The sequence below is a fragment of the Micromonospora craniellae genome, from assembly GCF_014764405.1.
Lineage (GTDB): Bacteria > Actinomycetota > Actinomycetes > Mycobacteriales > Micromonosporaceae > Micromonospora > Micromonospora craniellae.
Genome location: NZ_CP061725.1, coordinates 6,309,697 through 6,365,535 on the forward strand (window position 1 = coordinate 6,309,697; position 55,839 = coordinate 6,365,535).

Below are 55,839 nucleotides of genomic sequence, written 5' to 3' on the forward strand. Positions count from 1 at the left end.
GCCGACCTGGTCGTGACGGTCCCCGAGCCGGGGACTAGCCTGGGTCGACGCGGGAAGAGTCGTGACGGATCGTGATCAGGTCAGGCGGCGAGGGCGTGTCGGGCGGGGCCGCGGTGCGGTGCGATGCTGCTGCCGTCGGGCAGCAGTTCGCCGGTGTCCTCGAAGACGATGACGCCGTTGCAGAGCAGGCTCCAGCCCTGTTCGCGGAAGCAGGCGATGACCCTGGCGGCTTCCCGGTCGGTGGCTTGAGCGGAGGGGCAGGTGGGTTGGTGCTGGCACATCGGGTTCTCCGGACTGTGGGGGCACTGTGTCATGGTTCACATGACCAGTGACGCACAGTACCAAGCAAACGCACGGCGCATCGAGCAGAAGTGCGCGTGGTCCGTGGGAAATCCGCTGAACGGATGAGCCGCCACCACCCAGACGTCGTGGAAGCGCTCCCACGTACGGTGGTCGATCCGTCGCCACCCGCCGCGCCCGCGCACTGCCGAGACCGCCGCGTCGAACGCGCCCGCTGGCAGTGGCGACCCACCGACGGCGGCGACCCCGCCACCGCCGTCGAGGACTTCCTCGCCGCCCACGGCCTGCCCCTGCACGACCTGGCCCGCCCCACCCGCCCCCACCACCGCAACGACGGCGTGTGCGGCGCCGCCCTGTACGTCTCCGCCGCCGCCGGCGCCCTGCTCGCCGGCGGCGACCCCGGCGCCGCCAACCCCGCCGACCTGCCCGAGATCGCCGTCGTCGTCTACGGCCACACCGACACACCCCCCACCGCCCACACCCCGTCGGAGGCGTGGTGGCACGGCCCGTGGACCGAGAGCTGGACCCCCGCCGCACACGCCGACGCCGTGCGCGCCGTCCGCACCGCCATCGGCCACGGCGACGTCTACCAGGTCAACGTCGTCGGCCACGCCGCCGCCCCCTACCGCGGCGACCCCCGCCCCGCCCTGGCCCGCCTCGGCCGGCTCCCCGGCGCCCGCTACGGCGGCGTCCTCACCGGCGACGGCTGGGCCATCGGCTGTGCCAGCCCCGAAACCCTCGTCGAGGTCCGCCACGGCGCCCTCACCACCCGCCCCATCAAAGGCACCCGACCCGCCACCGCCGCCGGCCGCACCGACCTGCTCACCTCCGCCAAGGAACGCGCCGAACACATCATGATCGTCGACCTGGAACGCAACGACCTCGCCCGCGTCGCCCGCACCGGCACCGTCCGCGTCGACGACCTGTTCGCCGTCCGCCGCTGGTGCGACCTCTGGCAGGCCGAGTCGACCATCCGCGCCCACGTCGCCGACGGACTCGGCCTCGCCGACCTGCTGCGCGCCGTCTGCCCCGGCGGCTCCGTCACCGGCGCACCCAAACTCGCCGCCCTGCGCCACATCGCCGCCCTCGAACCCGTCGGCCGCGGCGCCGGCATGGGCGCCCTCGGCTGGATCGGCCCCGACCACCTCGACCTCGGCCTGACCATCCGCACCGCCGCCACCGACCGCCACCACCTGCACGTGTGGGCCGGCGGCGGCATCACCTGGGACAGCGACCCGCACGCCGAAGTCGCCGAAGCCGCCGCCAAGACCGCCCCGGTCCGCGCCGCCCTCGCCCCACCCGCACACCCGGGCCACCCCACCACGCACACCGCCGGCCGATAGCCTTGCCGGCATGACCATGCGGGACATCCGAATCATCGGCGACCCGGTGCTGCGCACCCCCAGCGAACCCGTCACCAGCTTCGACGCCGACCTACGCGCCCTGGTCACCGACTTGATGGACACCCTGCTCGGCGCACCCGGCCGCGCCGGCGTCGCCGCACCCCAGATCGGCGTCAACGCCCAGGTGTTCGTCTACGACGCCGACGGCCACCGCGGCCACATGGTCAACCCCACCCTCGAACTGTCCGACGAACTCTCCGACGACGACGAGGGCTGCCTGTCCATCCCCGGCCTGTACTTCCCGACCCCCCGCGCCCTGCACGCCACCGCACACGGCTACGACCAGCACGGCGAACCCCTCACCATCGCCGGCAGCGGATTCCTCGCCCGCGCCCTGCAACACGAGACCGACCACCTCGCCGGCCGCCTCTACGTCGACACCCTGCGCGGCGACGTACGCCGCCGCGCCCTACGGGACATCCGCGCCGGCCGCTTCGACTCACCCCGCCGCGCCTGACCCGCCCGCCGCCCACTCGTCCCGGGTCAACGCGTACTCCACCTCACCCGCCTGCGCCCCCGGCAACGGATCCGGCCACGGCAGGTGGAACGTGCGCACATACCGCATCCCCACCGCCGCCATCGTCGCCCGCGACGCCACGTTGACCGCCATCGTCTCGGCGAAGATCCGCGACAACCCCAGGTCCGCGAAACCGTGCCGGATCAGCTCCCGGGCCCCCTCGGACGCCAGGCCCCGCCGCCAGAACCGGCGCGCCAACCGGTACCCCAACTCGGCCTGCCCCACCACCGGCCCCTGGTCGGCCCGCGAGGGCGGCTCCAACAGCCACCAGCCGACGAACTCGCCGTCGGTCGACCCAGCCCAGAACCCCCACCCCGGCGCCCGCCGCGCCACCGCCACCCGCTCCCGGTGCAGCCGCGTCACCTGCGCCGCCGACCGCACCGGCGCCAGGAACCGCATCACCTCCGCGTCGGCGTCCAACGCCACCTCGTGCGGCAGATGCACATCCGCCAACGGCGCCAACACCAACCGCGCGGTACGCAGAATCACCTGGGACACGCGCGTCATCATCCCGGCCACCGGGCCGCCACCGCCACCGACAATCAGCGGCCACCGGCGCGCAGCCGGAACTCGCCGTACTCGGCCACCCGCGTGAACCTGAACCGCTCGTACAACCGCACCGCCGCCCCGTTGTCGGCCTTCACGTTCAACGTCACATGATCCACGTCGGCCCGTAACACCTCACACAGCCGCGCCACCACCGCCGCCGCCAACCCCCGACCCCGCCACCCCGGCCGGGTCGTCACGTTCCCCACCGCCGCCACCCGATACGTGGGGGAGAAGACATGCACCCCCGCCACCGCCACCAACAGATCACCGTCAGTGATCCCCACGTACCGGCCGGTGTCCACCATCCGCGCGTCGAGCCAGTTCCCCGGATACCCGACCGCGTACAATTTCCGCAGCCGAGGCAGATCCGCCCGCCCCAACACCACCCCGGCCGGCGTCACCCCCACCGCCCGCCCCGGATCCGTCCACGCCATCTTGTGGTGTACCCCCGACGGCGTCACGTCGAACGCCCCCACCAACGCCGCCTCCACACCGGGGGACAGATGCGCCTCCAACCGCGCCGGCAACACCGGCGCCAACTCACCCAGCAGCCGCCGCCACCGCACCCACCCCGGCCGGCCGCGTCAACGCCAGCAACGTCGGCGACACCGCCCCGTGGTACAGCAACGCCACCGCGTCCCCACGCCGATACCACGAAGTGTGCGGCCAGAAGATGTCGTCGAGATCGCCCAACTCGTACGCGTGCAGCGCCGGATCCCGACCCAACAGACCCGCCAGGACGACCCGGTCGTGTTCCGCGCGCACCGACACCCGCCGATGATCACACGCGACGCGTCGCGCCGCTCACCCCGCCAACCACTGGTCATAGCCCAACTTCGCCACCAACGCCACCACCACCAGCAACAACACCCCCCGCACGAACCCCGCACCCCGCCGCAACGCCATCCGCGCCCCCACCATCGCGCCGACGATGTTGCACACCGCCATCGCCGCACCCAGCAGCCACCACACGTGTCCCGTCACCGCGAACACCGCCAACGCCCCCGCGTTCGTCCCCGCGTTCACCACCTTCGCCATCGCCGACCCGCGCACGAAATCCGCCCCCACCAGCGCCGTGAACGCGATCACCAGGAACGTCCCCGTGCCCGGCCCGATCAACCCGTCGTACAGGGCGATACCCACCCCCGCCACCAGCACCGCCACCACGATCCGCCCCCGGGTACGCCGACCCGGCAGCGACGACACCCCCAACCTCGGCCGCAACACCACGAACAACGCCACCGACACCAACACCACCAACACCACCGGCCGGTACGCCGACGGCGGCACCGCACCCGCCAACGCCGCACCCACCCCCGCGCAGACCACCGCCAGACCCGCCGCCGGCCCCGCCACAGCCCAGTCGATGCGAGTGCGCCGCGCGTACGTCACCGCCGCCGCCGACGTCCCCGCGATCGCCGCCAACTTGTTCGTGCCCAACGCCGTCGCCGGCGGCATACCCGGCGCCGCCACCAACAACGCCGGCAACAACAACAAGCCGCCGCCACCCACCACCGCGTCCACCCAACCGGCCAGGGCAGCAGCCGTCAGCAGCAGCGCGACAGTCGACGGGTCCAGATCCACGGCGGCATTCTTCCCACCCCGAGGCACCCGACGCCGCCGCCTGTGGCCAGCCTCACCGGCCCCGCCGCCGCCGCAGCCACACCCCCGTCGCGCCCACCGCCACGAACACCAGCATCGAACAGAACAACACCCGCAGCATCGGGCAACTGTGCCACGGCGTCGATAAGGTGACACCGTGCGCCTGGCCACGTTCAACCTGCTGCACAGCCGGTCCCTCACCGACGGCCTGGTCGACCCCGCCCGGCTCACCGCCGCCGTCACCGCCCTCGACGCCGACGTGCTCGCTCTCCAGGAAGCGCACCCGGCCGCACATGCTCCGGCCGCACGATCCCCACCGGCACCCCGTGGAACGCCAACAACTCCTCCACACCCGCCGGCGTACACGGCAACGGACCCGGCAACCCGAGCGCCAACCGCCCCATGTTCACCGGATGCATGCCGTCCACGTCCTTGTCCGGGTCCAGCACCTGCAACGCCCGGTCGTAGTCCAACCCACCCGGAACCGGATGCTGCACCAACACCCCGTGCACACCCCGGTCCGCGTTGAGCTCCGTCACCACCGCATGCAGATCCGCCTGCGACGCCGACGCCGGCAACCGCACGTGCGGCGACGCGAAACCCAACTCCGCCGCCTGTCGCTGCTTGATCCCGATGTAGCGCGCGCTCGCCGCGTCGTCACCGACCAGCACCGTCGCCAACGCCGGAGTCACCCCCGCCGCCCGCACCGCCGCCACACCCTCGGCCACCTCGGCCAGAATCCGCTCCGCCACCGGCGCACCGGGCAACAAACGGGCCGTCGTCATCGTCGTGGACATGGCTCACCCCGATCGCGGAGGCCCAGGCGGACGACCCCCACGACGAGCTTCCCGATGGTCGATCCCATCCCCGGTGCCGCCAGTCGCGTCACCGACAGCCTTCCACACCCGACGCCGCCATCACCACCACCGGCGCGGCTCCCGCCATCAGCCCGGGGGACCGAACGCCAACGCCAGCCGCAACGCCGCGTCCCGCAGCCCGGTGAACCGCCGCACCTGCGCCAACCGGCCCGCCCGTACCGCCATCGCCGCCATCCGCTGCGTCGGCACCCGCCGCGCCCCGTCGTAGCGGGCCAACGCCGACGACACGTCCGCCTCCGCTGCCAACGCCTCCGCCAACGCCACCGCGTCGATCAACGCCTGGCAGGCGCCCTGCCCCAGATCCGGCGTCATCGCGTGCGCCGCGTCGCCCAGCAACACCCACCGGCCGCGCACATACGTCGGCACCGGCGGCAGATAGTGCACGTCGTGGTGCAGCACCCCGGCCACGTCGATCCGATCCAGCACCGCCGGCACCGGGTCGTGCCAGTCACCGAACCACCGCCGCAACGCCGCCAGATCACCCTCCGGCGGCCGGAAACCCTCCGGCGCGGCCACCGCCGCATACCAGTTCGCCACCCCGGGGCCCTGCGGCGTCACCCCGAACTTGCGCCCCCGACCCCACGTCTCCCCACCGGAGGGCACCTCCAACGGCACCGTGCCACGCCACGCCGTCACCCCCGAGTACCGCAACGGGAACCGGTCACCGAACATCGCCGCCCGGGTCGCGCTGCGGATCCCGTCCGCGCCCACCACCACGTCGTACCCGTCACCCAGCTCCGCCGGACCGGCCACCGGCGCACCGAAGCGCACCGTGCCCGCCGGCAACGCCTCCGCCAACAGACCCAGCAACGCCGGCCGGGACAGCAGCAGCACCCCCTCACCGTGCCGCCGTCGGATCCGCCCCACGTCCAACCGGGCGATCACCGTCCCGTCCGGGCGACGCATCGCGCCGTCCGGCTGCGCCCGCCCCCGTTCCCGCGCGCCCACGCCGAGCCGGTCCAACGCCCGCAACGCCGAGGGCCAGATGCCCAACCCGGTACCCGTCTCGGGCAGCCCCGCCGCCCGCTCGAACACTGTCACCGTCCACCCGGCGCGCAGCAGTCCCACCGCCACCGCCAGTCCACCCACGCCGCCTCCGATGACGGCCGCTGATCCTCGCATCACCCGACCGTACTACAGATGTAGTTGCCAGCACTACTGATGTAGTCTCGGCCACGTGGACGCCCGCCAACAACGCCTCCTCGACGCCGCCATCGCCGTCCTCGGCACCCGCGGCCCCCGCCACCTCACCCACCGCGCCGTCGACGACCAGGCCGAACTCCCCACCGGCTCCACCTCCAACCGCTACCGCACCCGCGAAGCCCTCATCGCCGGCGTCCTCACCCGCATCCTCGACCTCGAAACCACCGGCTGGAACCACCTCGCCGGCACCCTCGACCACATCGACCCCGACACCTTCACCGCCGCCCTCGGCGCCCTCGTCCACGACCTCACCACCACCCAGCGCGCCCTCACCCTCGCCCGACTCGCGATCTTCGCCGAAGCCGCCCACCACCCCGCCCTCCAACACCAGATCGCCCAACGCCAACACGACCTCGCCGCCTGGGCCACACCCCTGCTCGCCGCACTCGGCGCCCGACACCCCGCCACCGCCCTGCGACTCCTGCTCGCCCTCATCGACGGACTCCTCAACAACCAACTCGCCAACCCCGACCCCCACTTCGACCCCACCACCGCCATCGCCGCCGTCCTACCGGCCGTCCTCGCCGCTCACCCCGCCTGAGACCGCACCAACCCCACCAACGCCCGGTACGTGCGATTCACCCTCGCCGCCTCCCGCTGCTGCCCGGACGTCACCTCGATGTACGTCTGCGACGACGCCAGCGACGCATGCCCCAACAACCGCATGATCTCCGCCGCACCCGCCCCGTCCTCGGCCAACCGCGTCGCGAACGTGTGCCGCAACGCGTGCAACCGCGCCCCACGCGGCACCCGGTCACCGATCCCCGCGCGCCGGTAACAGGACTCCACCAGATACTGCAGACCACCCCGCCGCAACGCCTCACCCTGCCGATCCACCAGCAACGGCGAGGCCGGCCGCACCGTCCGCGAACCGAACCGCCGCACCCGACTGTCCAGGTACCCGGCCAGCAGCGCGTCCAGATCCGGCTCCACCGGCAACACCCGAGGCCGCCCACCCTTGCCGGCCACCTCCAACCGGCGCTCGCCCGGCCGACCTCCCAGCGAACCGACCCGCAACGCCAGCAGTTCCGACAACCGCAGCCCGGCGCACAACGCCAGCGCCAACACCGCCACGTCCCGCTCCGGCCACGGGTCCCGCTGCCGTCCCCGAGCCTGCGCCGCCGCGGCGAGCAACTGCTCGGGAGTGTCCTCACCCCGCAGCGGCTTCGGCGCCGGCAGCGGCGCCCGGGGCCGTCCCACCGCCGGCATCGGATTGCCGGCCACCACCTGCTCGGCCACCAGGAACGAGAAGAAGCCGTTCCAGGTGGACCAGGCGCGCCCCACCGAGGCGGCGGCCCGGTCGGCGGCGAACCGGGCGAACGCCGCCCGCATCAACCTGGGGGAGAGCGCCCCGATCCGCAGGTCGCCGAGGGGGAGGGGAGGGGTGGCCAACTCCGCCGCGAGCACGGCCACCGAGACCAGGTCCCGCCGGTACGCCGCCTGGGTGTGCGGGGAGGGCTTGCGCGTCGCCCGGGAGGTCAGGAACTCCTCGATCAGCACCTGTACCGTTTCATCCCTTTTGTCATGCATAAGGGATATTATGCATGATTTTCGGGTTCGTGGCCGACCCGGGGGACCGGGAAACGGAGCCCACCGTGCCGCCGAACGATGGGGGCACAGTGGGAAGCCGTCCTCGGCCTGTCCGTGCCGTCGGGCGCGCCGGGCGGTCGGCGCGCGGTGGGGGCGGGGACCGAGGCAACCCGGACGCGCCGGTCAGGCGTCGGCGGTGGGTGATCGTTCTGGAGCGCGGCCCGGCAGGCCGCCCGGCGTGCGCCGTCGTCGCGCCGATCGCCGACGAAGCCCTACGCACCCGCGCCGGAGCGCGCCGGGATGTAAGGAAGGGTCCCTTGCTAACGCCTGGTGTATAGCAGGGGACCCTTCCTTACATCCCAGGCTGCCGGAATCCCCTCTCGGGGAGTGCGTCGGAACGCCAGCTTTACATAATGTCAATTATCGAACCTGCGTCGGGCGGCGGAAGAAGCCCGCTGTCGGGATGGATCGGTAGCATCTGGTCCTCGTGGACTCCGACAGTGTGATGGTGGACGTCCCGGCAGGGCGTGTGGTGCTGTCGGACCGGCGTACGCAGCGCAGCTGTCCAGTCGACGTCGGGCCGTGCCGACGGGCTGCGGCCGGCGTACCGGATCGACGGCGAGGACGTCGGGTGGGACACCGGCGCCGACGGGTACCGGCTGCCCACCGAGGCCGAGTGGGAGCACGCCTGCCGGGCCGGCACCAGCGGTCCGCGGTACGGACCGCTGGACGAGATCGCCTGGTATCGCGGCAACTCCGGTGACCGGCTGCACGACGTGGGCGGTAAGCGGCCCAACGCCTGGGGCCTGTACGACATGCTGGGCAACGTCTGGGACTGGTGTTGGGACGTGTACGACCCCGAGGTGTACGGCACCTACCGGGTGTTGCGCGGCGGCGGCTGGTTCGACGAGCACTGGAGTTGCCGGGCGTCGGTGCGGCGGCGCAGTCACCCGACCTTCGCGGTCGACGACGTGGGGTTCCGCCTCGCCCGGTCCGGTCACTCAGAGTAGTCGACCACTCCCCTCGTTCGGGCGCATAGGCTGTGGGCGTGTCGAGTGTCGTGGATGGGCCGGCGGCGGTGTGGCGGGTGGCGGGGGCGTTGACCGCGTACGCCTGCGGGGACGCGTTGGGGGTGCCGTACGAGGGGCGTCCACCGACCGACGACGGTGCCGAGGTGATCGAGACGCCTCGGGCCAGTGACCGGTGGGCTGCCGGGGCGACCTCGGACGACACGGCGTTGACGCTGCTCGTGGCCGGGTGCCTGGTGGACGGTGGCGGTGACGTGGACGCGGTGACGTTCCTGTCTCGGGTGGCGGCGCACGATCCCCCGGTGCCGGGTGCGGGGCCATCGACGCGGGCGGCGCTGGCGGCGTTCCGGGCCACCGGTGCGGTGCCCGACGATCGGGAGGGTGGCACGAACGGCGCGCCGATGCGGGCGTTGCCGGTGGGCTGGTCGGTGCCGCCGGAGCGGATGGATCTGCTGGTGGCACGGACGGTGGAGTTGACGCGGGCGACGCACCGGGCGCCGGAGGCGTTGGTCGCGGCGGTGGTGATGGCCGGGTGCGCGTCGTGGTCGGTGGCGGGCGTGCCGGTGGCGGTGTTGCTGGATCGGGCGGCGGAGTTGGTGCAGGTGGCGCGTCCGGTGTGCGGGGACGCGCCGCGGCTGGCCGGGTTGTTGGGTGACGTGGTGGCGGGTGGATGGTCTCCCCCGCCGTCGGGTGTGGGTCTGGACGCGGCCGAGACGGTGGCGGCGGTGCTGCACTGTGTGCGGGGCGCGGCGTCGGTGCGGGGTGGGTTGGTGGCGGCGGTGCGGTGTGGTGGGGACACGGACACGGTGGCGGCGTTGGTGGGTGGTCTGCTGGGTGCGCGGTCGTCGGCGGTGAGGCGGGTGGCGCCGGTCGATGGGGGCTGTGTGCGGTCGCGTGCGGGTCTGGCCAAGATCGTGGCACCGTAGGATCGGGTCATGCCCGCGAGTCAGCCGACCCCGAGGTTCCGTCAGCGTGCGGCGAAGATGAGTGAGTTGGTGGCGCGGCAGATCCTGGAGGACATCGTCGAGCAGGGGTTGTCGGCGGGTGCGGCGTTGCCGACCGAGGCGCAGATGCTCCAGGGGTACGGGGTGAGTCGCGGGACGCTGCGGGAGGCGTTGCGGATTCTGGAGATCAACGGTCTGGTGCGGGTGCGGCCGGGTCGTGGTGGTGGGCCGGTGGTGGGGGCGGTGGATCCGCACACGTTCGGTCGGACGATGGCGTTGTTCATGCAGATGGGGCGGACCAGGTTCGGTGAGCTGGTCGAGGCGCGCGTGATCATGGAGCCGTTGATGGCGAGGTTGGCGGCGGAGCGGCGTGATGCGGGGCGGTTGCGGGAGTTGGCGGAGTCGATGCGGGAGCATCGGAGCCTGGAGGAGCGGGACGAGGCCAGTTATCTGGCGGTGATGCAGCGGTTCCATGGTGTGGTGGCGGGGTTGTCGGGCAACGGGGTGCTGGATCTGTTCGGGCGGGCGTTGAAGGAGATCTACACGGAGCGGGTGGTGGCGGCGGAGCGGCGGCCGGAGCGGTGGGAGGAGGTGCGGCGGGAGCACGAGGCGGTGGCGGCGGCGATCGTGGCCGGGGACGGGGTGGAGGCGGAGCGGTTGATGCGGGCGCACATGGTGGCGTTGGCGGGGCATCTGGTGCGGGACTACGCGGGTGTGCAGGACGAGGTGGTGGGTTGGTGGTGAGGGTCGGTCAGGACAGTGCGCTGGACAGGACGGCGCGTACCGGGGTGTGGTCGTTGTCGAGTCGCCAGGTGGTGTCGTGGTCGCGCCAGTCGGTGCCGAGGGGGGTGACGGCGGGCATGACTTCGCGGGCGAACAGGGTGAGGTGGTCGCGTACCTCGTTGCTGGTCATGTCGCCGGCGTGGTTCATCAGGATGAGGTGTCCGGCGCCGGTGTGTTCGTAGAGGCGGCGGATCTGTGCGGTGACCTGGTCGGGGGTGCCGATGAGCAGGATGCCGGCGTCGATGAGGTCTTCGTAGCTCATGCGGCGGACGGCGCCGAGTCGGCCGCGTAGGGCGGCGACGGCGGAGGCGGGTGGGAAGTAGCCGGGTGGGCTGGCCGCGCCGAGGCGCAGGCGGCCGGGCTTGAGGTAGTACATGAGTTTGCGGCCGATGTCGCGGGCCTGCTGTTCGGTGGGGGCGACGTGGCACAGGGCCATGTAGGCGAACCGGTCGGGGCCGGGTTCGGGGTGGCCGGCGGCGGTGGCGGTGCGGCGGTAGAGCCGGAACGAGGCGGCGGTGTCCTCGTAGGTGCCGAGCAGGTTGCACAGGGTGTAGCCGTGGCGGGCGGTCCATTCGACGAGGCGGGTGGAGGTGCCGCTGATCCAGATCGGTGGGTGGGGCTGCTGGTAGGGGCGCGGCCAGACGCTGACGTAGCGGTAGTGGTAGTGGGTGCCTTCCCAGGAGAAGACGTCGTCGCGGGTCCAGGCCTGGGTGATGAGGTCGTGGGCTTCGATGAACATGTCGAGGTTGTGGACGGGGTTCTGGTTGGAGGGGAACGTCTCGCCCTGGACGCCTCGGACGAAGCCGCAGTCGATGCGTCCGCCGCTGACGGCGTCGAGGTAGGCGATCTCCTCGGCGACGCGGACGGGGCTTTCGCGGTGTGGCAGTGGGGTGCCGAGGACGAGGACCCGGCCGCGGCGGGTGCGGTGCAGGACGGAGGCGGCGCTGAGGGTGGCGGAGACCTGGAGGGTGGAGGCGGACTGGTGGTGTTCGTTGACCATGAGGTCGAAGCCGAGTTCGTCGGCGAGTTCGTACTCGTCGAGGTAGCGCTGGTAGAGCTGGTGGCCGAGGACCGGGTCGTAGTAGCGGTTGGGCATGAAGTATTTGAGTCCGCGGTGGGCTTCTTCGGCCTCGGGGGGCACGAAGGGGTACGGCATCTCGGTGAAGTGGTAGAGCCTCATGGGGCCTCTCCCCTCAGGAAGGACCGGACCAGCCGGTGGAACTCGTCGGGGCGTTCGAGGTAGGGGTAGTGGCCGGTGTGTGGGAGTTCGAGGTAGCGGGCGGTGGGGAGCAGGTCGGCGAGGGCGGCGCTGTGTCGGGGTGGGACGAGGCGGTTGTGGCTGCCGGCGATGACGAGGGTGGGGATGGTGATCAGGTGCAGCCATCGTCGGAGTCGGGGGTCGTGGAGGAAGGGTTTCCAGGCGTATCGGGCCAGGGCGGCGCGGTCGGCGAAGGCGCGTTCGTGGTCGCTGTCGGGTAGGTCGGCGGGGTGGCCGGGCATCCGTAGGTCGTGGCTGGCGGTGGGGTCGGCCCAGCCGAGTTCGATGATCTCGGTGGGGTCGAGGAGCAGGATGTCGGCGAAGTCGGGTTCGGTGGGGCCGGAGAGTTTGACGCCGTACGGGGAGACGAGGACGAGTGAGGTGAAGCGGTGGGGTGCGCGTACCGCCATCTCCAGGGCGATCCAGCCGCCGAAGCCGGCGCCGGCGAGGTGGCGGGGGGTGTCGGTGGTGGTGGTGAGGTAGTGCTGGGCGAGGTCGGCGACGCTGTCCCAGTGTGCGGTGGTGGCGTCGTGGGGGGTGCCGAAGCCGGGGTGGCGGGGTACGTCGACGTCGAGGTCGTCGGCGAGGAGGCGGAGTGCGCCGACGGGTCCGGGGAGGACGTCGGCGTCGTGCAGGAACAGCAGGCTGTTCATGGGGTGGTCCGGGTGGTGAGGAAGGTCAGCAGCAGCTCGGCGAGGGTGTCGGGTTGGTCGAGGTTGGGGGCGTGTCGGGTGTCCATGCGGTGGATGTGGATGTGGGGTGCGAGGTTGTCGAAGTGTCGGCTCCAGCCGGGTTGGAGCAGGTCGTCGCGGGTGCCTTCGACGACGAGTACGGGGACGGGGCTGTGGCGTAGCGGGCTGGGCCAGGTGTCGTCGGTGGTGGGGGTGGACATGGTGGGGTGGCGTAGGCGGGCGGCGAGCAGGGCGGTGACGTGTCCGGGTTTGCGGGTGTTGGCGTAGCGGGTGCGGATGGTGTCGTCGAGGCCGGGATGGTCGTCGACCATGGTGGTGACCAGGCGGCGCATGTCTTGTTCGGTGCCGTCGAAGTGGCCGAGTTCGGTGATGCCTTTGGTGGTGCGCCAGGGGCCGCCGGTGCCGCAGATGCTGACGGCGGAGAGTGCCGGCAGGGTGGGTGTGGTGGCGGCGAGGGCCCGGAGCAGGAGTGAGCCGCCGAAGGACTGGCCGACGAAGTGGGCGGTGTGGACGCCGATGGCGGTGCAGAACGCGGCGAGGTGGGCGGTGCGGGAGGCGTACGGTGACCGGTCGAGGTAGACGGCTTTGTCGGTGTCGCCGTAGCCGAGCATGTCGGGGGCGAGGACGCGGTGGCGCCGGGCGAGCAGCGGCATGACGGTGGCCCAGCTGCTGATGGCGTCGCCGCCGAAGGCGCCGTCGTGGACGAGGACGATGGTGCCGCGTGGGGTGTGTGGTGGGGTGCTTTCCCAGTAGCGGGTGGTGAAGCCGCCGGCGTCGACGGTGTGTGGGCGTGGTGTGGTCATGTCTGGCCGCCTCCCGGCGCGTCTAGGTGTCGTGGTGGAAGGTGCCGTAGCGTCCGCCGAGGTAGAGCAGGGGTTTCGCGTCGGTTTGGGCGCGGGCGTGTAGGACCTCGCCGCAGAGGATCCAGTGGTCGCCGCCGTGGTGTACGGCGGTGGTGCGGCATTCGAGGACGGCGGTGGTGCCGGTGGCGAGGGTGGGTACGCGGGTGTGGCCGGCGACGACGGCGGCGGCGAGGTCGTCGAGGTGTCGGCTGCGGGTGGCGAAGGCCTGTGCCCAGGTGGCGCGGTCGGCGGCGAGGTAGTTGATGCTGAACTGGCCGGTGTCTTCGGCCAGTGGGGCGAGGTGGGTCTTGTGGTCGACGGCGACCATGGCCATGGGTGGTCGGCCGGACAGGGATGTGGCGGAGGTGCAGGTGAGGCCGGTGACGCCGGCGGGTCCGCCGGGTACGAGGAGGATCGCCACGGGGGCGGGCACCTGCCGGTAGGCGGCGCGGAAGCGGGCGGTGTCGACGAGCCGGTCGGGGCCGGTGGGGACGGTGTCGGTCATCGGGGTGTTCCGGTCAGCCACAGGTGGTGGACGTCGGTGCGGGTGGCGAGCTGGTCGGCTGCCGGGTGGCCGCCGATGACGGCGGCGGTGGCGACCCAGTCGGCGCAGGCGCCGGTGCGGGCCAGGACGGTGGCCTGGGTGATGTCGGAGGTGGTGGGGTGTCCGGTGCGGGGGTCGATGAGGTGGTGCCGGTCGGTGCCCCAGCGTCGTCTGCCGGTGCCGCTGGTGGCGACGCCGCCGTCGCGGACCAGCAGGGTCCGTCCGTCGGGTAGGGCGATGGGCCAGCCGTCGCCGTCGGGGCCGGGGCCTCGGCAGGCGACGTCTCCCCCGATGCTGGCGGCCGAGTTGGGGCCGAGCCAGGTGATGACGTCGTCGGCCCAGCGTCCTTTGGCGAGGGCGGCGACGTCGACGTGGTGGCCGGGGGCGAGTCGGGCGGCGCGGGGGCGTAGGTGCAGCACGGTGTGCAGCGGTGGTACGGGGGCGGGTGGCGCCGGTGGCGGGGTGTGTGGGGCGCCGGTGGCCCAGGAGTGGGTGTAGCCGGCGGTGTGTAGGCGGGGTAGGACGGCCGCGTTGACCAGGTCGGTGCTGGCGGCGGCGACGTCGAGGGCGTGGCGGAGCATGGCGTGCAGGTCGTCGGAGATGTGGTGCCAGGTGCCGGCGGCGGCGTTGAGGCGGGACAGTTCGCTGTCGGGGCGGAACCGGGAGAAGCGGCGGTCCAGGTCCCGTAGTCGGTGTTCCACGTCGGTGAACGGCAGGGCCGGTGGTCCGTGGCTGGCGAGGGTCACCTCGCAGGTGAACACCGCGCAGGTGTGGCGGTGCAGGTGGGGTGTGGTGGTCGTGATGGTCATGTGGGTGCTCCCTTCACCACCAGGAATAACATGCTAAACATAATCATGTTTTAGTGGCAAGGGTGCGGACCGGCCCCGGGACGCCGGGGTGCCACCGGGGCCGGTCCAGGGGTTCCGGGGCGGTTAGCCGCCTACGGCGGCCCGGTCGAGGATCTCCCGGGCGCTGCGCGCGACCGCCGCGTCGATGAACCGGCCGTCGGCGGTGACCGTCACGCCGGAGCCGTCACGTTCGGCGTCGGCCAGCCGGTCGACGACGTCGCGGGCGGCGGCCACCTCCTCGTCGGTCGGCGAGAACACCCGGTTGACCACCGGCACCTGGGCGGGATGGATGGCGGTGCGGCCCCGGAAACCCTGTCGCAGCAGCAGCCGGCTGGTCTGTTCGAGGCGGTCCGGGTCGCGTAGGACCGTCTCGGTGGGGCCGACCGGCGGGGCGAGGCCGGCGGCGGCGCCGGCCAGCACCACGCGGGACCGCATCGGCCACAGCTCGGCCCTGTCCGGGCCTGGTTGCAGGCGCAGTTCGGCGGCCAGGTCCGCCTCGCCGAGTCCGAGCCGGACCACCCGGCGGGCGGCGGCCACCGCGTCCGCCCGCCACACTCCCCCAGCGGTCTCCAGCAGGGCGAACACCACCAGCGAGCCGGCCGGCAGGCGGTGGGTGTGTTCGGCGTCGCCGAGCAGCCGGTCCACCTCGGCCAGCAGGTCGACGTCGGCCTTGGGCACCACCACGCCGGTCAGGTGCGCGCCGGCCACCGCGGCGATGTCGTCGGCCGGCGTGTCGGCGTTGACGCGTACCCACCACTGGGGGCCGGCGGGCGCGTCGGCGAGGAACGTCCCGACGGTTTCCCGGGCGGCGGGTTTGTGTGCCGGCACGACCGCGTCCTCCAGGTCGAGGATGCAGGCGTCGGCGCCGCGGGTCGCGGCCCGGGCCAGCTTGTCCGGCTGGTCCCCCGGCACGTACAGGTAGCTGCGGGCGATGGCCGGGGACGTGCCGACGGCGGTCACGGGCGGGTCGGGCGGGACAGGTATCGGCCGCGTGGCTGCCCGACCACGGTGCCGTCGCGCAGGATCTGCTCGCCGCGCAGGAACGTGTCGGTGACGCGGGCGGTCAGTTCCATGCCCTCGAACGGCGTGTAGTCCTGCGCCGACAGCGACTCGTCGGCGCGTACCGTCCAGGTGTGGTCGGCGTCGACCAGGCAGAGGTCGGCGTCCAGGCCCTCGGCGATGGCGCCCTTGCTGGCCAGGCCGAAGCGGCGGGCCGGCGCCCACGAGGTCAGCTCGGCGACGCGGGCGTAGGACAGGCCGCGTTTGGTGCCCTCGCTGATCAGGCCGGGCAGCAGGTACTCGGCGCCGCCGAAACCGGACTTGGCGACGAAGATGTCGTCGTCGGGCTCACCGAACTTGACCTCGGCGCGGCAGCAGGCGTGGTCGCTGACGACCCAGTCGAGCTGGCCGTCGAGCAGGTGCGCCCAGAGCGCCTCGACGTCCTCGCGGGGACGCAGCGGCGGGTTGACCTTGCCGCCGAGGCCGTACGCGGTGTCGATGTCGGCCAGCAGGTGCCCGATGGTCACCTCGCGGCGGAAGTCGACGTGCGGGAACGCCTGCGCCATGCGGATCGCCGCGTCGACGGCCTTGGCCGAGGACAGGTGCAGCAGGTTGATGGTGGGCAGGCCGGTCTCGTGGGCGAGGTAGGCGGCGATGCTGACCGCCAGGCCCTCGGAGTGCGGCGGCCGGGAGGCGCTGTACGCGGCCAGGCCGGTCAGCGTGCCCTCCTGCTCGACCATCCGGGTGTACGCCGACATGATCTCCGCGGTCTCGCAGTGCAGCGACAGCGAGATCTCGTCGGCCAGTTCGGGGAACCGTTCACGGGCGGCCTGCACGCCGCGCATGACGAACTCGAAGTGCGCGTAGTCGTAGCGGGCGTCGGGCGGGATCATCAGGAACGAGCTCTGGTCGGCGGAGCGCCCGTGCAGGCCGTGACCGCCGTAGAACATGAAGATCTTGAACGAGGTGACCCCGTGGTCGCGGACCAGGTCGGGGATCTCGTCGATGTGCTCGGCGGTCATCGGCGCCACGTGGAAGGCGTAGTCGACGAAGGAGCGGTGGTCGGTGGTGGCGCGGACCTCGGGGAAGAACTCGCCGTACGGTCCGCCCCGGTTGAGGTAGTACTGGCCGGTGCGGATGTAGTTGATGGCGGAGGTGACACCGCCCTGCGCGCAGGCGCGGCTCTCGGTGCCGGTGTCCTGCGCCAGCGGGTGGTAGATGCCCCAGTGCTGGTGGGCGTCGACGACGCCGGGGAAGGCGAGCTTGCCGCCGCCGTCGACGACGGTGGTCGCCTCGGCGGCGTCGATGCTCGGGGCGAGACGGGCCACCCGGCCGTCGCGTACGCCGATGTCCAGCGCCGCCGGCTCCGCCTGGTCGTGTCGCACCACGCGGACGTTGCGCACTACGAGATCGAAGGGTTGCATGATGTGCTCCTGAAGGTCGGCGGGCGACGGGTCGCGGGCGGGTCAGTCGGTGGCGGTGCGCAGCCGGGTCAGCGGGCGCAGCAGGTCGGCCACGTCGGTGACGTCGGCGAGAGCGCCGACGGCGGCCACCACCTTCTCGGCGGTGTCCGGGTCGAGGCGACCGGCGACGTTGTCGCGGAACTTCATCGCCAGTTCCCCGTCGGACAGCGGTCGTTGCGGGCCACCGCGGTTGGTCAGCACCTCCTCGCGCCAGGTCCGGCCGTCGTCGGTGCGGACCGTCACGACGGCCGGGAACTGGTAGGGGAAGATCCTGCTGCACTCGTCGTCGGCGACCACGTCGACGCGGGCCATCAGCGCCCGGCGGGCCGGGTCGCGGGCCAGCTCGTCGGTGAAGTCGCCCAGCCCGAGGCCCAGGCCGCCGCCGCCGAGCAGGCCCGCGACCACCGCGTACGGGCCACTGAACTGGGCCTGGTAGCCGGTGTCCGGGGCGCGTTTGGTGTCGATGGGCTGCCCGATGGTGCGGATCACCGCGGCGGGTACCCGCAGTTCGATGTGGTCGATCCGGTCGACCGGTACACCCTGGGCGCGCAGGGCCAGGCCGGCGTCGATGGCGGCGTGGGTGAAGTGGTTGGCCGGGTACGGCTTGAAGAAGATGTCCGGTACCGCCCAGCGTTCGCCGATTCCGTCGGTGACCTGGTCGTGGTCGGCCTCGCCGCGCAGGAAGGCGGTGAAGAACCCGAACCGGCCCTCCAGCACGGTGGGTGGTCCGGTGAAGCCGCGTCGGACCAGGTCGGCGGCGGTGACGGCGCTGTGCGCGGCCCAGCCGCAGTGCAGCCGTTTGACGGTGCCGCCGGTGCGGTTGGCCTCGATCACCCCGGCGGCCATCGAGGCGGTCACGCCGAGGACGTCCAGCAGGCCGTCCTCGTCCAGGCCGACCAGCATGCCGGCGGCCACGGCGGCGCCCATCGCCCCGCAGATGGAGGTGGCGTGCTGGCCGTGTTCGAAGAACACCGAGTTGTTCAGCGTCGGGTCGTAGCCGGCCATGCCGATCCGGACGGTGACCTCGATGCCGACCGCGACGGCGGTGGTGAGGGCGGCGCCGTCGGCGCCGGCGGCCTGCGCGGCGGCCAGGGCCGCCGGCACCACGGCGGCGCTGGGGTGCAGCACCGACGGCAGGTGGGTGTCGTCGTAGTCCAGCGAGTGGGCCAGGACGCCGTTGCCGAACGCGGCCTGCGCGGCGGGTACCGCGTCGGGCAGGCCGACGACGTACGCCTGGGCGCGTCCGCCCTGCTCGGCGACGTGTTCGAGGGCGGCGTGGCTGGTCGGCAGCCGGTGCGCGGCGACGCACAGGCCGAGGATGTCCAGGACCCGCTGGCGCACGCTGGTGGCGACCGGGTCGGGCAGCCCCGTGGTGCGGGTGCGGGCGGCGAACGCGGCGAGCTGCCGGGCGAGGGTCTGCTCAGGCATCGACGACCACCGCCAGCGGACGCACCGGCGAGCCGGTGGCTCCGAAGATGGCCAGCGGCGAGAGCACGAACAGGAACTCGTGCACCCCGGCGGCGGCCAGTTCCTCCAGCGCCATCGTCTCGATGATGTAGACGCCGCGTTCGACCAGCAGGACCCGGTGTGCCGGCAGGACGCTGTGTCCGGCGCCGGGGCGCAGGCACTCGAAGGCGATGGTGTCCGCGCCGGCGGCGTGTACGCCCTGGTCGGCCAGCCAGGTGGCGCCGGCCTCGCCGACGCCGGGTACGCCGCTGTCGTGACCGACGAAGCGGGTGCGGTCGGCGTCGCCGAACAGCCGTCCCCAGCCGCTGCGGATGAGCACCACGTCGCCGGGGCGTACCTGGGTGCCCTGCCGCTCGGCGGTGCGGGTCAGGTCCTGCGGGGTGATCTCGTAGCCGGGTACGCAGCCGTCGGGGGTGCCCAGCGCGGCCGGCACGTCGAGCAGCACACCACGGCGCACCATCGGGGCGATGGTGTGTGCGCCCAGCTCGGCGAAGCGTCCGCCGCGTCCGGCGTCGGCGGCGTCGGAGCCGTCGAACAGCCGGCCGTCCTGGGACACGTGGGAGAAGGCGTCGATGTGGGTGCCGACGTGGGTGCCCATGGTGATGATGTCGTTGGCGGCGGAACCGCCGTCGACACGGACCGCGTCGCCGTGCCGGCGCGGCAGGGCGTGCCAGAACGGCGGGTGGTTCGGCGACTGGGGCATGCCGATGCTCAGGCGGCGACCCAGGTCGTACACCCGGGTTCCGGCGGACACGGCGGCCAGCAGCGTCTGCGTCCCGCTCGCCGGGCTGGTGGTGGTGCTCATGGTGGTCACGGCATTCCTTACCTTCGTGGTGGCGGCCGTCAGGCCACGATCTCCCGGTCGCGCAGGTCGGCGACGGTGTCGGGGGTGCAGCCGAGTTCGTTGACGAGGAGATCGTCGGTGTCGGCGCCGAGGGCCCGGCCGGTGAAGCGGATCCGGCCGGGGGTCTCGGACATCCGCCACAGGACGTTGTGCATCAGGACCTGACCGAAGTCGGGGTCGGGGACGTCGACGAGCATCTCGGCGGCGCGGACGTGGTCGTCGGTGACGATGTCGCGGGCGTCGTAGACGGGCGCGACGGCGGCGCCGGCCTCGTCGAAGGCCCGCATCACCTCGTCACGGGTGCGTTCGGCGATCCACCCGCCGACGTAGGAGTCGAGCAGGTCGGCGTGTTCGGCGCGCTGCCGTCCGGAGGCGAACCACGGTTCGTCGACGACCTCGGGGTGCCCGACGAGGTGCAGCACCCGTTCGGCGATGGACTGGGCGCTGGTGGAGATCGCCACCCAGGAGCCGTCGCGGGTGCGGTAGGTGTTGCGGGGCGCGTTGTTGGTGGAGCGGTTGCCGTGGCGCTGCCCGATCAGGCCGAGCTGGTCGTAGACGGTGGGCCCGGGACCGACCGCCATCATGATCGGTTCGAGCAGGCTCAGGTCGACGACCTGGCCCTTGCCGCCGTTCTGCTGGCGGGCCCAGAGCGCGACCATGGTCGCCGAGGAGGCGGCGATGCCGCAGATGCTGTCGGCCAGGCCGAACGCCGGCAGCGTCGGCGGGCCGTTCTCGTCGCCGGTGAGGTGGGCGAAGCCGCTCATCGCCTCGGCGAGGGTGCCGAAGCCGGGTCGGTGCGCGTAGGGGCCGCGTTGGCCGAAGCCGGAGATGCGGACGACGACGAGCGCCGGGTTGATCTCCAGGAGTGTGTCGGGGCCGATCCCCCACCGTTCCAGGGTGCCGGGGCGGAAGTTCTCCACCAGCACGTCGGCGGTGGCGGCCAGGCGACGCAGCAGGTCGGCGCCCTCCGGTGTGGACAGCTTGAGGCCGAGCGTGCGCTTGTTGCGGGAGATCTCCTTCCACCACAGCGGCACGCCGTCCTTGGCGTGGCCGTGTCCGCGCATGCTGTCCCCGGCGACGGGGTGTTCGACCTTGATGACGTCGGCGCCGTAGTCGCCGAGGATCTGGCAGCACAGCGGTCCGGCCAGGATCGTCGAGGCGTCGATGACGCGCAGGCCGGTCAGCGGTCCGTCATGCACTGGAGTCCCCATTCATATCGTTCGTATCAAGCGAACGGCGTTTCGCTCAGCAGAATAGTTTGTGGTCGGGTGTGGGGTCAACGCACGGCCCTCACCCCCCGGCGGCACGCAGGGCCCGCCGGCCACGCAGCACCACCGCGGCGGCGAGGGCGGCCACCACCGCCACGACCGCGCCGGTGCGCGCGGAGAAGGCGTCGCCCAGCCAGCCGTGCAGGATCGCCGCCGCCGGCCGGATGCCCAGGAAACACATCGACCACAGCGCCATCACCCGGCCCCGCACCCCGTCGGCCAGGCCGTGCTGCATGGTGGCGTTGACGTCGCTGACCGCCAGCAGGTAACCGGCGCCGCCCACGGCGATGCCCACCGTGGCCACCACCGGCCCCGGACTGACCGCCAGCACCGCCATCCCGACGCCGAGGGCGGCCACCCCGACCGCGCCGGTGCGGCCACTGCCCATCACTCGCCGCAGCCGGCCCACCCAGCCGGCGATCAGCGCCGAACCGAGCCCGAAACAGGTGATGAAGATGCCGACCAGCAGCTCGCCGCCGCCGAAGCCCTCGGCGAACAGCGGCGACAACGTGTTGATCGGCTCCATCGCCAACCCGATCAGCGCCACCGCGATCAGGCAACGCACCAGCTCCGGCCGGTGGCGTACGTAGGCGACGCCGTCGAACACCCCGAGCCGGCGTGTGCCGGTCCCGGGCTGCGCCCGGGGCAGCCGTACGCCGGCCAGCGCCAGCGCGAACACCAGGAAGCTGGCGGCGTTGACGGCGAACGCGGCACCGGCGCCGGCCAGCGCGTACGTGGCCGCCCCGGCCACCGGGCCGATCGCCCGGGACAGGTTGAAGGTCAGCGAGTGCAGCGCGATGGCCTGGGGGACGTCGGCGCGTCCGACGATGTTGGGCACCAGCGCCTGGGCCGCCGGCCCGGTGACCGCCTGCCCCACACCGGACAGTCCCACGAACGTCAGCAGCAGCGGGGCGTTGAGGGTGTCCAGGAACGCCAGGACCGCCAGCACCGCGGCGGCCGTCCCGCCCAGCGTCTGCCCGACGATGATCAGCAGCCGCCGGTCGACCCGGTCGGCCACCGCCCCGATGACCGGGGCGAGGACCAACTGCATCGCGAACTGCAACGCGGTGACCAGCCCCACCATGAAGGCGGAGCGGGTCAACGCGAAGATGGTCAGGATCGCCGCGACGTTCTGGAACCAGGTGCCGGTGTTGGACGCCAGCGACCCGAAGAAGTACGGGCCGAAGCGGCGGTCCCGCAGCAACGCGAGCCCGCCGCGACCCACCTCCTCGGCCGACGGGTCGGGCGGGCGGTCAGCCTGCCGCACCCGCGCCGCCCAGGCCGTACCCCTGCGGTGTGCCGGCCGCCAGCGAGGTCCACACCGACTTCGGGCGCAGGTACAGGCGGGCCGCCTCGGTGCCGTTCTCCCGCCCGTAACCGGACAGGCCCACCCCGCCGAAGGGCACCAGGTCCGACAGCACCCGGTACGTGTTGATCCAGACCGTGCCGGCGCGGACCTGTCCGGCGAAACGGTGCGCCCGGGCGATGTCGGCGGTCCACACCCCGGCGGCGAGCCCGAAGTCGGTGTCGTCGGCCAGCCGCAGCGCCTCGGCGTCGTCGCGGAACGACGACACCGCCAGGACCGGGCCGAAGACCTCCTCGCGGAGCAGCCGCGCCTGCGCGTCCAACCGGTCGAACACCGTCGGCGGCACGTAGAAACCGTCGCGCAGCCGCTCGTCGTCGGGCAGGGCGGCCTGCGCGACCAGCCGGCCGGCGGAACGGGTCTCGGCGATGAACTGCGCCGTCTTGTCCCGCTGCGCCGAGGTGATCTGCGGACCCAGGTCGGTGTCCTGGTCGAACGGGTCACCGACCCGCAGTCCGCGTACCCGCTCCGCGATCCGGTCGAGGACCTCGTCGTAGACCGACTCGTGCACCACCAGCCGGGAACCGGCGATGCACATCTGGCCGCAGGAGGCGAACACCCCGAGCACCACCGCGTCGACCGCCCGATCCAGGTCGGCGTCGCCGAAGACCACCTGCGGCGACTTGCCGCCCAGTTCCAGGGCGACCGGGGTCAGGTGCTCCGCCGCCGCGCGGGCGATCGCCTTGCCGGTGTCGTGGTGCCCGGTGAACACGATCAGGTCCACGTCCGGGTGCGACACCAGCGCCGCGCCGGTCTCCCGGCCGCCCGGCAGCACCGCCACAAGTTCCTCGGGCACTCCGGCCTGGGTCAGCAGCCCGGCCAGCCGCAGGGCGGTCAGCGGGGTCTCCTCCGCCGGTTTGAGCAGGCAGGCGTTGCCGAACGCCAGCGCCGGAGCGATCTTCTTGGCGGCGAAGAAGAACGGCACGTTCCACGGGATGACCCCGGCGACGACGCCGTGCGGCTCCGGCGCCGTGTAGGTGTGGTACTCGGCGCCGACCGGGATGGTCTCCCCGCGTACCTGCTCGGCCCAGCCGGCGTAGTAGCGGAAGCTGCCGGCCGCCCGGCGTGCCTCCCGCCGCGTGTCGCTGAGGATCTTGCCGGTGTTGCGGGTCTCGGTCTCGGCCAGTTCTTCGACGGCGGCCTCGATGAGGTCGGCGACCGCGTGCAGGATCCGGCCGCGTTCGCTGCCGGTGCGGCGGGCCCAGGCCGGTTGCGCGGCCCGCGCCGCGCGGACCGCGGCGTGCACCTCGTCCGGAGAGGCGGGCGCCACCCGGGCCAGGACCCGGGCGTCGATCGGGGAGACGACCTCAGCCATCACTCGTCCCTTCGTCTGCGGCCGGGGTACGCGCCCGGCGACCCGGATCCATCGACCCGGTGAGGTGTTCGGGCACCCAGACGTCCAGCACGGCCGGCACCCGGTCGCGCTGCACGGCCGCCCGGGCCCGGTCCAGGGCGGCGACCAGGTCGGCAGCGCGCACCACCCGCTCGCCGTAGCAGCCCTGCGCGCGGGCGTGCGCGGCGAAGTCGGGCGACGGGGTGAGGTGACCGCCGAGCACCGTGGGCGCCGCGACGGCCAGGCCGTCCGGGTAGTGCGCGGCCAGCGTGGTGGTGCCGGTGCGGTAGCCGCCGTTGTTGACCACCACGGTGACCACCGGGGCGTCGTGCTGCTGCTGCAGCCACAGGCACGAGTCCGGCGAGCCGAACAGGTAGGAGCCGTCCCCGGTGACCGCGACCGCGTGCGCGCCGCCGGCGGCGATGCTGGCGCCGGTCGCGGCAGCCACCGACCAGCCGAGGCTGGAGCCGCCTTTCTCGAACAGGGTGCCCGGCTTCGTGCGGCGGACCGCCGTGGTGTCGAACACCTCCCAGGTGAGCAGGTCGTCGGGGTGCAGGTGCGCGTCCAGCGCCGCCGCGATCCCCGCGGGGGTGGGCACACCGCCGGCCGCTCCCTTGCCGGCGGTGTGCCGCTTCGTGCCGACGCCCGGTGGCCGCTGCCGGCGCTGCCGGACGGTGTCGGCGTCGCCTGAGGCGGCTTCGCCCAGCACCGCGGCCAGGAAGGCCGCCGGGTCGGCGGTGGTGCGGGCGTCGGCCCGCAACTCGTACAGCGGGACCCGGCTCTCGATCGGGTCGGGTCCCACCCAGCCGATCCACGCGTCGTCGCTCGGCTGTTCCAGTGCGGGCATCCACGGCACCGGGTGGTCCAGCACGACGACGACGTCGAACTGGTCCAGCGGCGCCGTGGTGTGCCACGGGTTGTCGTCGGGCAGGCTCACCCGGTAGCGGGAGGCGCGTACCTCCACGCCCAGGGTGTCGGCCAGCTCGGCGAGCAGCTGCACCGCGCGGGGGTTCTCGCCGACCCGGTCGGTGACCACGACCGGGCGGCGGGCCGTACGCAGGCGGCGGGCCACCTCGCTGACCACGCCGGGGTCACCGGGGCCCAGCGTCGGCACACCGAGCGCCTGGGCGCTGGGAACGCGGCCGCCGACGGGTGCCGGGTGGCGACCCACCTCCTCGGGCATCGCCAGATAGACGGGACCGCGCCGGGGCGCCAGCGCGACCTGCAGGCCGCGCGCCACGACCAGAGCGGCGTCGTCGAGCGCGGACAGTTTGTAGTCCCACTTGACGTACTGGCGCACGATCGCGCCCTGGTCCCAGCGCTGCTGTTTCCAGAACACCGGCGAGGTGCGCGACTGCGCGCGGGTCGGCGGGTACCCCGACATGATCATGATGGGGTGGTCGCCCCACATGGCGTTGTGGATCGCGCCGCCGTGGTGCAGCAGACCGAGGTCGGCGTGGGCCGCCGTCATGCTGGGTTTACCGGAGACCATGGTCTCGCCCATCGCCGCGGTGAGCGCGACGTGCTCGTGCGGGCAGGTGATGATCTCCGGGGTGGGCTCGCCCTTGTGCCGGGCCTGCGCGCCGGCCTCCTGGAAGGAGGTCAGCTCGGAGCCGCTGTTGAACCAGAGCCGGCGTACCCCGCTGGCGGCCGCCGCGGCGAGGACCGCGGCGGCGCCGCCGACGGCGGCCGGGTCGGCCGTCACAGCTCCCTCGCGCGGGCGAGGTAATCCGGGTAGATCAGCTTCTCGATCGGCGCGGCGGAGTTGACCAGCTTGGCCTTGATGAGGCTCTCCTGGCCGGCGGTCCAGGTCTGCGGGTTCATCCGCAGGGCGTTCTCCGGGCCGGCCGCCTGCCAGCTCTCCACCAACAGCGGCAGTTCGGCGCGGGCCTGGGCCGCGTCCGCCTCCGGGTTGTACTTGCGCAGGTCGTTGATGACCTGGTCCCAGTTCTCCTCCTTGCTGGCGTAGTCGATGGCCTTGAGCACACCGGCGAGGAACCGCACCGGCATGTCGCTGTCCGACTCGACCATCTTGAGGCTGGTGTTGTACGAGTCCGAGGGCATCGGCGCGTACTCGTCGGTGCTGAAGAAGACGACCTCGCCGATCTCCTTCTGGATGGTGGCCCGGTCGGTGTTGACGCAGATCCAGGCGTCGACCTCACCCCGGCGCGCCAGCTCGTACGCGGCGGTGCCGACACCGGTGACCGGACGTTGCACCGACCCGGGGTCGATGCCCGCGTTGATCAGCATGACGTCGAGCAGGTTCTCGGTGGCGCCGCCGGTGGAGACGATGCCGCAGGTGCGTCCGGCGAGCTGGGCCGGGCTGCGGATCGGGTCGTCGGGCAGGGACACCACCTCGAACTGCGACTTCTGCCGCACGCTGGCGATGCTGACGAACGGCGCGTCCTCGTTGGCCACCGCGATGATCGCGTTGATGCCGTTGGCGCGGGTCAGGTCGGCCGAGCCGCCGAGGACGGCCTGGATGGCGGTGGCGGTGCCCTGTCCGCCCTTGATGTCCAGGTTGAGGCCGTGCTCGGTGAAGAAGCCGCGCTCCTTGGCGACCATCGTCTCCACGAAGCTCAACGTCATGCCGGAGGCGGTCATGTACGAGCCGTTCAGGCTGCCGTCGGCGTTGACCTGGTCGTCGTCGCCGCAGCCGCTGAGCATCAGGGTCATGCCGCCGGCGGTGGGCAGCAGCAGACCCGCGGTGGCGCCGAGCCGGAGGAACGAGCGCCGGGAGACCGGCGCGCCGATGGAGGGGTTATGTGTCACGGAAGACTCCCGGGGCGAGGAAGGTACGGATGGATTGACGGATTCGGGCAAGGAGAGGTCCGCCAGTGCCGCGTCGCGGCGCCGACCGGGTCGTGTGGTGTGTCAGGAGGTGGCCGGGCCGCCGGTCAGGGGCGGCGGCGCGGCTGCACGGACTCGTGCCAGGGGATCAGCAGCCGGCGGGCGCCGGTGACGATGCTGTAGAGGGTGAAGCCGAACAACGCCATGATCAGGATCGCGCCGAACAGCTTGTCGACCTGGAGGTTGTTCTGCAGGTTGACCGCGTACCGGCCGAGGCCCTTGTCACCGCCGAGGTACTCGCCGACGATCGCGCCGATGGTCGCCTGGACGACCGCCAGTTCCATGCCGGCCAGGATGAACGGCATCGTGTAGGGCAGGTCGGCCTTCCAGAACCGTGTCCACCGTGACGCCTTGAGCGTCGTCATCAGGTCGTGCATGGAGCCCGGCACCGAGCGGACACCGAACGAGGTGTTGATCAGCAGCGGGAAGAAGGCCAGCAGCGCGGCGATGACCACCTTGGACGAGGGGCCGAAGCCGAGCCAGAGGATGAACAGCGGCACCAGCGCGACCTTCGGCACCACCTGGGTGCCGACGATGAACGGCCGGACGATCCGGTCGAACAGCGGCGACTTGCCGATCATCAGGCCGAGCCCGACGCCCAGCACGATCGCCAGCGCCAGACCCATCATGACCTCGTAGAAGGTCGTCCAGATGTGGGTCCGCCAGACGAACGGGTCGGTGATCTGCTCGGCGAACGCCGTGAACACCGCCTCCGGCGGTGGCAGCACGAACCGGGACAGGTCGGTGACCTCGACGTAGATCTTCCACGCCACGAGGAACAGCGCGATCAGCAGGGGGCTGGTGTAGAAGGACAGCCAGCGGTTGTTGCGCAGCCGCTCCGACCAGGTCGGTGGCGGTGGCTTCAGCAACTCTTCGGCGGAGGGTGTCGGCGCCGGCTGGCGCTCTTTAGTGGCAGTCACTGTGCGGCACCTCGGTATGCGGTCAGGCCGAGACGGCGGATCGGTTGTCGGGGTCCTGCACCGCGCCGATCTGTCGACGCAGCTCGGCGGCGAGATGGCGGAACTCGGCGGTCTCGGTCATGTCGATGGTGCGCGGCCGGGGCAGCGTCACCTCGGTGATGGAGTGGATGTGGCCGGGCTTGGTCCCCAGCATCACGATGCGGTCGGCGAGGAACACCGCCTCGGAGACGGAGTGCGTCACGAAGACGACCGTCTTGCGGTTCTCCAGCCAGATGCGCTGCAGCTCGGAGTTCATCATGTCGCGGGTCTGCGCGTCGAGCGCGCCGAACGGTTCGTCCATGAGCAGCACCTGCGGGTCGTGCGCCAACGCGCGGGCGATGGAGACCCGCTGGCGCATGCCGCCCGACAACTGGTGCGGGTGCTTGCCCTCGGCCTCCGGCAGGCCGACGAGTTCGAGCATCTCGCGGACCCGCGCGGTGCGTTCCCGGCGGCCGACGCCGGCCATCTCCAGCGGCAGGGCCACGTTGGCGGCGGCGGACCGCCAGGGCATCAGGGTGGCCTCCTGGAAGACGAAGCCCAGAGGTCGGTCCCCGTCGGACCGCGTGCCGTGGTCGAGGCTCACCCGACCGACGGTCGGGCTCTCCAACTGACCGATGATGCGCAGCAGGGTGGTCTTGCCACACCCGGAAGGCCCGAGCAGCACGACGAACTCACCGTCGGCGATGTCGAGCGAGACGTCGCTCAGGGCGAGCATCGACTGCCCGCCGGCGCCGGCGAAGACCTTGCTGACGCCCTCCACTTTGATCGCACTCATGGGCTACCCCTGTCACCGACCGGCCCGCGTTGATCGCGAGATTGTTCGCTTGTGCAGTACGCCGTTCTGTTGGTGCGAACGTAAGCTATGTTCGGCGGCAAGGTCAATGGCCTGTCGGACCCGACTCGGCATCATCGATCCGAATCAATACTCCAATTTGGGAGATACCCTCATGAAGTACCCCCCGCAGCGGACCGCGGTGCTGGTCATCGACATGCAGAACGACTTCTGCTCCCCCGCCGGAGCGATGGCGACGCTCGGCGCCGACGTCGCGGTCAACGCCGAACTGGCCCGCCGGCTACCGGGCTTCCTCGACCCGGCGCGGGCCGCCGGCTGCCTCGTCGTCTGGGTCCGGCAGGCCGCCCACGACCAGCTCGTGTCGCCGGCCCGGCGGGCACGGGCCGAAGCGATGGGCCGCAGCCCGCTCAGCGTCTGCGCGGCGGGCTCCTGGGGCGCCGAACTCGCCGACGGCCTACGCCCCGCGCCCGGCGACTGCCACCTGGAGAAGACGCGCTACAGCGCCTTCGTCGGCACGCCCCTGCACAACCTGCTGCGAGCACACGAACGCGACCACGTGGTGGTGGTCGGCACGGCGGCCAACGTCTGCGTCGACTCGACCGTGCGCGAGGCGTACATGGCCGACCTGGCCGTCACCCTGCCGACGGACATGGTCGGCTGGACCCGCCCGGACCTGGCCGAGCCGGCGATCCGCAACCTCGGTTTCTACTTCTGCGAGGCCACGACCTCGGCCGAGCTGCTGTCGGCCTGGTCGGCCGACGCGCGGGCCACCTGACGACGGGGGGCGCGGCGCTTCGCCGGCTCCGCGTCGGCCGGCTCCGGGGCGGGCTGGTAGCCCAGCTCGGCGCTGACCTGGCGGGCCGCGTCGGCCACCAGGTCGCCGTACTCGACCAGCAGACGCGAGGAGAAGCGGTCCTGCGGGCCACACAGCGACAACGATCCGTAGACCTCGCCGGAGGCGAGCCGGATGGCCGCCGCCACGCTCGCGGCCCCCGCCTGCCGTTCGCCCCGGCTCACCGCGTAGCCCTCCCGGCGTACCACCCGCAGGTCGTCCCAGAGCTGCTCGACCGAGGTGATGGTGGCCGGCGTCATCGACACCAGCTCGTGGGTGGTGAGGTATTCGGACACCTCGGCGTCGGGCAACGCGGCCAGGATCGCCTTGGACGACGAGCCGGCGACCAGCGAGTGCCGGGAGCCGAGCGTGACCGACATCCGGATCTCGTGCGGCGAGAGCACCTGGTCGGTGTAGACGCGCACCCAGCCCTGCCGCATCGACAGCGTGGCCGTCTCGCCGGTGATCTCCACCAGCCGCCGCATGTGCCGGTTGGTGGTCGCCTGTACGTCGATGGCGCGCAGCGCGGCCAGACCGGCGGCCAGCGCGCCCGGACCCAGGCGATAGCGCCGGGTGCCCTCGTCGAAGGTGACGAACTGGTTGGCCGTGAGCTCCTTGAGGATGCGGTGGGCCACCGCCTTGGGCAGGCTCAGGTCCCGCGCGACGGTGGACACCCCGACCATCTCGGGGCTACGTTCGGCGAGCAGGTCGATCACGGCGAGCGCGCGACCCAGGCCGCTCGCGGTGTAACGGTGGCCGTCCGCTGGCTCACTCACCGGCACCGCTGACTCCATTCGACCGTGACCTCTCGTGCGTGCCGTCGGGCGGCACTTCGCGGGCGGGCACCGGCTTGCGGCGCCTAGTGCTGGATCCCGAGCATACTGACCCGCCGCAGATACGCTCGGGCCTCCTCGGCGTTGTCGGCGACCGCCCGCAGCCGCACCAGCCGCTCACGACGCCCCGCCAGGTCCGCCGCGTCCGCCGAGGTGCGGTTCTCGGTGGTGGTCGGCTGCACGAAGCGCTCGGCGATCGAGCGGCGTCGCTGCGCGTACGCGGTGGTCGCGGTGTCCTGGTCGGAATCGGCCAGCGCGGCGGCCACCGCCATCGCGTCGTGGATGCCGGAGTTCAGGCCCATGCCCCCGGTGGTGCTGCTCAGGTGGGCGGCGTCGCCGGCCAGCAGCACCCGGCCGATCCGGAACGAGTCGGCCAGTCGTTGGTGGCTGCGGTACATCTGGTGCTGGTGCAGCGGCAGCAGCCCGTCCGGCGGGGTCGGGGAGCCCAGCAGCAGGTCCACGGCGGCCAGGAAGTCCGGGTGGGTGCCCGTCGGTGGTTCGTCGTCGACCCCGGTGGTGGTGGACAGCGCGGCGCGCCAGATGTCCGGGGTACGGATCAGCGAGAACCGGCCGCGCGGGCCGGACCAGTAGCCGACCTCGCTGAGGTCGGGCACCGCGTCCTCGAACCGGAAGGGCGTGGCCACCACCAGGCTCAGCGACGGGTACGTGAAGCCGGGGAACGGCACGTCGAGCAGCTTGCGGGCGATGCTGTGCGCCCCGTCGGCGGCCACCGCCCAGCGGCACGCCACGGTACGCCGGTCGCCGTCGACCGCCACGTCCAGCTCGACGCGCGTGTCGTCCTGGCGCAGCCCGACGACCTCGTGCCCGAACCGCAGGTCCACGTTGGGCGCCCCGGCGACCGCCCGGCGCAACTGCCGGACCAGCTTGTACTGCTCGTACTGGAGCCGGAACGGGTAGCGGGTCTCCCCCTCCAGCAGGTCGTAGGAGAAGCGGGCGGACTCGGACAGCTCCAGGTCGCGGTAGTCCAGCCGGCGCACCCGGACGGCCTCGGCGAGCACCGGCGCGGCCAGGTCCAGCTCGTCGAGGAGTTCGAGCGTGGGCGGGTGCACCGTCGAGCCGCGCCACTCCGAGCGCACCTCGTCGTGGCCCTGTTCCAGGACGACCACGGGGATGTCGTACCGGGCCAGCGCGAGGGCGGTCACCATGCCCACCGGTCCGCCGCCGAGGACGACGACCGGTGCCTCCACCGGGTGGCTTGGCGGCACGTTCACTCCTTCCGGCCGGCGGGACCGCCGGCGATCTGCGTCGTGGCGGGTCCGGCCAGGACGCCTGCCAGGTGCCGCAGCGCCGGACTCGGCGACTGCGCCGCCAGGTGCGCGGCCCCGGCGGCCTGCATCGACTGCCAGGCGCCGGCCAGGTTCGAGGAGAGCACCGGCACGGGCGAGCGCGGCACGACCTCGTCGAGCACGTCCAGGCTCGGCGCGCCGGTGCCGGTGAGCAGCACTGCGTGTCCGTCGGGGGCGGTCGTGCCGAGCGTGTCCAGCACGCGGTGCACGGTGTCGCCGACCGTCGTCGAGGCGAGGTCGTAGATGGCGCCCGTGCCGGGCACCGTCACCACCTCGGCGACCGTGCGGCCGGTCGCCCGCCAGAACGCCGCCGCCTGCTCGGTGAGCCAGTCCGGGTACGGCGACACCAGGGTCAGCGTCCGTGCGGCGAGCCGGTCGAGCACCTGCCGCACGGCGCTCGCGGCGCCGACGACCGGGCTGCCGAGCCGTTCGGCGGCGGCCCGGTCGGCGTCGGAGTGCCGGGGCCGGTAGTAGCAGCCGGTGCAGGCGACGTAGGTGGCCCGCAGGTCCAGTCCCCGCAGCGTGGCGACGGTCTCCGGAAGCAGTTCGGCGTACCGGTCGAGCCGGTGGGCGAGTGATCCGTCGACGACCGGTAGCCGGGCCACGTGGTAGCGCAGCCGTGCCGGCAGCAGGCGGCGCAGCTCGGGCTCGACGGTCGGGTTGGCCGGCGGGACGATGACGCCCAGAGCGGTCTCGACCACGACACCCCCATCAGAATGTTCGACTGAGCCGTACGCCGTTCGACGTACTGGAACGATAGGGGTTCTGGCGGGACGTGGTCAACCCACCCGACGGGCGCGTCCGCGCACGCCGGGGCAGGGGTGACGACCGGAGGGTCAGAGACCACCGCCGACGCGCAGCACGGCGCCAGTGGTGTACGAGGCGTCCGCTCCGAGCAGCCAGGCGATGGCGGCGGCGACCTCGTCGGGTTCGCCGGGACGACCCAGCGGGATCCGACCGGCGGCCCGCTCGGGCCGGTCCGGCTGCCCGGAGAGGGCGTGGATGTCGGTCCGGGTGATGCCCGGGGCGACCGCGTTGACCCGGACATGAACCAGCACGCGGACCGGGCGCTCACGGCGATGGGGGCTGATCTTCAGGGTGTCGCCGGGGACTGGTATCAAAGCAGGCGACTGAACACGTGTACGACGGATGAGGGAGCGCGATGGGAGCCGCTGGCCAGGGTTTGTCCGATGACGAGGTGCGCGGCATCCGAGAGGCGTTGGCCGCGGGACGCAAGCCGAAGGTGGTGTTCACGGCCTCGGCCGGTCAGATCGCCGGGCAGGTCGGCCAGGTGGTCGAGCTGACCGATCCGGCGGTGTCCGAGGAGTACGTGGTGGTGCGCTTCGGACGCGACGAGTTGCCCTTCTCCCCCGCCGACGTGGCGGTGGCCCCCCGGGGCGCCGGCCGTCGACCGGCCGAGGCGAAGGTGGAGCCGGCCCCGGTCGAGCCGCCGGTGGCGGAGCCGGAGTTCGTGCTGGACCGGGTGCCGGAGCCCCGGCGGGAGGAGTCGAGCCCACGGGAGGAGCCGAAGGTGGAGACGGTGGAGGCCAAGCCGGCGCGGCGGCCGGTGAAGGCGGCGAAGCCGAAGGGACCGGCCGGGCTGACGGTCACCCTGGCGTACGCCGAGGGCGAGTGGACGGTGGCGGCGCAGCAGGGCGGCAAGGTGCTGGCCAAGCCGTACGTGCTCAAGCCGGCCGAGGCGCTGCGGATGGTGGCGCTGGTCGACGTGCCCGGTGTGCACGAGGCGGTGGAGCAGATCCTGACGTCGGAGCGGTCCGAGGCCGAGCGGCAGGCCGAGAAGCTGCGGGCCGAGCTGGCCGAGATCGAGGCCCGGCTGGCGGAGCTGCGCGAGGCAGGCTGAGTCTCCGGCGCAGGTGAGCGCGGGGTCCGGGGCGAACGTGCCCCCGGGCCCCGCGCGTGTCTTTCCGGCAGGAGTCGACGAGGTCAGGCGGTGACCGTGGTGGGCTCGTGCCGTACCGGGAAGTTGACGGAGTTGGCGATGAAACAGACCCGGTGCGCGTCGTCGTGCAGCGCGGTCGCGGTGTCGGCGGCGGCGGGGTCGGCGAGGGTGACCCGGGGGCGCAGGACGACCTCGGTGAAGTGGCCGCTGCCGGTGGCGTTGTCGGTGGTCATGCTGCCGGTGGCGGCGTCGACGTAGCCGGTGACGACGATGCCGTTGTCCGCGCAGAGATGCAGGTAGGCCAGCAAGTGACACTGGGACAGCGCGGCCAGCAGGAGCTGTTCGGGGTTCCACCGGGTGCGGTCGCCGCGGAAGGTGGGGTCGGAGCTGCCGGCGATCGGGGGCGGGCCGTCGGCGGTGACGTCGTGGTCACGACGGTAGGCGCGGTAGCCGCTGGTGCCGGTGCCGAGGTTGCCGGTCCAGGTGACGGTCGTGCGGTAGGTGTGCTGGTGAGGCATGGACTCATGGTGCCGGATCGGCCCGGGACGCGGGGTCCCGGGCCGATCCGGTCAGTGCTGCGGGATGTGCTTGACGCCGATGCGCTTGCGGAACACCCAGTACGTCCAGCCCTGGTAGGCCAGCACGATCGGGGTGAAGAACACCGCGACCCAGGTCATGATCCGCAGCGTGTAGGGGGTGGAGGCGGCGTTGGCGGCGGTCAGCGTGCCGGCCGGGTCCAGCGTGGAGGGCAGCACGGTGGGGAACAGCGCGGCGAACAGGGTCGCCACGGCCAGGCCGATGGCCAGCGCGGTGCCGGTGAAGGCCCAGCCCTCGCGCCGGACCTGAGCGGCGGCGAGGCCGCCGAGCAGGGCCAGGGCGGCACCGGTGGCGAGCACCACGGCGGCGGTGCTGGAGCGGATGGTCAGGGTCCAGGTGAGGAACGCGACCGCGAGCACGGCGGCGATCACGCCGAGGCGGACGGCGAGGGCGGCGGCGCGGCTCCGGATGTCGCCGACGGTCTTGAGGGCGATGAACACCGTGCCGTGCGTTCCGAACAGCGCCGCGGTGGTCGCGCCGCCGAGCAGGGCGTACGGGTGCAGCAGGTCGACCAGGCCGCCGACGAACTCGTGGTCGGCGTCCAGGGGTACGCCGCGCAGGATGTTGGCGAAGGCCACGCCCCACAGGATCGCCGGGATGAGCGAGCCGAAGAAGATGGCGTTGTCCCAGCGGCGCTTCCAGGACGCCTCGGGGCGCTTGTGGCGGTACTCGAAGGCGACGCCCCGGGCGATCAGGGCCAGCAGGATGAGCAGCAGCGGTAGGTAGAAGCCGGAGAAGAGGGTGGCGTACCACTCGGGGAAGGCGGCGAACATCGCGCCGCCGGCGGTGATCAGCCAGACCTCGTTGCCGTCCCAGACCGGGCCGATCGTGTTGATCATCACGCGGCGTTCGCGGTCGTCGCGGCCGAGCACGGGCAGCAGCATGCCGACGCCGAAGTCGAAGCCCTCCAGGATGAAGTAGCCGGTGAACAGCACGGCGACGAGGAGAAACCAGATGGTGGCCAGTTCCACGGTGGGGCTCCGGGTCAGTAGGCGAACGCGAGCGGGCGGTCGGTGTCGTCGGTGTCGTCGGGCTCGGAGGCGGGCGTGACGTCCGGTACGCCGGCCTTCGCGTACCGGATCAGCAGTTTCACCTCGACCACCGCGAGGACGGCGTAGATGATCGTGAAGGCGGCGAAGCTGGTGAGCACCTCGCCCAGGGAGACGCTGCGGGAGACGCCGTCGCGGGTGAGCATCTCGCCGAAGACGATCCAGGGCTGGCGGCCCATCTCGGTGAAGATCCAGCCGAAGGAGTTGGCCAGCAGCGGCAGGACCGGCATGACCAGGCCGGCGCGCAGCAGCCACGTGCCGCGCGGGGTCCGGCCCTTGCGTTGTGACCAGAGCACGAGCAGCGCGATGGCGGCGGCCGCGAGCCCGAAGCCGATCATGAAGCGGAAGCTCCAGTAGGTGACCGGGATGATCGGGGTGTAGCTGCCGGGGCCGTACTGGGCGGTGTAGAGGGCCTGGAGGTCGTTGACGCCGTGCACGGTGCCGTTGGGGTCGCCGGTGCCCAGGTACGACAGCAGGTACGGGATCTTGATGGCGAACAGTTCCCGGCTGCCGTCGAGGCTGCCGATGGTGAGTACGGAGAACGAGGCGGGACTCTCGGTGTCGTAGAAGCCCTCGGCGGCGGCCATCTTCATCGGCTGCGCCTGGGTCATGATCTTGCCCTGGATGTCGCCGGTGATCACGACGACGGCGGCCGAGACCAGGGTGACCCAGGAGCCGAAGCGGGCCGCGAACCGGTACGCCGGGGTGTCGGCGTTGTCGGGGCGCCGGATCAGGTGCCACAGGGCGACCGACACCAGCAGCGACCCGGCGACCAGGAATGCGCCGGCGATGGTGTGCGGGAAGGTGATCAGGGCGACCTTGTTGGTGAGCACGGCGACGAAGTCGGTCAGCTCGGCGCGGCCGGTCTCCGGGTTGACCCAGTAGCCGACCGGGTTCTGCATGAACGAGTTGGCGGCGAGGATGAAGTACGCCGACAGGTTGCTGCCGATCGCGGCGGCCCAGATGCACGCCAGGTGCAGGCGTCTGGGCAGCCGGTCCCAGCCGAAGATCCACAGGCCGATGAAGGTGGATTCGAGGAAGAAGGCGACCAGCGCCTCGATCGCCAGGGGGGCGCCGAAGATGTCGCCGACGAAACGTGAATAGTCGCTCCAGTTCATGCCGAACTGGAACTCCTGCACGATGCCGGTGACCACGCCCATCGCGAAGTTGATCAGGAACAGCTTGCCGAAGAACTTGGTGAGCTTGAGGTACTTCTCGTCCCCGGTGCGGCGCCAGAGGGTCTGCAGGATGGCGACCAGGACGGACAGTCCGATGGTCAGCGGCACGAAGAGAAAGTGGTAGACGGTGGTGACACCGAACTGCCAGCGGGCGACGTCCAACGCGTCCACCTGCGACCCCCAGGCTGCTGATACTACAAGACGTAGTAAATACTACAGCCTGTCGTACAGCGTCGGGCGGCCCGAACCGCTCCGGGACCAATGACCCTGCTCACCTCTGCCGTCCGGCCCCCGGTCCGGCACCGGCGGCCTGCGCCGTGCGACCATCACCGGCTGTGGACCACGCCCACTCCCCCTGGCAACCGCCGCTGATCTGGCGCATCGCCCAACTGCTCGCCCGCGTCGTGGTCGGCGCGCTGGCCCGGCTGGAGGTCACCGGCGACATCCCCGCGCACCTGCGCGGCGGGCCGCTGATCCTGGCCGCCAACCACATCAGCCCGTTCGACCCGATCGTGCTCGCCGCCGCCTGCCGCGACCAGCGGGTCGCACCCCGGATCATGGCCACCGGCGGGCTGTTCCGCGCACCGGTGATCGGTGCCGCCATGCGCCGCGCCGGGCACATCCGCGTCGACCGGGGCGCCATCGGCGTACACCGGGCCCTGGACGACGCCGCCACCGCGGTCGCCGCGGGCGCGCCGATCCTGGTCTACCCCGAGGGCCGCATCGGCCTCGACCCGTGCCTGTGGCCCGAACGCGGCAAGACCGGCGCCGCCCGACTCGCTCTGACCTGCGGTGCACCCGTCGTGCCGGTGGCACAGTGGGGCTCGCACGAGGTGCTGCCGTACCGGGCGCCCAAGGGTCTGCTGGGCGGCGTCGGCCGCGCGCTGGCACGCCGCCCCACCGTCCGGGTGCACTTCGGTGACCCGGTCGACCTGACCGATCTGCGTCCGGGGACGCCCGGCGCCGCCCGCCAGGCCACCGACCGGATCATCGACGCCCTCACCGACACCCTCGTGCCGCTGCGCCCGGACGAACCCGACCGGCCCCGCCACGTCGACCCGAGCCGACCGGTGGACACCAGCCGTTCCCACCGACGCCGCCCCGCCACCGGCTGACCCGCTGCACCGCACGGCGACCGTCACACAGTGGATGGGCGCGATCACTTTCCGGTATCCGCCACCGGCGTAGGGCACACACCGGGCACCGGCCGGTCGTCCGCCGGGCACCGGCGCCGGGCATACTGCGCTGCGTGCCACCTGGTCACCCGTACCTCGACGCCCCGACGCCGCTGGCCTTCGCGCACCGTGGCGGCGCCGCCGACGGCGACGAGAACACCACGGCGGCCTTCGCCCGCGCGGCCGAGCTGGGTTACCGGTACGTGGAGACCGACGTGCACGGCACCGCCGACGGGGTCGCCGTGGTGTTCCACGACCACACTCTCGAACGGCTGACCGGGCAGCGGGGGCGGCTGTCCGCGCTGAGCTGGGCCGACCTGGCCACGGTACGCGTCGGCGGGGCCGCCGCCGTGCCGCGCCTGGACGAGGTGCTCGACGCGTGGCCGCAGGTGCGCTTCAACATCGACGTGAAGTCCGACCCCGCCGTGGCACCCACCGTGACCACCGTGGCGCGGGCCGGTGCCGGTGATCGGGTGCTGCTGGCCTCGTTCAGCGACAGCCGGCTGACCCGGTTGCGTGCCCTCACCCACGGCCGGGTCGCCACCAGCCTCGGCGTCCGCGGGGTGGCCCGGCTGCGCTGGGCCTCGCTGACCGGCCGGCCGGTGCGCCTGCCGCCGTCGGTGGCGGCCGCGCAGGTGCCGGTGCGGTTCGGCCGGATCCCGGTGGTGGACCGCCGCCTGCTGCGGACGGCACACCGCCTCGGGTTGCAGGTGCACGTCTGGACGATCGACGAACCTGCCGAGATGCACGAGTTACTTGATCTCGGTGTGGATGGCATCATGACCGACCACGTCGGCGTGCTGCGCGACGTCTATCGCAGCCGCGGCCACTGGGCCGCCTGAACACCCCCGGGCAAAGGACCCCACATGGCCGAGACGGCGACCCCTGCCGCGAACGACACCCCACAGCCCGCCAGCACCCGCCGCGAGCGCACCGGCTGGTACTTCTACGACTGGGCCAACTCGGCCTTCCAGACCACCGTCATCACGGTGTTCCTCGGGCCGTTCCTGACCAGCGTGGCCAAGATGGCGGCCGGCTGCCAACTCGGCGCCGACGAATGCAGGGGGTACGTCTACCCGCTGGGCATCAAGGTGGCCGCCGGTTCGTACTACCCGTACCTGATCTCGCTGTCGGTGCTGCTGACGGTCTTCGTGCTGCCGGTGATCGGCGCGATCGCCGACCGGTCGCTGCACAAGAAGCGGCTGCTGGCCGGCACCGCGTTCATCGGTGCCGGCGCGACCATCGGGATGATCTTCGTCACCGGTGACCGGTACCTGCTCGGCGGCGCGCTGTTCATGATCGCCAACATCAGCTTCGGTGCGGCGATCGTGGTCTACAACTCGTTCCTGCCGCAGTTGGGCGGGCCGGACGAACGCGACGGCATCTCCAGTCGCGGCTGGGCGCTGGGTTACCTCGGAGGCGGCCTGCTGCTGGCGTTGAACCTGGTCGCGGTGCAGTCGTTCGACAACGGCACCCCGGAACGCACACTCGACCTGGCCCGCTGGTCCATCGTCTCGGCGGGCGTGTGGTGGGCGGTGTTCACCCTGGTGCCGCTGCGCTGGCTGCGCGAGCGCCCCACCGCCGCCGCGGTCGCCGCCGGGGCGGGCGGCAACGTGCTCACCGACGGGTTCCGGCAACTCGGCCGCACCCTGCGGGAGATCAAGGCGTACCCGCTGACGTTGTTCTTCCTGCTGGCGTTCCTGGTCTACAACGACGGCATCCAGACCGTCATCACTCTGGCGAGCCAGTACGGCACCGAGGAGCTGCGGCTGGACCAGAGCACCCTGATCGTGACGATCCTGCTGGTGCAGTTCCTGGCGTTCGGCGGCGCGCTCGGCCTCGGTTGGCTGGCCGGGCGGATCGGGGCGTGGAAGACCATCCTGCTGAGCCTGGTGCTGTGGACCGCGGTGATCCTCGGCGCGTTCCGGCTGCCGGCCGAGGCGCCGCTGCCGTTCATGCTGCTCGGCGCGGCCATCGGCCTGGTCCTCGGTGGCAGCCAGGCGCTGAGCCGGTCGCTGTTCAGCCAGCTCATCCCGGCTGGCAAGGAGGGCGAGTACTACGGCTTCTACGAGATCAGCGACAAGGGCACCAGCTGGCTGGGGCCGCTCGCGTTCGGTCTGGTGTTCCAACTCACCAACTCCTACCGGGTGGGCCTGGTCTCCCTGCTGATCTTCTTTGTGGTCGGTTTCCTGCTGCTGCTGGCGGTGCCGATCCGGCGGGCGATCGTGGCCGCCGGCAACACGCCGCCACGGGTGCTGTGACCCACACCGGCGGACCATCGGTGGACCGGTCGGCGCCGTCGATCGACTAGGCTGCCGGTCCGTGACGAGCGCCCCAGACCCCGTACCCACCTGCCTGGCCCGCCCCCGGATGGCCGGCCCGGGCGACACGTCGGCCGGGTGCGTGGCCGCCCGTGGCGTCGATGGGCGGCCCGCGCACGCCGCCGCGCTGCGGTTCTACTGGGGTCCGATGGACTGCGGCAAGTCCACGATGGCGTTGCAGATGAACTACAACCACTCCCGGCAGGGCCGCCGGGGGCTGGTCACCACCCGCATCGACCGCTCGCTGGGCCCGCAGGTCACCACCCGGATCGGTCTGGCACACGAGGCGATCGAGGTGACCGACGCGCTGGACCTGCGCACCCTCGTCCGTGACGCCTGGGCTGACGGGGTACGCGTGGACTACCTGATCTGCGACGAGGCCAGCTTCTACTCCGTCGAGCACGTGGAGCAGATGGCTGACCTGGTCGACAGTTACGACGTCGACGTGTACGCCTTCGGGCTGGCCACCGACTTCCGGTCCTGCCTGTTCCCGGCCGCCCAGCGGCTGTTCGAACTGGCCGACTCGGTGGCCCGGATCCAGGTCGAGGTGCTCTGCTGGTGCGGCCGGGAGGGCCTGCTCAACGCCCGGGTCGCGGGCGGGCGGATCGTCCGCGAGGGCGAGCAGGTCGTGATCGGCGACACCGTCGACGATGCCGACGTGCGCTACCAGGTGTTGTGCCGTCGCCACCACCGCAGCGGTGACCTCGGTCCCCGCGCCACCGCCTGCGCCGGTTCCGCTGCGTGACGGTCGGCTGGCCGAGCCGGTCGGGACGGTCGGGGCCTGATCAGTACGGGTCGCCGCAGACCCGCCACCCGTCCTCCCGCACCACCGACAGCTCACGCTGCTCGGTGGCGCCGCTGTCGCGGGTCAGCCGGACGGTGACCGTGCCATGGGGCTTGCCCCGGTCGGTGGCCACCGACACGTCGACGATCGCGTAGTCGCGCACGATCGGCGGGGTACGGACCCAACTGGTGAAGCCCAGCTCGCTCCACCGGCTGCGCGCGTCGGCGCAGAGCCGCTCGTACGCGCTGCCGGTGTCGCCCGTGGTCACCTCCCGCAGGAACCCCTCGGCGGTCTCCCGCACCGGGCCGGCGGCCTGGGTCACGACCTGCACGTTCCAGGCGCCGAGACCGGCGACGCCGATGCAGCACAGGGCCACGCCGGCGCCGGCGAAGACGAGCCCGACCCGCATCGGGTGGCGTCGCCGGGCCGGCCTGCTCCACGGCTGCGCCTCGCCCACACCGTCCGACCGTAGAGAATCGGGCGCGTCGGCGGGCGGAAAGCCGTCCGGTGCCGGGTCAGTTGCGGCGGCGGGCCCGGGCGGCCCAGATGGCGTACGCGGGATCGCGGTCGAGGTTGTGCCGGTCGCGGTCGTAGCGGCGGGTGGTACGCGGGTCGGCGTGGCCCATCGCGTCCTGCACGTCCTCCAGCGGTACGCCCTCGGCGCGGGCGGTGGTGGCGAAGGCGTGCCGCAGCGAGTGCGGGGACAGTCGCGCCCAGGCCGGTATGCCCGCGTCACGGGCGAGCCGCCGGATCAGCCGGAACACCGAGTGCCGGTCCAGTCGGGCGCCGCTGGCGGTGACCAGCAGTGCCCCGGTGAGCTGGTGTGTCGCCACGCCCTGCTCGGCGGCACGCTGGGTCAGGTAGGCGTCCACCGCGTACGCGGTCGAGGGGGTGAGGGCGCGGCGGCGGGACTTGCCGCCCTTGCCGGTGAAGCGCACGCTGCGGTGTCCCCGTTCGGCGCCGAGGTCGGCGACGTCCAGCGAGACCAGTTCCCCGACCCGCAGACCCAGGTCGGCCAGGAGGGTGACGGCGGCGCGGTTGCGGGCGGCGGTCGGCCCGGTGTCGGCCTCGGCGGCGGCGAGCAGCGCGTCCACCTCGTCGGGGCTCAGGCCCACGGTGGCCGAGTGGTCGCGGTCGATGCGGGGCCGGTCGGCGTCGGAGACCGGGTTGGCGTGCACCGCCTGGAGCTTGACCAGGAAGTCGTACCAGCTCGACAGGGCGGACAGCTTGCGGGCCACGGTGGCCGGGGTCAGCGGCCGTCCGGTACGGGCGGCCAGGGTGTTCTCCAGTGTCCGCGCGTACTCGTTGACGTGCAGGAAGTTCGCCCGCAGCGGATCCAGGTGGCGGGTGTCGCACCAGCCCAGCCACCCGGCGACGTCCCGTCGGTACGCGTCGCGGGTGTGTTCACTCAACCGCCGGTTACGCAGCCACGCGTCGGTGACGGCCATCGGCCCCCCGGGCAGGGCGGGATGGGCCGGCGGGCGGTACAACGCCGGAGTGTCGGACGAACGCATGTGAGAAATGTTCTCAGTCGTGTTTCAGGTTGACGAACAGGCGCGCCGACGCGTCATGATCGCACACCGCCGGACCGTACGGCCGCAGCACGCGGCCGGGCGGAAGCACCTCCCGCCCGGCCGTCGCATGTGTCAGGCGTTGATCTGCCGCCGGCCGGCGTCGGTTGCGCTGACGGTGACCTTACGGGGCTTGGCCCGCTCCGCCACCGGGATCCGCAGCGTCAACACGCCGTTCTCGTACCCAGCCTCCAGCTTGTCCGTGTCGAGCGTGTCGCCGAGGAAGAGCTGCCGGCTGAACACGCCCATCGGACGCTCGGCGGCGACGAGTTCGACGGTGTCACCGGCGGGCCGGCGACGTTCGGCCCGGACGGTCAGGACGTTGCGCTGGACGGTGCAGTCGATGCTGTCCGGGTCCACACCCGGCAGGTCGAAGGCGGCGTAGAAGTGGTCGCCGTCGCGGTAGGCGTCCATGTGCATGACCGCCGGGCGGCTGGTGGTGCCGAAGAACTGCTCGGCGAGCCGGTCGATCTCACGGAACGGGTCGGTGCGCATCAGCATCTCGTGCCTCCTCGGTTCCTCTGCGCCGAAGGTTTCGGTTAAGTTGAGCCTTGGCGACTCAACTCTGTCTTCATATTTAGCGCTCCGGCCGCGTGTTGTCAACTCGGTGCCCCGCACGCCGCCTGTCCTGCGCGCCCGAGTCACACCGGGCGACCGGCGTCGCCGAGCCGAGCCACCTCGGCAGGATGGGCGGGTTAGGGTGCTGCGATGGGCACACACTCCGCCGCGGTCGAGGCGCTCAAGGCCGACCCGACGACCGCTGCGCTGCGCCGGTCGCTGGAGGTGTACTACGGCGACCCCGGGCGGGACGCGGCGATGGACGCCTTCTACGCCCGCTTCGTCCGCCCCGGTGACCTGGTCTTCGACATCGGCTCCCACGTGGGTGACCACATCGGCAGCTTCCGCCGCCTCGGCGCCCGCGTGGTCGCGGTCGAGCCTCAACCACTGTGCCTGCGGGCACTGCGCACCATCTACGCCGACGACGACCAGGTCGCCCTGATCGAGGCGGCCTGCGGGGCGCAACCCGGCCGGATCGGTTTCCTGGTCAACTCCGCCAACCCGACAGTCTCCACCGCCTCCACCGACTTCGTCAGCGCGGCGGCCGGTGCCGGCGGCTGGGAGGGGCAGGTCTGGGACGGCCAGATCGAGGTCCCGGTCACCACCGTCGACGCCCTCATCGCCGACCACGGCACGCCGGCCTTCGCCAAGATCGACGTGGAGGGTTTCGAGGACGCCGTCCTGGCCGGACTGAGCGCCACGCTCCCCGCGCTGTCGTTCGAGTTCACCACGATCGAACGCGCGGTGGCGCTGCGCTGCCTGGACCGGTTGACCGCACTCGGCTTCGGCGGCTTCGACGTGGCGCTCGGCGACCACAAGGCGCTGACCCTCGGCCGCTGGGCCACCGCCGAGGAGATGGCGGCGTACCTGCTCGCGCTGCCGCACGAGGCCAACTCCGGCGACGTCTACTGCGTGCCGTAACCCCTCGACCGCCAACATTCACGACAGACCTGGCGCGCCGGCCGCCCGACCGGCGATGTCCTAGTCGCGCCGTAACCTGACGTCGTGCTGTCTCAGATCAACGGCCTGGCCCGACACTTCACCGAGGACACGCTGCGGGCATACCTGCTGAGCCGCTCGACACGAACTGACAACGGGTGCCTCGTCGCACGCGGCTACGGCCGCCAGCGGGGCGTGTACCAGAAGCTGGCGGGCCGGGCCTGGGCGCACATCGCGGCGTACGTGGTCTTCGTCGGCGATTACGACCCCACTCTCGAGGTCCACCACGACTGTGGAGTGCCGGACTGCATCGAGCCAACGCATCTGCGCCAACTCAGCCACGCGGACAACTGCCGCGAACGCCGCCAACCCCCGGTGTGCCGCAACGGGCACGAGCGGGAGACCGAGCCGTCGACGGGCCGCTACCGGCGGATCTGCCGGGCCTGCAACCGCGAGGCGCAGAAGCGCTGGCGCGAGCGCCAGGCCGCTGAGGTCGCCGCAGCCCGCGCGACGTACGGGCCAGCCTGACGCCCCCGGAAGCTCTGACCAGGCGGCGAAGTCCGTCATTTACACCAGAGCAAGCCCTTACGCACATTAACAGTCATTATGATGCGCTAGCAATATGCCCGATTTGTAAGCATTATTTATTGGATTGGCATTGCCGGTAATTCAATAAATAATGCCCAGCTCGTCCGAGGTCGGATGAGACGGCCCGGACGAGTCGTGGAGCCGGATCGACAACGTGATCTTCTACGGCACCCGTCGTCTGGACGCGCGTCCTGGAATCAGGTCGTGTGGCGGATGATCGAGCCTGCGATCCGTTCGGTGAGCCCCGGCGAGAAGAACGGATGGTGACCCATCCCAGGCACGATGTCCAGCTGGGCCGCCGGGATCTGCGCCGCGAGGGCTTCACCGTGGGCCTGGGGAAACACGGGGTTGAGGAAGATTCACGCCGAAATTGGCGCTGGCGGTGATGGCCCTTGAGGACCAACGCTCGGAGAAGTCCCGTTAGGCAAGATCGTGGATGGCCGAGCTCGTCTATCGCAGAAAGCTAGTGACTTTCTGCGATAGAGTGCCGGACCGGGAGCGGTGACCTGGATTCAACCGCAACCGGTGCGGTGCCGACTGGCCGTGCTTTTCTGCGATAGGGCGGGAGGTGGTTCGGGTGGGCACGGTGCGTCGGCTGCGCCCGGTGGCGGGGCCGTCGGTGGTCGAGGCGATCGACGGCTTCCTGGCGACCCTCGATCATCCGGAGACCGCCGGCACCCGTCGGGTCTACGCCTCGACGCTGCGGCAGGTGCGCGAGCACCTGGGCCCGGCCACCCCCCCTCGCAACACTCGACACCCCGGCCGCCGCAACGGAGCTGGTCGCCTGGTTCACGGGCCGGTGGGGTGAGCGCGCGCCGGCCACGTACAACCGCAACCTGGACACCCTGCGCTCGACGATCGGTTACTGGCGGGAACAGGACTGGCTCGCCGGTGATCCGAGCCGGGCGTTGCGCCGGCGCGGCCGGGCGCCGGATCGGACCCGGGCGCTGGGCCGGGCGGAGATCAGCGCGCTGCTGGGCCGAGAGGACCTGCCGCTGCGGGAGCGGACGCTGTGGCGGCTGCTGTACGAGAGCGCTGCCCGCGCCGGCGAGGTCCTCGCGCTCGACGTGGAGGACCTGGACCTGCGCAACCGGTGCGCGAAGGTGCGCCGCAAGGGCAACGCCGTCGACGTGATCGTGTGGCAGACCGGGACCGCCCGGCTCCTGCCCCGCCTGCTCAAGGGGCGGTCCCGCGGTCCGGTGTTCCTCACCGACCGCCGCGCCCGGGTGCCCCTGGCCCCGGCTGACGTCTACGAGCCGACCGGGCAGGCCCGGCTGTCCTACCGCCGGGCCGCCGAACGCTTCACCGAGACCACCGGCGGCGCGACGCTGCACCAGCTGCGGCACTCCGCGCTGACCCACGCCGCCGAGGACGGGGCGAACACCTCCACCCTGCTGTCGTTCTCCGGGCACACCTCGGTGGCGTCCCTGGCCCGCTACGCCCGGGTGTCACCGGAGGCGCTGCGCCGCTGGCAGCAGCACCGCGACCCGACCACCCGCCGCCGGTAGGCGTCAGCACGGCCGGGCCTGCGGCCGGCCGAGCAGCGATTCCCAAGCCAGCTGCTCGTCGGGCTTGGCCATCAGCGCCTCGATGCGTCGTCGGCTTCAGGGGTTTGCGAGCCAGCGAAGCACGTCGTCGGTGAGGTTCACGTCGTATGGAAGACCGCGCAGGTCTTCGGCAGAGGCATTCAGGCCGCGAGCCCGAGCCAGGTCGGCCAGCTTCGCCCACGGGTGTGCCTCGGGGTTCTCGTCGTCGTCAGGAAGAACGGCGTTCAACGTCGCGCGGACGATGTTGTCCCGGGCCACGTGGTCCGGAACAGCATCGTCGCGTGTGCTACCGGATGTCCGACTGATCGTGAAGCCACGAGCATCATGCAAGATCACGCGGCGGCCGTCATCGAGCGCGGCATATTCGCTGACCGAGAAGCTCTGGGCGTCCGGATCGTCAAGGCGTTCCGGTCGGATGTCGCAGATCGCACCCAGCCCTACGACTCGTCCTGGGTTGACCAAGCGAAGATCGGTGTGATCGTCAGCGGCGTCTGGGTGCGCATGCCAACCGCTCTTCACGTCGCTCACTTCCTCGGTGGTCCCGCACTGGGCGCCGCTGCCGGGGCAGCACGCCGACCCTGGTCGTCCTCGGCCGCACCCACGCCGAGATCACCGCCGCGCTGCTGGCGGCGCTCGCGACCAGCCGCCTGGCCGCCGACTCACATCCGCACGCCGACTTCGCCGCCGGCGTCGACACCGCCGTCCGCGCCGTCGCCGACCTGGCGCCGCTGATCGGGGCGGCCGGGTTCCAACGGGCCCACCCGATCGCCAAGGCCCGCGCCGACCTGACCGGGCTGCTGTACGCCGACGGCATCCACGACAGCCTCTACCGCTCCGGCGGCGTCACCCTCCTGAGCGAACCGGTCACCGAGGTGGCGCCCATCCGACCTGGCACCGCAGCCGCCGACCGCTTCGACAAGGCAGCCTGAACAGCAAGACGGCGCGCACCCTCCTGACGAAGGTGCGCGCCGCCGACGCATGTCAGTGCGTGTGAAAGCCGTTCTCCAGGTCGAACACCGTGCCCTCGGCCTTGGCGCACAGCGCGGCGATCACCCGGCGGGCCAGCAGCTCCGACATCCGGTCCCGGATCTGCTCCTGGTCGCACCAGGCCCAGCTGCGCAGCTCGTCCGGCGGCAGATGGATGTCAGCTGTGCCCAGCTCGTCGAGGGAGCCACCGTCGTAGACGAACATGACACCCTCGGTGCGTCCCGGCCGCTGCGGCACCCAGTCGGTCACCAGCAGCCGGCCGGGGACGATCGACTTGCCCAACTCCTCCTTGACCTCACGGACCGCCGCCTGCCGGGGTGACTCGTCGGCGTCGACGCACCCACCGACGATCTCCCAGTAGTCCTTGTAGGCGGGCTCAACCAGCAGAGCCCGCCTGGCAGCGTCGGTGAACAGAACCGCGGCGCCCATGCGTTTTCGGGGAAGCGTCGCCGTGTAGTCGCCGGATGGTGTGCTCACCACCGCAGGCTACCCGCGCCGGCGACCTCACCACGCACCTTCGGCACTCCTACGCGGTGACGGCGCTGACCGCCGAAGCCGAGAAGGCCGTGAGCTGACCCCACGCCGACCGACGGCGGACACACGTCGGTGCGGCGGGCGTCACGGCTGGTAGCCCGTCTTGTCGGCGTCGGTGATCTCGCGCAGCACCCGGGCCGGTGATCCGACGGCGATGACACCGGACGGGATCGAGCGGGTGACCACACTGCCCGAACCGATGATCGTGTTGGCGCCGATGGTCACGCCCTGGTTGATGGTGACGCCGCCACCGATCCAGACGTGGTCGCCGATCGTGACCGGCTTGGCGTAGCACGCCCCGGCCGCCCGTTCACCAGCGTCGACGGCGTGATTGGCGGTGTAGATGCCGACCCGTGGGCCGAACAGGACGTGATCGCCGATGGTGATCCCGCCGCCGTCCAGCATCACGCAGTCGAAGTTCGCGTAGAAGTGGTCGCCGACGCTGATGTTGAAGCCGAACTCGCAGCGGAACGTCGGTTCGAACTGAGCCCCGCTCCCGACCGCGCGCAGCAGACGACGCAGGATCGCCTCGCGCTGCTGCGGTGACTGCCCGAAACTGTCGTTGTACTCGGTCGTCAGCAGCACGGCCCGCTGCCGGGCCTGCACCAGCTCGTCGGTGAGATCGTTGTACATCCGGCCGGAGAGGATGTGCTCCCGTTGTTCCTCAAGTGTCACCGCATGATTCTCCCGGTTGGCGGTGTCGTGCGGAATGCAGGGCTAGCCGGTCCGGCGGGACAACGGAGATCCACCCGGACGCCTAGGCTTCGGTGCGAGGTGGAACGGGGGGGGGGGCACGAGATGGTCAGTGGTGCGGGAGTCGTCGGGATCGCGCTGGTCGCGCTGGGGTTGGTGCTGACGCCGGGGCCGAACATGGTCTATCTGGTGTCGCGGTCGATCACCCAGGGCCGCCGGGCGGGGCTGATCTCGCTGCTCGGGGTCGCCGCGGGCTTCGCGGTCTACCTGGGGGCGGCGGTGGCCGGCATCGCCACGGTGTTCGTCCTCGTGCCGGCGCTCTACACGGTGGTGAAGCTGGCCGGAGCGGCGTACCTGCTGTGGCTGGCGTGGCAGGCGATCCGGCCCGGCGGGCACTCGCCGTTCAACCCGGCGCCGCTGCCGCCGGACCCGGCCCGGCGGCTGTTCACCATGGGGCTGGTCACCAACCTGCTCAACCCGAAGATCGCCATCCTGTACGTCTCGCTGCTGCCGCAGTTCATCGACCCGGCCCGGGGCAACGTGGCCGGGCAGAGCCTGCTGCTCGGGCTGACCCAGATCGCCCTGGCGTTGACGGTCAACGCGCTGATCGTGCTGACCGCCGGCGGGATCGCCGGCTTCCTCGGCCGGCGTCCCCTGTGGCTGCGGGTGCAGCGGATGCTGATGGGCACGGTGTTGGCGGCGCTGGCCGTGCAGATCGCCGCCGACCGTTCGCGTGCCGCCGTGGCCACCCCCTGAGATCGGTCTCAGCTCTCGCGCAGCACGGCGACACCACCGGGTGGCAGGGTGACCGCCTCGTCGACCCGGGCGGCGGTGAGCAGGTCCAGCCCACGCGCCGGTACCCGGTGCGCGCGGTCGGTGTGGTTGAGCAGGAACAGCCAGCTCACGCCGTCACCGAGTCGGCGTACCGCCTCGACCCCGGCGGGCGCGTCCGGGCAGACCGGGACGGCGCCGGCGGCCCGGGCGGCGGTGTCGAGCAGCCGGCGGTAGGTGGCGTCGTCGGGGCGGGTGGAGACGTACCAGGCGGTGCCGGCGCCGTGGCGGTGGCGGGTGATCGCGGGTGCCCCGTCGAGCACCCCGCCGACGTACGCGGTGACCGTTTCCGCCCCGGTCAGGTGGACGGTCTCGGCCCAGATCCGGCCGGTGCCGCCGTCGCCGAGCCGTACCTGGTCGCCGTCGGCGAGCGGGTGGAACTCCTCCACCCGTACGCCGAGCACGTCACGCAGCGCGCCCGGGTAGCCGCCGAGCCGTACCCGGGCGTGCTCGTCTGCGGTGCCGCTGAGGTACGTGGCCAGCAGGTGACCGCCGCCGTGCACGTACTCGCGCACCCACTCGGCGGTGGTGCCGGCGACCATGTAGAGGGCGGGCAGGACGAGCAGCTCGTACCCGTCGAGGGGGTCACCGGGTACGACCGTGTCGCAGCCGTAGCCGGCGTGCCACAGGGCCCGGTGGACGGCGGCGAGTTCCTCGTGGTGGTCCAGCCGGGCCGAGGGCAGGCCCGGGTGGCGCAACGCCCAGGCGCTCGCGGCGTCGACGGCCAGCGCCACGGACGCCTCGACGGCGCCGGCTACCTCGGAGAGCCGCTCCAGCGCCGTACCGAGGTCGACGGCCTCGCGGAACGCCCGGCTGTCCGGGCCGGCGTGCGGCACGAGAGCGGAGTGGAAGCGTTCGGCGCCGCCGGCGGGGGCCCGCCACTGGAAGAACATCGCCCCGTGCGAGCCACGGGCCACGTGGGCGAGGCTGTGCCGCAGCATCCGCCCCGGCTCCTTGGTGTGCGACCGCCCGGTGGTGTGGATCTGTTGGGGGGCGCTCTCCATCAGCAACCAGGGCGGCGTCGGTGTACCACGGTCGACGGCGGCGTGCCGGGCCCAGCCCCGGGCCAGGTCGCCGGCCAGCGCGGTCTGTTCCTCGGCGCCACCGTCGACGGCCGACGGGTAGTGGTCGACGGCGACCAGGTCCAGCTCGCGGGCCCAGCGGGCGTGGTCGACCGGCACCCAGTCGCCGAGCACGTAGTTGGTGGTGACCGGGGTCTGCGGCGCGGCGGCGCGCAGCAGGTCCCGCTGGTCGGCGTACGCGGCGAGCAGCGTGTCGGACCAGAAGCGGCGGAAGTCCAGCAGGTGGCCGGGGTTGCCCAGGTACTGGGTGGCGCGGGGGGTGCTGATCTGCGCCCAGTCGGAGTAGTGCTGGCTCCAGAAGCTGGTGACCCAGGCGTCGTTGAGGGTGGCCAGGTCGCCGTAGCGTCCGGCCAGCCAGCGCCGGAAGGCGCGGGCGGTGTGCTCGCAGTGGCAGGTGGTGCCGTACTCGTTGTGCACGCGCCACAGCGTCACGGCCGGGTGGTGGGCGTACCGGTCGGCGAGGGCGGCGGTGATGCGGCGGGCGGCGGAGCGGTAGGCGGGGGCGGCGGCGCAGTAGGTGTCGCGGCTGCCGTGATGCAGGCGGACCCCGTCGGCGGTGACCGGCAGCGCGCCCGGGTGGGCGTGGGAGAACCAGGGTGGCGGGGAGGCGGTGGGGGTGGCCAGGGCGACCCGGACGCCGCCGTCGTGCAGCAGGTCGAGGACCTGGTCGAGCCAGTCGAAGGTGTACCGGCCGGGGGCCGGTTCCAGGCGGGACCAGGCGAACACGCCGACGGTGACCAGGTTGACCCGGGCCCGGCGCATCAGCGCGACGTCCTCGGCCCAGACCCGAGCCGGCCACTGCTCCGGGTTGTAGTCACCGCCGTAGCAGAGCCGACCGTCGTGCCACATCGCCCACCACCCGTCGGATTAGTTGATGATCTGTACAAACTAGGGAGGCGATTTGCCCATGTCAACGGCACCGAAATTTTCGGCATCGATGATCCTCGTTGACAGTTCGTCGGGTAATTAAAGAAACTGTCCGCACCGCCGTACCGTCTTCGAGGAGAGCCGATGCCGTACCGACCGCCGTTGGTGCCGTACGAGACGTTCGTGGCCGACCCGCCCGACCTGCCCGCCCGATCCCCCGGTGAGGGCGGGACGGCGGTGGTGGGCCGGGCCGAGTTCGTCGGCGGCGACGTGTCCGGGGCCGCCTTCAAGGCGGCGCTGGCCGACGGGGTGACGGCGGTGGTCCGGGTGGAGTCCGCCGGCGACGGCGTGATCCGGGTCCGGCTCGCCGAGGACCCCCAGGCCCGGACCCGCTCCGCGCGGGCGGTGACACTGGTCCGCCCGGAGGCGCGGCCGGCCACCGTGACCGCCGACGACCGGTGGGTACGCGTGGACGCCGGGGCGGTGGTCGCCGAGATCCGGCTCGACCCGTGGCGGATCCGGTTCCTGCGCCCCGACGGCACCGTCCTGGTCGAACAGGACCCCGGGACGGTCGACATCAGCGGCCGGCGACGCACCCTGCCCTTCGGCCGCTCCACGGTCGACGGGGTCCGCGTCGCCTGGCACGAGAGCTTCGTCGCGCCCGGCGACGAACGCTTCGTCGGCTTCGGGGAGAAGTTCACCCCGCTGGACAAACGTGGCCAGCGGGCGCTGATGTGGAACTTCGACGCCTTCGGCAGCGAGTCCGACCGGTCGCACAAGAACGTGCCGTTCTATCTGTCCAACCGGGGCTACGGGCTGCTGGTCGACAGTGGCCTGCCGGTGCAGTTCGACGTCTGCCAGTCCACCCACAGCACCGTCCAGATCCTGGTCCCCGACGACCTGCTGGACTACTACGTGCTGGCCGGGCCGACCCCCGCCGAGGTGCTGGACCGCTTCGACCGGCTCACCGGCCGGCCGTACCTGCCGCCGCGTTGGGCGTTCGGCGCCTGGATCTCCTCCGGCTTCTATCCGGACAGCCAGCAGAAGGTGCTGGACCGGGCGCGCCGCATCCGCGAGCGCGACATCCCCTGCGACGTGCTGCACCTGGACTGCTACTGGCAGGTCGCCGGGAACTGGTCGGACCTGCGCTGGGACGCCGAGGCGTTCCCCGACCCCGCCGGGATGCTGCGGACCCTCGGCGAGCAGGGCTTCCGGGTCTGTCTCTGGACGAACCCGTACCTGATGACCGGCAGCCCGCTGTACGCCGACGCGGAACGGGCCGGCTACTTCCTGCGCCGCCCCGACGGCAGCACGTACGTGGCCGACGTGTGGCACGGCAGCTATCCGGTCAGCGCCATCGTGGACCTGACCAACCCGGCCGCCGTCGACTGGTTCACCGGCCTGCTGCGGCCCCTGTTGCAGCAGGGCGTGGCGGTGTTCAAGACCGACTTCGCCGAGGGGGTGCCGGCCGATGCGGTGGCCCACAACGGGATGACCGGCGTCGAGCTGCACAACGTCTACAGCCTGCTGTTCAACGACGTTGTCGCCCAGGTCACCGAGGAGGTGGCCGGTCACCGGGCGGTGTGGGCACGCTCGTCGTACCTGGGCGGGCAGCGACACAGCGCGCAGTGGAGCGGCGACGTCAACGCCACCTGGCCGGCGCTGGCCAGCACGTTGCGCGGCGGGCTGTCGCACGGACTGTCCGGGGTGCCGTTCTGGAGCCACGACACCGGCGGGTTCCACGGCACCCCGGACCCCGACCTGTACGTACGCTGGTCGCAGTTCGGGGCGCTGTCGCCGCTGCTGCGGCTGCACGGCACCACCAGCCGGCTGCCCTGGGACTTCCCGGCCGAGACCGAACGGCTCGCGGTGGCCGCGCTGCGGTTGCGATACCGGCTCATGCCGTACCTGTGGTCGGCGGCGGTGCGGGCCGCCCGTACCGGGGCGCCGGTGATGCGCGCCCTGCTGGTCGACACCCCGCAGGACCCGACGGCCTGGACCGTCGACCTGCAGTACCGCCTCGGCACCGACCTGCTGGTGGCGCCGGTGCTGGACCCGACCGGTCGGCGCGACGTCTACCTGCCCGTCGGGGACGACTGGATCGACGCGGCCACCGGCGAGCGGCACCCGGGCGGACGGCACCTGCGGGTCGACGTGCCGCTGTCGCGCACCCCGCTGTACGTGCGGCACGGCACGCTGCTGCCGCTGGTCGCGCCGCACCCCACCGTCGGCGACCAACCGTTCCGCGACGTCACGCTGGTCAGTTGGGGTGCCGTCGAGGGGCGGACGGTGGTGCACGACGTCGACGGCGATACCGTCATCGAGGCGTTCCGCGACGGCGACGAGTTGCGGATCAGGACGCGAGGGCCGCTGCTGGTGGGGCAGTTGGCCTTCGCCGGGGTCGGCGATGCCGACCTGCCGGCCCGGTCACTGCTCAACGGTGCGGCGGTGACCGTCGTGCCCTTCGCGGGCTTGTTCCCCGCGTAGGGCCGACCGTCCCGCGCGTGGGGCCCGGCTGGACGGAGTCGGGCCCCACGCGCGGGACGGGGCCGGACCCGGGTGGGTCCGGCCCCTGCCGGGCGGCCGCACCGCGCCCGGATCAGCCCTTCACCGCACCGGTGATCACACCCTTGGTGAAGTGCCGCTGCACGAACGGATAGATGATCACCGCGGGGATGACCGTCACGATCACCACGGCCATCTTGACCGCGAGCGTCGGCGGGTACGCCGTCACGCCGGGCAGGCTCACCGACGCGCCGGAGACGTTCGGCGACTGTCCGGCCAGGATGTAGCTCTGCAACACCCGCTGGATCGGGAACTTGTCGTTGGAGTCGATGTAGAGCACCGCGTTGAAGTACGCGTTCCAGTAGCCGACCGCGTAGAAGAGCCCGACCACGGCGATCACCGCCTTGGACAGCGGCAGCACGATCCGGGTGAGGATGCGCAACTCCCCCGCGCCGTCGATGCGGGCGCTGTCGAGCAGTTCGGCCGGCACGTTCATGAAGAACGCGCGGATCACCACCAGGTTGAACACGCTGATCGCGCTGGGCAGGATCAGCGACCAGATGCTGTCCTTGAGGCCCAGCCCGGTCACCACCAGGTAGCTCGGCACCAGCCCCGGGAAGATCAGGAACGTCAGCAGGAAGTAGAACAGCAGCCCACGGTGGGCCACCGAGCCCGGGCGGGACAGCCCGTACGCGGCCAGCACGGTGAGCACCAGGCTGACCGTGGTGCCGAGCACGGTGACCAGCGTGCTGATCCACACCGCCTGGGTGACGTCCCCGCCGCTGAAGATGGTGATGTACGCGGACGGGTCGATCTCCCGGGGGATCATGACCATGCCGCCCGCGTCGTCGATGGTGCCGCGTGAGGCGAGGCTGGTGACCAGTACCGTCCAGAGCGGCACCAGCACCGCCGCGACCAGCAGGGCGAGCACGAACCCCTTGCCGATGGTCAGGGACGTCGAGGGGCGCCCCGCCCACACCGGACGGCCGGAGTGGCGTCGTCGCGGCGGTGGCGCGGGCGGCCCCGCCGTTCTCGGTGCCGCGGGCACCGGCCCGGCACCACTGAGTTGTGCGGTCATGATTTCGCGTACACCCCCTGCTCGCCGAGCCGGTGCGCGACCTTGTTCGCGGTGAGGATCAGAGCCAGTCCGACCACCGCCTTGAACAGGCCCGCCGCGGCACCGAGCCCCCACTGCTGGGTACTGATCGCCTGGTAGTAGACGAAGGTGTCGAGCACTTCGGCGGCCTCTCGGCCGACCGCCTCGCGTTGCAGGATGAACTGCTCGAAGCCGACCGAGAGCGCGTCGCCGAGCCGCATGATGAGCAGCAGCACGATCACCGGACGCAGGCCGGGCAGGGTGATGTGCCACAGCCGTCGCCACCGCCCGGCGCCGTCGGCCGCCGCCGCCTCGTACAGGTTCTGGTCGATCGCGGACAGCGCGGCCAGGAAGACGATCGCCCCCCAGCCCAGGTCCTTCCAGACCGCCTCGGCGGTGACCAGCACGATGAACGTGTCCGGGTTGGTCATGATCTCCCAGGGCTGCAGACCGGCCTGGCGCATCTCCTGGGCCAGCAGTCCGGCCCCGCCGAACATCTGCACGAAGAACGTCACCACCAGCACCCAGCTGAAGAAGTGCGGCAGGTAGACGACGCTCTGCACGAAGCCGCGCAGCCGCCCGGAGACCACGCTGTTGAGGATGAGCGCCAGCAGGATCGGCAGCGGGAAGAAGAACACCAACTGGAAGGCCGTGATGCTCAGCGTGTTGCGGACCGCGTCCCAGAACAGCGGGTCGCGGAAGAGTGCCTCGAAGTTGCCGAAGCCGATCCACTCGCTGTTGAGGAACGCGTCCAGCGGGTCGTCGCCGACGAACGGGTTGTAGTCCTGGAAGGCGATGACGTTGCCCAGTGTGGGCAGGTAGTGGAAGACCAGCAGCAGGGCCGCCGCCGGCGCGGCCATCGCCAGCAGCGGCCAGTCGCGGCGCAGCCGGGCCCGCAGGCTGCGCCGCCCACCCCGCCGGGGACGCCGCGGTGGCGGCGTACGCTCGGCGGGTGGTCGCGTCTCGACGGTGCCGGGGGCGCTCATGACGGTCCCCCGGCACCGGTCGTGCCGCCGTCCGGCGGCACGGTGACCGGCCCGTTCATCGGCCGTTGTCGGCGAGCGCCTTCTCGTGGAACGCGCGGCCCTCCTCGCCACCGGTGTCCAGGAACTCCTTGCGCACCTGGGCCAGGTCGCTGACCGGGCGACGGCCGCGCAGGATGTCGCGGATCTTGTCGTCGGTCGGTTGGATGATCTTCGACCAGTTCGCCGGCAGCTCCAGCTTGATCCCGGCGAACAGGTCCTGCTCCATCTGGCCGATGTGGTTGCGGTAGTAGCCGATGTAGTCCTGCACGTAGTTGGGGGTGTCGCCGCTGCGCACCTTGACCGGCACCCGGCCGCCGATGTGGGTGTACTGCGCGCCCAACTCGCTGCGGCCCAGCTCGGTCAGGGTCGGGGTGCCGTCGGCGCCCCGGGTGAAGTGCTGGCCCTCGGCGCCGTACTCGCGCAGCTCGAACTCGCGGCTGCCGAACGGCGCGGCACACCAGTTGAGCACCCGCAGCAGCTCGTCGACCCGCTCGGCGGCCAGGTCCTTCTTGAGAAAGGTATAGAAGATCGGCTTCTCACTTCCCCAGACGACCGGTTGGGCGCCCTGCGCGCCGAACAGCGGCAGCGGCTGCATGTTGAAGGTGGGCAGTTCCTTGACCCGTTCGCTCTGCATGCCCTGCCAGGCGCCGAGACCGTCCTGGAACAGCAGGATCTTGCCGGCCTTGAACAGCTGCTTCTCGTCGGCGCCCCGGCTGGCGACGGTGTCGGGGTGCACCAGACCCTCGGCGAACAGCCGGGCGGTGAACGCCAGCGCCGCCT

At 72.0% G+C, this 55,839-nt stretch carries 57 protein-coding genes, 4 pseudogenes and 1 riboswitch (1 of these 62 only partly in view); of the genes and pseudogenes, 19 read left to right on the forward strand and 42 right to left on the reverse strand.

What is annotated here, in order from left to right; all coding sequences use genetic code 11:
• Positions 1–80: 80 nt before the first annotated feature.
• Complete coding sequence (locus tag ID554_RS28695) at positions 81–281, reverse strand: DUF5999 family protein (RefSeq protein WP_117227610.1); 201 nt, start codon at positions 279–281, stop codon at positions 81–83.
• A gap of 123 nt (positions 282–404) precedes the next feature.
• On the opposite strand from ID554_RS28695, the gene ID554_RS28700 reads away from it, so the two are divergent.
• Positions 405–1,643 (forward strand): chorismate-binding protein, encoded by a 1,239-nt coding sequence (locus tag ID554_RS28700; protein WP_117227611.1) that lies wholly within the window; start codon positions 405–407, stop codon positions 1,641–1,643.
• Positions 1,644–1,653: 10 nt separating this feature from the next.
• Positions 1,654–2,160, forward strand: a complete 507-nt coding sequence (gene def / locus ID554_RS28705) for a peptide deformylase (protein ID WP_117227612.1) — start codon at positions 1,654–1,656, stop codon at positions 2,158–2,160.
• Here def and ID554_RS28710 read toward each other — a convergent pair.
• Genes ID554_RS28710 through ID554_RS28720 form a run of 4 tightly spaced genes read right to left on the reverse strand, consistent with a single transcriptional unit; the run spans position 2,143 to position 4,353 of the window.
• The gene (locus tag ID554_RS28710) at positions 2,143–2,727 is read right to left on the reverse strand and encodes a GNAT family N-acetyltransferase (protein WP_191088656.1); all 585 of its coding nucleotides are present in this window, start codon (positions 2,725–2,727) and stop codon (positions 2,143–2,145) included. The genes def and ID554_RS28710 overlap by 18 nt on opposite strands.
• Positions 2,728–2,762: 35 nt before the next feature.
• Positions 2,763–3,335, reverse strand: coding sequence for a GNAT family N-acetyltransferase (locus ID554_RS28715; RefSeq protein WP_223884318.1), 573 nt, complete (start codon positions 3,333–3,335; stop codon positions 2,763–2,765).
• Complete coding sequence (locus tag ID554_RS32175; protein ID WP_223884319.1) at positions 3,310–3,540, reverse strand: hypothetical protein; 231 nt, start codon at positions 3,538–3,540, stop codon at positions 3,310–3,312. Before ID554_RS32175 ends, ID554_RS28715 begins: the two co-directional genes overlap by 26 nt.
• A gap of 33 nt (positions 3,541–3,573) precedes the next feature.
• Complete coding sequence (locus ID554_RS28720; protein ID WP_223884320.1) at positions 3,574–4,353, reverse strand: sulfite exporter TauE/SafE family protein; 780 nt, start codon at positions 4,351–4,353, stop codon at positions 3,574–3,576.
• Positions 4,354–4,528: 175 nt separating this feature from the next.
• On the opposite strand from ID554_RS28720, the pseudogene ID554_RS28725 reads away from it, so the two are divergent.
• Positions 4,529–4,648, forward strand: a pseudogene (locus ID554_RS28725) (endonuclease/exonuclease/phosphatase family protein); the annotation flags it as partial.
• A gap of 37 nt (positions 4,649–4,685) precedes the next feature.
• Here the strand turns inward: ID554_RS28725 and ID554_RS28730 are convergent.
• Positions 4,686–5,168, reverse strand: a pseudogene (locus ID554_RS28730) (tetrahydrofolate dehydrogenase/cyclohydrolase catalytic domain-containing protein); the annotation flags it as partial.
• Positions 5,169–5,181: 13 nt separating this feature from the next.
• A riboswitch (ZMP/ZTP riboswitch) is annotated at positions 5,182–5,265 on the reverse strand.
• A 50-nt stretch (positions 5,266–5,315) separates the two neighbouring features.
• On the reverse strand, positions 5,316–6,371 hold the full coding sequence (locus ID554_RS28735; RefSeq protein WP_117227613.1) for an FAD-dependent monooxygenase: 1,056 nt from the start codon (positions 6,369–6,371) through the stop codon (positions 5,316–5,318).
• A gap of 55 nt (positions 6,372–6,426) precedes the next feature.
• Here ID554_RS28735 and ID554_RS28740 point away from each other — a divergent pair, with 55 nt between their 5' ends.
• Positions 6,427–6,993: a TetR/AcrR family transcriptional regulator gene (locus ID554_RS28740; protein ID WP_117227614.1), complete on the forward strand. Its 567-nt coding sequence runs from the start codon at positions 6,427–6,429 to the stop codon at positions 6,991–6,993.
• Here the strand turns inward: ID554_RS28740 and ID554_RS28745 are convergent.
• Positions 6,981–7,982: a tyrosine-type recombinase/integrase gene (locus tag ID554_RS28745; protein ID WP_117227615.1), complete on the reverse strand. Its 1,002-nt coding sequence runs from the start codon at positions 7,980–7,982 to the stop codon at positions 6,981–6,983. The two genes, ID554_RS28740 and ID554_RS28745, sit on opposite strands and share 13 nt — an antisense overlap.
• Before the next feature lie 506 nt (positions 7,983–8,488).
• Here ID554_RS28745 and ID554_RS28750 point away from each other — a divergent pair.
• The 3 genes and pseudogenes from ID554_RS28750 to ID554_RS28760 all read left to right on the forward strand — a co-directional run.
• A pseudogene (locus tag ID554_RS28750) lies at positions 8,489–8,992 on the forward strand (formylglycine-generating enzyme family protein); the annotation flags it as partial.
• Between the two features lie 38 nt (positions 8,993–9,030).
• Entirely contained in the window at positions 9,031–9,936 is a 906-nt protein-coding gene (locus ID554_RS28755; RefSeq protein WP_158573713.1) for an ADP-ribosylglycohydrolase family protein, read from the forward strand.
• Positions 9,937–9,945: 9 nt separating this feature from the next.
• Complete coding sequence (locus tag ID554_RS28760; RefSeq protein ID WP_117227617.1) at positions 9,946–10,698, forward strand: FadR/GntR family transcriptional regulator; 753 nt, start codon at positions 9,946–9,948, stop codon at positions 10,696–10,698.
• A gap of 7 nt (positions 10,699–10,705) precedes the next feature.
• Here the strand turns inward: ID554_RS28760 and ID554_RS28765 are convergent, their stop codons facing one another.
• From ID554_RS28765 to ID554_RS28840, 16 genes are all read right to left on the reverse strand, one after another.
• On the reverse strand, positions 10,706–11,917 hold the full coding sequence (locus ID554_RS28765) for an LLM class flavin-dependent oxidoreductase (RefSeq protein ID WP_117227618.1): 1,212 nt from the start codon (positions 11,915–11,917) through the stop codon (positions 10,706–10,708).
• Positions 11,914–12,648 carry an alpha/beta fold hydrolase gene (locus ID554_RS28770; RefSeq protein WP_117227619.1) on the reverse strand — a complete coding sequence of 245 codons (735 nt, stop codon included), beginning with the start codon at positions 12,646–12,648 and terminating at the stop codon, positions 11,914–11,916. The genes ID554_RS28765 and ID554_RS28770 overlap by 4 nt, the downstream gene beginning before the upstream one ends.
• Positions 12,645–13,490, reverse strand: coding sequence for an alpha/beta fold hydrolase (locus tag ID554_RS28775; protein ID WP_117227620.1), 846 nt, complete (start codon positions 13,488–13,490; stop codon positions 12,645–12,647). Before ID554_RS28775 ends, ID554_RS28770 begins: the two co-directional genes overlap by 4 nt.
• A 22-nt stretch (positions 13,491–13,512) precedes the next feature.
• Positions 13,513–14,034 carry a flavin reductase family protein gene (locus tag ID554_RS28780; protein ID WP_147333437.1) on the reverse strand — a complete coding sequence of 174 codons (522 nt, stop codon included), beginning with the start codon at positions 14,032–14,034 and terminating at the stop codon, positions 13,513–13,515.
• Positions 14,031–14,882, reverse strand: coding sequence for an FAD:protein FMN transferase (locus ID554_RS28785; protein ID WP_117227622.1), 852 nt, complete (start codon positions 14,880–14,882; stop codon positions 14,031–14,033). Before ID554_RS28785 ends, ID554_RS28780 begins: the two co-directional genes overlap by 4 nt.
• Positions 14,883–15,005: 123 nt before the next feature.
• The gene (locus tag ID554_RS28790) at positions 15,006–15,881 is read right to left on the reverse strand and encodes an HpcH/HpaI aldolase/citrate lyase family protein (RefSeq protein ID WP_117227623.1); all 876 of its coding nucleotides are present in this window, start codon (positions 15,879–15,881) and stop codon (positions 15,006–15,008) included.
• A complete protein-coding gene (locus ID554_RS28795; RefSeq protein ID WP_117227624.1) occupies positions 15,878–17,344 on the reverse strand; it encodes a dihydroorotase in 1,467 nt (488 codons plus the stop codon). Before ID554_RS28795 ends, ID554_RS28790 begins: the two co-directional genes overlap by 4 nt.
• A gap of 42 nt (positions 17,345–17,386) precedes the next feature.
• On the reverse strand, positions 17,387–18,811 hold the full coding sequence (locus ID554_RS28800) for an MmgE/PrpD family protein (protein ID WP_117227625.1): 1,425 nt from the start codon (positions 18,809–18,811) through the stop codon (positions 17,387–17,389).
• Positions 18,804–19,655: a cyclase family protein gene (locus ID554_RS28805; RefSeq protein ID WP_117227740.1), complete on the reverse strand. Its 852-nt coding sequence runs from the start codon at positions 19,653–19,655 to the stop codon at positions 18,804–18,806. The genes ID554_RS28800 and ID554_RS28805 overlap by 8 nt, the downstream gene beginning before the upstream one ends.
• Before the next feature lie 38 nt (positions 19,656–19,693).
• Positions 19,694–20,905 (reverse strand): CaiB/BaiF CoA transferase family protein, encoded by a 1,212-nt coding sequence (locus tag ID554_RS28810; RefSeq protein WP_191088657.1) that lies wholly within the window; start codon positions 20,903–20,905, stop codon positions 19,694–19,696.
• Positions 20,906–20,984: 79 nt separating this feature from the next.
• Entirely contained in the window at positions 20,985–22,229 is a 1,245-nt protein-coding gene (locus ID554_RS28815; RefSeq protein ID WP_117227627.1) for an MFS transporter, read from the reverse strand.
• Positions 22,216–23,640, reverse strand: coding sequence for an aldehyde dehydrogenase family protein (locus tag ID554_RS28820; RefSeq protein ID WP_117227628.1), 1,425 nt, complete (start codon positions 23,638–23,640; stop codon positions 22,216–22,218). The genes ID554_RS28815 and ID554_RS28820 overlap by 14 nt, the downstream gene beginning before the upstream one ends.
• Positions 23,633–25,363 (reverse strand): thiamine pyrophosphate-dependent enzyme, encoded by a 1,731-nt coding sequence (locus ID554_RS28825; protein WP_117227629.1) that lies wholly within the window; start codon positions 25,361–25,363, stop codon positions 23,633–23,635. The genes ID554_RS28820 and ID554_RS28825 overlap by 8 nt, the downstream gene beginning before the upstream one ends.
• The gene (locus tag ID554_RS28830) at positions 25,360–26,430 is read right to left on the reverse strand and encodes an ABC transporter substrate-binding protein (RefSeq protein ID WP_117227630.1); all 1,071 of its coding nucleotides are present in this window, start codon (positions 26,428–26,430) and stop codon (positions 25,360–25,362) included. Before ID554_RS28830 ends, ID554_RS28825 begins: the two co-directional genes overlap by 4 nt.
• Positions 26,431–26,555: 125 nt before the next feature.
• Entirely contained in the window at positions 26,556–27,428 is an 873-nt protein-coding gene (locus ID554_RS28835) for an ABC transporter permease (RefSeq protein WP_117227631.1), read from the reverse strand.
• A gap of 22 nt (positions 27,429–27,450) precedes the next feature.
• Positions 27,451–28,242: an ABC transporter ATP-binding protein gene (locus ID554_RS28840; RefSeq protein WP_117227632.1), complete on the reverse strand. Its 792-nt coding sequence runs from the start codon at positions 28,240–28,242 to the stop codon at positions 27,451–27,453.
• A gap of 172 nt (positions 28,243–28,414) precedes the next feature.
• Here ID554_RS28840 and ID554_RS28845 point away from each other — a divergent pair, with 172 nt between their 5' ends.
• Positions 28,415–29,035: a cysteine hydrolase family protein gene (locus tag ID554_RS28845; RefSeq protein ID WP_158573714.1), complete on the forward strand. Its 621-nt coding sequence runs from the start codon at positions 28,415–28,417 to the stop codon at positions 29,033–29,035.
• On the opposite strand, the gene ID554_RS28850 is transcribed toward ID554_RS28845, so the two are convergent.
• From ID554_RS28850 to ID554_RS28865, 4 genes and pseudogenes are all read right to left on the reverse strand, one after another.
• Positions 28,966–29,868, reverse strand: coding sequence for an IclR family transcriptional regulator (locus ID554_RS28850; protein ID WP_223884321.1), 903 nt, complete (start codon positions 29,866–29,868; stop codon positions 28,966–28,968). The genes ID554_RS28845 and ID554_RS28850 overlap by 70 nt on opposite strands.
• A gap of 83 nt (positions 29,869–29,951) precedes the next feature.
• Positions 29,952–31,151: an FAD-dependent oxidoreductase gene (locus ID554_RS28855; protein WP_147333438.1), complete on the reverse strand. Its 1,200-nt coding sequence runs from the start codon at positions 31,149–31,151 to the stop codon at positions 29,952–29,954.
• Between the two features lie 2 nt (positions 31,152–31,153).
• Positions 31,154–31,933, reverse strand: a complete 780-nt coding sequence (locus ID554_RS28860) for an aspartate racemase/maleate isomerase family protein (RefSeq protein WP_117227635.1) — start codon at positions 31,931–31,933, stop codon at positions 31,154–31,156.
• Between the two features lie 135 nt (positions 31,934–32,068).
• Positions 32,069–32,278 (reverse strand): annotated as a pseudogene (locus ID554_RS28865) (SDR family oxidoreductase); the annotation flags it as partial.
• A gap of 116 nt (positions 32,279–32,394) precedes the next feature.
• Here ID554_RS28865 and ID554_RS28870 point away from each other — a divergent pair.
• Positions 32,395–33,093 carry a hypothetical protein gene (locus ID554_RS28870; protein WP_117227636.1) on the forward strand — a complete coding sequence of 233 codons (699 nt, stop codon included), beginning with the start codon at positions 32,395–32,397 and terminating at the stop codon, positions 33,091–33,093.
• A gap of 83 nt (positions 33,094–33,176) precedes the next feature.
• On the opposite strand, the gene ID554_RS28875 is transcribed toward ID554_RS28870, so the two are convergent.
• From ID554_RS28875 to ID554_RS28885, 3 genes are read right to left on the reverse strand one after another with little or no spacing between them, the layout of a single operon-like run.
• Positions 33,177–33,650, reverse strand: coding sequence for an OsmC family protein (locus ID554_RS28875; protein WP_117227637.1), 474 nt, complete (start codon positions 33,648–33,650; stop codon positions 33,177–33,179).
• Positions 33,651–33,701: 51 nt separating this feature from the next.
• Positions 33,702–34,700, reverse strand: a complete 999-nt coding sequence (gene cydB / locus ID554_RS28880; RefSeq protein WP_117227638.1) for a cytochrome d ubiquinol oxidase subunit II — start codon at positions 34,698–34,700, stop codon at positions 33,702–33,704.
• A 14-nt stretch (positions 34,701–34,714) separates the two neighbouring features.
• On the reverse strand, positions 34,715–36,127 hold the full coding sequence (locus tag ID554_RS28885; RefSeq protein ID WP_117227639.1) for a cytochrome ubiquinol oxidase subunit I: 1,413 nt from the start codon (positions 36,125–36,127) through the stop codon (positions 34,715–34,717).
• Between the two features lie 164 nt (positions 36,128–36,291).
• Here ID554_RS28885 and ID554_RS28890 point away from each other — a divergent pair, with 164 nt between their 5' ends.
• From ID554_RS28890 to ID554_RS28905, 4 genes are all read left to right on the forward strand, one after another.
• The gene (locus ID554_RS28890; protein WP_117227640.1) at positions 36,292–37,071 is read left to right on the forward strand and encodes a lysophospholipid acyltransferase family protein; all 780 of its coding nucleotides are present in this window, start codon (positions 36,292–36,294) and stop codon (positions 37,069–37,071) included.
• A gap of 134 nt (positions 37,072–37,205) precedes the next feature.
• Positions 37,206–37,973, forward strand: a complete 768-nt coding sequence (locus ID554_RS28895) for a glycerophosphodiester phosphodiesterase (protein ID WP_117227641.1) — start codon at positions 37,206–37,208, stop codon at positions 37,971–37,973.
• A gap of 24 nt (positions 37,974–37,997) precedes the next feature.
• Complete coding sequence (locus ID554_RS28900; RefSeq protein WP_117227642.1) at positions 37,998–39,392, forward strand: MFS transporter; 1,395 nt, start codon at positions 37,998–38,000, stop codon at positions 39,390–39,392.
• A gap of 109 nt (positions 39,393–39,501) precedes the next feature.
• A complete protein-coding gene (locus ID554_RS28905; protein WP_117227643.1) occupies positions 39,502–40,197 on the forward strand; it encodes a thymidine kinase in 696 nt (231 codons plus the stop codon).
• 40 nt (positions 40,198–40,237) lie between these two features.
• Here the strand turns inward: ID554_RS28905 and ID554_RS28910 are convergent, their stop codons facing one another.
• The 3 genes from ID554_RS28910 to ID554_RS28920 all read right to left on the reverse strand — a co-directional run bounded on the left by ID554_RS28910 (position 40,238) and on the right by ID554_RS28920 (position 42,308).
• Complete coding sequence (locus ID554_RS28910; RefSeq protein ID WP_117227644.1) at positions 40,238–40,645, reverse strand: Rv0361 family membrane protein; 408 nt, start codon at positions 40,643–40,645, stop codon at positions 40,238–40,240.
• Positions 40,646–40,751: 106 nt separating this feature from the next.
• The gene (locus tag ID554_RS28915) at positions 40,752–41,750 is read right to left on the reverse strand and encodes a tyrosine-type recombinase/integrase (protein WP_117227645.1); all 999 of its coding nucleotides are present in this window, start codon (positions 41,748–41,750) and stop codon (positions 40,752–40,754) included.
• 132 nt (positions 41,751–41,882) lie between these two features.
• Positions 41,883–42,308 carry an Hsp20/alpha crystallin family protein gene (locus tag ID554_RS28920; protein WP_117227646.1) on the reverse strand — a complete coding sequence of 142 codons (426 nt, stop codon included), beginning with the start codon at positions 42,306–42,308 and terminating at the stop codon, positions 41,883–41,885.
• Positions 42,309–42,515: 207 nt separating this feature from the next.
• On the opposite strand from ID554_RS28920, the gene ID554_RS28925 reads away from it, so the two are divergent.
• The 4 genes from ID554_RS28925 (at position 42,516) to ID554_RS28940 (ending at position 45,400) form a co-directional block, all read left to right on the forward strand.
• On the forward strand, positions 42,516–43,286 hold the full coding sequence (locus ID554_RS28925) for an FkbM family methyltransferase (RefSeq protein WP_117227647.1): 771 nt from the start codon (positions 42,516–42,518) through the stop codon (positions 43,284–43,286).
• Between the two features lie 84 nt (positions 43,287–43,370).
• Complete coding sequence (locus ID554_RS28930; RefSeq protein ID WP_117227648.1) at positions 43,371–43,832, forward strand: HNH endonuclease; 462 nt, start codon at positions 43,371–43,373, stop codon at positions 43,830–43,832.
• Positions 43,833–44,469: 637 nt separating this feature from the next.
• Positions 44,470–44,700 carry a hypothetical protein gene (locus ID554_RS28935; protein WP_147333439.1) on the forward strand — a complete coding sequence of 77 codons (231 nt, stop codon included), beginning with the start codon at positions 44,470–44,472 and terminating at the stop codon, positions 44,698–44,700.
• Positions 44,701–44,800: 100 nt separating this feature from the next.
• Complete coding sequence (locus ID554_RS28940) at positions 44,801–45,400, forward strand: tyrosine-type recombinase/integrase (RefSeq protein WP_223884322.1); 600 nt, start codon at positions 44,801–44,803, stop codon at positions 45,398–45,400.
• Between the two features lie 96 nt (positions 45,401–45,496).
• On the opposite strand, the gene ID554_RS28945 is transcribed toward ID554_RS28940, so the two are convergent.
• From ID554_RS28945 to ID554_RS28960, 4 genes are all read right to left on the reverse strand, one after another.
• Positions 45,497–45,967 (reverse strand): hypothetical protein, encoded by a 471-nt coding sequence (locus tag ID554_RS28945; protein ID WP_147333440.1) that lies wholly within the window; start codon positions 45,965–45,967, stop codon positions 45,497–45,499.
• Between the two features lie 131 nt (positions 45,968–46,098).
• Positions 46,099–46,257, reverse strand: coding sequence for a hypothetical protein (locus ID554_RS28950; protein ID WP_158573715.1), 159 nt, complete (start codon positions 46,255–46,257; stop codon positions 46,099–46,101).
• A gap of 163 nt (positions 46,258–46,420) precedes the next feature.
• Entirely contained in the window at positions 46,421–46,903 is a 483-nt protein-coding gene (locus ID554_RS28955) for an NUDIX hydrolase (RefSeq protein ID WP_317985203.1), read from the reverse strand.
• Positions 46,904–47,044: 141 nt separating this feature from the next.
• Positions 47,045–47,635 carry a sugar O-acetyltransferase gene (locus ID554_RS28960; RefSeq protein WP_223884323.1) on the reverse strand — a complete coding sequence of 197 codons (591 nt, stop codon included), beginning with the start codon at positions 47,633–47,635 and terminating at the stop codon, positions 47,045–47,047.
• Between the two features lie 123 nt (positions 47,636–47,758).
• Between ID554_RS28960 and ID554_RS28965 the strand changes: the two genes are divergently transcribed.
• Complete coding sequence (locus ID554_RS28965; protein WP_117227653.1) at positions 47,759–48,409, forward strand: LysE family translocator; 651 nt, start codon at positions 47,759–47,761, stop codon at positions 48,407–48,409.
• A gap of 8 nt (positions 48,410–48,417) precedes the next feature.
• Here ID554_RS28965 and ID554_RS28970 read toward each other — a convergent pair whose 3' ends face one another.
• Positions 48,418–50,415, reverse strand: a complete 1,998-nt coding sequence (locus ID554_RS28970) for a beta-galactosidase (RefSeq protein WP_117227654.1) — start codon at positions 50,413–50,415, stop codon at positions 48,418–48,420.
• Between the two features lie 162 nt (positions 50,416–50,577).
• Here ID554_RS28970 and ID554_RS28975 point away from each other — a divergent pair, with 162 nt between their 5' ends.
• Complete coding sequence (locus ID554_RS28975) at positions 50,578–52,920, forward strand: TIM-barrel domain-containing protein (RefSeq protein WP_117227655.1); 2,343 nt, start codon at positions 50,578–50,580, stop codon at positions 52,918–52,920.
• A 112-nt stretch (positions 52,921–53,032) separates the two neighbouring features.
• Here the strand turns inward: ID554_RS28975 and ID554_RS28980 are convergent, their stop codons facing one another.
• The 3 genes in view from ID554_RS28980 to ID554_RS28990 are tightly spaced (at most 55 nt apart) and all read right to left on the reverse strand, a layout consistent with a single transcriptional unit that may run on beyond the window.
• Complete coding sequence (locus tag ID554_RS28980) at positions 53,033–54,016, reverse strand: carbohydrate ABC transporter permease (RefSeq protein ID WP_117227656.1); 984 nt, start codon at positions 54,014–54,016, stop codon at positions 53,033–53,035.
• Complete coding sequence (locus ID554_RS28985; protein WP_117227657.1) at positions 54,013–55,020, reverse strand: ABC transporter permease; 1,008 nt, start codon at positions 55,018–55,020, stop codon at positions 54,013–54,015. The genes ID554_RS28980 and ID554_RS28985 overlap by 4 nt, the downstream gene beginning before the upstream one ends.
• Positions 55,021–55,075: 55 nt before the next feature.
• Positions 55,076–55,839, reverse strand: the 3' portion of a protein-coding gene (locus ID554_RS28990; RefSeq protein ID WP_223884324.1) for an extracellular solute-binding protein. 901 nt of this gene lie beyond the right edge of the window; only the last 764 of its 1,665 coding nucleotides appear in the window; the start codon falls outside the window, past its right edge; the stop codon is at positions 55,076–55,078.

Coding starts and splice junctions, on each gene's coding strand:
- ID554_RS28695 (WP_117227610.1), bottom strand. CDS start 281: ATGTGCCAGCACCAACCCACCTGCCCCTCCGCTCAAGCCACCGACCGG.
- ID554_RS28700 (WP_117227611.1), top strand. CDS start 405: ATGAGCCGCCACCACCCAGACGTCGTGGAAGCGCTCCCACGTACGGTG.
- def (WP_117227612.1), top strand. CDS start 1,654: ATGACCATGCGGGACATCCGAATCATCGGCGACCCGGTGCTGCGCACC.
- ID554_RS28710 (WP_191088656.1), bottom strand. CDS start 2,727: ATGACGCGCGTGTCCCAGGTGATTCTGCGTACCGCGCGGTTGGTGTTG.
- ID554_RS28735 (WP_117227613.1), bottom strand. CDS start 6,371: ATGCGAGGATCAGCGGCCGTCATCGGAGGCGGCGTGGGTGGACTGGCG.
- ID554_RS28745 (WP_117227615.1), bottom strand. CDS start 7,982: ATGCATGACAAAAGGGATGAAACGGTACAGGTGCTGATCGAGGAGTTC.
- ID554_RS28760 (WP_117227617.1), top strand. CDS start 9,946: ATGCCCGCGAGTCAGCCGACCCCGAGGTTCCGTCAGCGTGCGGCGAAG.
- ID554_RS28765 (WP_117227618.1), bottom strand. CDS start 11,917: ATGAGGCTCTACCACTTCACCGAGATGCCGTACCCCTTCGTGCCCCCC.
- ID554_RS28770 (WP_117227619.1), bottom strand. CDS start 12,648: ATGAACAGCCTGCTGTTCCTGCACGACGCCGACGTCCTCCCCGGACCC.
- ID554_RS28775 (WP_117227620.1), bottom strand. CDS start 13,490: ATGACCACACCACGCCCACACACCGTCGACGCCGGCGGCTTCACCACC.
- ID554_RS28780 (WP_147333437.1), bottom strand. CDS start 14,034: ATGACCGACACCGTCCCCACCGGCCCCGACCGGCTCGTCGACACCGCC.
- ID554_RS28785 (WP_117227622.1), bottom strand. CDS start 14,882: ATGACCATCACGACCACCACACCCCACCTGCACCGCCACACCTGCGCG.
- ID554_RS28795 (WP_117227624.1), bottom strand. CDS start 17,344: ATGCAACCCTTCGATCTCGTAGTGCGCAACGTCCGCGTGGTGCGACAC.
- ID554_RS28800 (WP_117227625.1), bottom strand. CDS start 18,811: ATGCCTGAGCAGACCCTCGCCCGGCAGCTCGCCGCGTTCGCCGCCCGC.
- ID554_RS28805 (WP_117227740.1), bottom strand. CDS start 19,655: ATGAGCACCACCACCAGCCCGGCGAGCGGGACGCAGACGCTGCTGGCC.
- ID554_RS28810 (WP_191088657.1), bottom strand. CDS start 20,905: ATGGGGACTCCAGTGCATGACGGACCGCTGACCGGCCTGCGCGTCATC.
- ID554_RS28820 (WP_117227628.1), bottom strand. CDS start 23,640: ATGGCTGAGGTCGTCTCCCCGATCGACGCCCGGGTCCTGGCCCGGGTG.
- ID554_RS28840 (WP_117227632.1), bottom strand. CDS start 28,242: ATGAGTGCGATCAAAGTGGAGGGCGTCAGCAAGGTCTTCGCCGGCGCC.
- ID554_RS28845 (WP_158573714.1), top strand. CDS start 28,415: ATGAAGTACCCCCCGCAGCGGACCGCGGTGCTGGTCATCGACATGCAG.
- ID554_RS28870 (WP_117227636.1), top strand. CDS start 32,395: ATGGGAGCCGCTGGCCAGGGTTTGTCCGATGACGAGGTGCGCGGCATC.
- ID554_RS28875 (WP_117227637.1), bottom strand. CDS start 33,650: ATGCCTCACCAGCACACCTACCGCACGACCGTCACCTGGACCGGCAAC.
- ID554_RS28900 (WP_117227642.1), top strand. CDS start 37,998: ATGGCCGAGACGGCGACCCCTGCCGCGAACGACACCCCACAGCCCGCC.
- ID554_RS28905 (WP_117227643.1), top strand. CDS start 39,502: ATGGCCGGCCCGGGCGACACGTCGGCCGGGTGCGTGGCCGCCCGTGGC.
- ID554_RS28910 (WP_117227644.1), bottom strand. CDS start 40,645: ATGCGGGTCGGGCTCGTCTTCGCCGGCGCCGGCGTGGCCCTGTGCTGC.
- ID554_RS28915 (WP_117227645.1), bottom strand. CDS start 41,750: ATGCGTTCGTCCGACACTCCGGCGTTGTACCGCCCGCCGGCCCATCCC.
- ID554_RS28920 (WP_117227646.1), bottom strand. CDS start 42,308: ATGCTGATGCGCACCGACCCGTTCCGTGAGATCGACCGGCTCGCCGAG.
- ID554_RS28925 (WP_117227647.1), top strand. CDS start 42,516: ATGGGCACACACTCCGCCGCGGTCGAGGCGCTCAAGGCCGACCCGACG.
- ID554_RS28965 (WP_117227653.1), top strand. CDS start 47,759: ATGGTCAGTGGTGCGGGAGTCGTCGGGATCGCGCTGGTCGCGCTGGGG.
- ID554_RS28970 (WP_117227654.1), bottom strand. CDS start 50,415: ATGTGGCACGACGGTCGGCTCTGCTACGGCGGTGACTACAACCCGGAG.
- ID554_RS28975 (WP_117227655.1), top strand. CDS start 50,578: ATGCCGTACCGACCGCCGTTGGTGCCGTACGAGACGTTCGTGGCCGAC.
- ID554_RS28980 (WP_117227656.1), bottom strand. CDS start 54,016: ATGACCGCACAACTCAGTGGTGCCGGGCCGGTGCCCGCGGCACCGAGA.
- ID554_RS28985 (WP_117227657.1), bottom strand. CDS start 55,020: ATGAGCGCCCCCGGCACCGTCGAGACGCGACCACCCGCCGAGCGTACG.